52 protein-coding genes and 1 pseudogene (1 of these 53 only partly in view) are annotated in these 56,044 nt (G+C 57.9%); 22 read left to right on the top strand and 31 right to left on the bottom strand.

The annotated features are described in order from the left end of the window. The 4 genes from AC2FIT_RS11775 to AC2FIT_RS11760 form a co-directional block, all read right to left on the bottom strand. On the bottom strand, positions 1-110 hold the beginning of the coding sequence (locus AC2FIT_RS11775) for an NADH:ubiquinone oxidoreductase subunit NDUFA12 (protein WP_068337490.1). The gene continues 274 nt to the left of window position 1, outside the view; only the first 110 of its 384 coding nucleotides appear in the window; it begins with the start codon at positions 108-110; the stop codon falls past the left edge of the window. Positions 111-192: 82 nt separating this feature from the next. After that, a complete protein-coding gene (locus AC2FIT_RS11770) occupies positions 193-564 on the bottom strand; it encodes a Rid family hydrolase (RefSeq protein WP_496829629.1) in 372 nt (123 codons plus the stop codon). A 62-nt stretch (positions 565-626) separates the two neighbouring features. Continuing rightward, complete coding sequence (clpX, locus tag AC2FIT_RS11765; protein WP_068337494.1) at positions 627-1,892, bottom strand: ATP-dependent Clp protease ATP-binding subunit ClpX; 1,266 nt, start codon at positions 1,890-1,892, stop codon at positions 627-629. A 133-nt stretch (positions 1,893-2,025) separates the two neighbouring features. Next, the gene (locus tag AC2FIT_RS11760; protein ID WP_068337496.1) at positions 2,026-2,658 is read right to left on the bottom strand and encodes an ATP-dependent Clp protease proteolytic subunit; all 633 of its coding nucleotides are present in this window, start codon (positions 2,656-2,658) and stop codon (positions 2,026-2,028) included. Between the two features lie 311 nt (positions 2,659-2,969). Here AC2FIT_RS11760 and AC2FIT_RS11755 point away from each other — a divergent pair, with 311 nt between their 5' ends. The 3 genes and pseudogenes from AC2FIT_RS11755 to AC2FIT_RS11745 all read left to right on the top strand — a co-directional run. Then, positions 2,970-3,305 (top strand): ArsR/SmtB family transcription factor, encoded by a 336-nt coding sequence (locus AC2FIT_RS11755; protein ID WP_496829626.1) that lies wholly within the window; start codon positions 2,970-2,972, stop codon positions 3,303-3,305. Between the two features lie 340 nt (positions 3,306-3,645). Continuing rightward, entirely contained in the window at positions 3,646-3,783 is a 138-nt protein-coding gene (locus AC2FIT_RS11750) for an entericidin A/B family lipoprotein (protein ID WP_082677497.1), read from the top strand. Between the two features lie 1,373 nt (positions 3,784-5,156). Then, positions 5,157-5,597 (top strand): annotated as a pseudogene (locus tag AC2FIT_RS11745) (AlbA family DNA-binding domain-containing protein); the annotation flags it as partial. A 618-nt stretch (positions 5,598-6,215) separates the two neighbouring features. Here AC2FIT_RS11745 and lepA read toward each other — a convergent pair. Continuing rightward, positions 6,216-8,015 (bottom strand): translation elongation factor 4, encoded by a 1,800-nt coding sequence (gene lepA, locus AC2FIT_RS11740; protein ID WP_496829624.1) that lies wholly within the window; start codon positions 8,013-8,015, stop codon positions 6,216-6,218. A 162-nt stretch (positions 8,016-8,177) separates the two neighbouring features. Here lepA and AC2FIT_RS11735 point away from each other — a divergent pair, with 162 nt between their 5' ends. The 3 genes from AC2FIT_RS11735 to AC2FIT_RS11725 all read left to right on the top strand — a co-directional run bounded on the left by AC2FIT_RS11735 (position 8,178) and on the right by AC2FIT_RS11725 (position 10,602). Next, on the top strand, positions 8,178-9,230 hold the full coding sequence (locus AC2FIT_RS11735; protein WP_496829622.1) for a Hint domain-containing protein: 1,053 nt from the start codon (positions 8,178-8,180) through the stop codon (positions 9,228-9,230). 52 nt (positions 9,231-9,282) lie between these two features. After that, positions 9,283-9,594 (top strand): hypothetical protein, encoded by a 312-nt coding sequence (locus tag AC2FIT_RS11730; protein WP_496829620.1) that lies wholly within the window; start codon positions 9,283-9,285, stop codon positions 9,592-9,594. Between the two features lie 66 nt (positions 9,595-9,660). Then, positions 9,661-10,602, top strand: coding sequence for a LysR family transcriptional regulator (locus AC2FIT_RS11725; RefSeq protein WP_496829618.1), 942 nt, complete (start codon positions 9,661-9,663; stop codon positions 10,600-10,602). On the opposite strand, the gene AC2FIT_RS11720 is transcribed toward AC2FIT_RS11725, so the two are convergent. Beyond that, positions 10,599-11,042: a low molecular weight protein-tyrosine-phosphatase gene (locus tag AC2FIT_RS11720; protein WP_496829616.1), complete on the bottom strand. Its 444-nt coding sequence runs from the start codon at positions 11,040-11,042 to the stop codon at positions 10,599-10,601. The genes AC2FIT_RS11725 and AC2FIT_RS11720 overlap by 4 nt on opposite strands. A 27-nt stretch (positions 11,043-11,069) precedes the next feature. Between AC2FIT_RS11720 and AC2FIT_RS11715 the strand changes: the two genes are divergently transcribed. Together AC2FIT_RS11715 and AC2FIT_RS11710 are read left to right on the top strand one after the other, a co-directional pair. Continuing rightward, positions 11,070-11,765: an NAD-dependent deacylase gene (locus tag AC2FIT_RS11715; RefSeq protein ID WP_496829614.1), complete on the top strand. Its 696-nt coding sequence runs from the start codon at positions 11,070-11,072 to the stop codon at positions 11,763-11,765. A 60-nt stretch (positions 11,766-11,825) separates the two neighbouring features. Next, positions 11,826-12,434, top strand: a complete 609-nt coding sequence (locus tag AC2FIT_RS11710) for an HdeD family acid-resistance protein (RefSeq protein WP_496829612.1) — start codon at positions 11,826-11,828, stop codon at positions 12,432-12,434. Between the two features lie 88 nt (positions 12,435-12,522). Here the strand turns inward: AC2FIT_RS11710 and AC2FIT_RS11705 are convergent, their stop codons facing one another. The 5 genes from AC2FIT_RS11705 to meaB form a co-directional block, all read right to left on the bottom strand. Further along, the gene (locus AC2FIT_RS11705; RefSeq protein WP_496829610.1) at positions 12,523-12,996 is read right to left on the bottom strand and encodes a copper chaperone PCu(A)C; all 474 of its coding nucleotides are present in this window, start codon (positions 12,994-12,996) and stop codon (positions 12,523-12,525) included. Between the two features lie 45 nt (positions 12,997-13,041). After that, positions 13,042-13,392 carry a hypothetical protein gene (locus tag AC2FIT_RS11700; RefSeq protein WP_496829608.1) on the bottom strand — a complete coding sequence of 117 codons (351 nt, stop codon included), beginning with the start codon at positions 13,390-13,392 and terminating at the stop codon, positions 13,042-13,044. A gap of 403 nt (positions 13,393-13,795) precedes the next feature. Beyond that, a complete protein-coding gene (gene rpmB / locus AC2FIT_RS11695; RefSeq protein WP_068337516.1) occupies positions 13,796-14,083 on the bottom strand; it encodes a 50S ribosomal protein L28 in 288 nt (95 codons plus the stop codon). A 149-nt stretch (positions 14,084-14,232) separates the two neighbouring features. After that, positions 14,233-15,387 carry a Hint domain-containing protein gene (locus AC2FIT_RS11690; protein ID WP_496829606.1) on the bottom strand — a complete coding sequence of 385 codons (1,155 nt, stop codon included), beginning with the start codon at positions 15,385-15,387 and terminating at the stop codon, positions 14,233-14,235. A 103-nt stretch (positions 15,388-15,490) separates the two neighbouring features. After that, entirely contained in the window at positions 15,491-16,468 is a 978-nt protein-coding gene (meaB, locus tag AC2FIT_RS11685; protein WP_496829684.1) for a methylmalonyl Co-A mutase-associated GTPase MeaB, read from the bottom strand. A 222-nt stretch (positions 16,469-16,690) separates the two neighbouring features. Here meaB and hrpB point away from each other — a divergent pair, with 222 nt between their 5' ends. From hrpB to AC2FIT_RS11670, 3 genes are all read left to right on the top strand, one after another. After that, entirely contained in the window at positions 16,691-19,132 is a 2,442-nt protein-coding gene (hrpB, locus tag AC2FIT_RS11680; RefSeq protein ID WP_496829605.1) for an ATP-dependent helicase HrpB, read from the top strand. A 174-nt stretch (positions 19,133-19,306) separates the two neighbouring features. Next, entirely contained in the window at positions 19,307-19,699 is a 393-nt protein-coding gene (locus AC2FIT_RS11675) for an NUDIX hydrolase (protein ID WP_496829603.1), read from the top strand. Positions 19,700-19,791: 92 nt separating this feature from the next. Next, complete coding sequence (locus AC2FIT_RS11670) at positions 19,792-21,270, top strand: inorganic phosphate transporter (protein ID WP_496829601.1); 1,479 nt, start codon at positions 19,792-19,794, stop codon at positions 21,268-21,270. Between the two features lie 5 nt (positions 21,271-21,275). On the opposite strand, the gene AC2FIT_RS11665 is transcribed toward AC2FIT_RS11670, so the two are convergent. Both AC2FIT_RS11665 and AC2FIT_RS11660 read right to left on the bottom strand, forming a co-directional pair. After that, positions 21,276-22,250 carry a 2-dehydropantoate 2-reductase gene (locus tag AC2FIT_RS11665; RefSeq protein WP_496829599.1) on the bottom strand — a complete coding sequence of 325 codons (975 nt, stop codon included), beginning with the start codon at positions 22,248-22,250 and terminating at the stop codon, positions 21,276-21,278. Positions 22,251-22,316: 66 nt separating this feature from the next. Continuing rightward, complete coding sequence (locus AC2FIT_RS11660; protein ID WP_496829597.1) at positions 22,317-23,279, bottom strand: pirin family protein; 963 nt, start codon at positions 23,277-23,279, stop codon at positions 22,317-22,319. Positions 23,280-23,582: 303 nt separating this feature from the next. Here AC2FIT_RS11660 and AC2FIT_RS11655 point away from each other — a divergent pair, with 303 nt between their 5' ends. Together AC2FIT_RS11655 and AC2FIT_RS11650 are read left to right on the top strand one after the other, a co-directional pair. Beyond that, complete coding sequence (locus AC2FIT_RS11655; RefSeq protein WP_496829682.1) at positions 23,583-24,038, top strand: twin-arginine translocation pathway signal; 456 nt, start codon at positions 23,583-23,585, stop codon at positions 24,036-24,038. A gap of 5 nt (positions 24,039-24,043) precedes the next feature. Further along, the gene (locus AC2FIT_RS11650) at positions 24,044-24,643 is read left to right on the top strand and encodes a ferric reductase-like transmembrane domain-containing protein (protein WP_496829595.1); all 600 of its coding nucleotides are present in this window, start codon (positions 24,044-24,046) and stop codon (positions 24,641-24,643) included. Here AC2FIT_RS11650 and argF read toward each other — a convergent pair. Both argF and AC2FIT_RS11640 read right to left on the bottom strand, forming a co-directional pair. Then, positions 24,640-25,566 (bottom strand): ornithine carbamoyltransferase, encoded by a 927-nt coding sequence (argF, locus tag AC2FIT_RS11645; RefSeq protein WP_068337529.1) that lies wholly within the window; start codon positions 25,564-25,566, stop codon positions 24,640-24,642. The genes AC2FIT_RS11650 and argF overlap by 4 nt on opposite strands. Before the next feature lie 57 nt (positions 25,567-25,623). Beyond that, positions 25,624-26,811 (bottom strand): aspartate aminotransferase family protein, encoded by a 1,188-nt coding sequence (locus AC2FIT_RS11640; protein WP_496829593.1) that lies wholly within the window; start codon positions 26,809-26,811, stop codon positions 25,624-25,626. 292 nt (positions 26,812-27,103) lie between these two features. Here AC2FIT_RS11640 and AC2FIT_RS11635 point away from each other — a divergent pair, with 292 nt between their 5' ends. Continuing rightward, positions 27,104-27,985 (top strand): DMT family transporter, encoded by an 882-nt coding sequence (locus tag AC2FIT_RS11635; protein ID WP_496829591.1) that lies wholly within the window; start codon positions 27,104-27,106, stop codon positions 27,983-27,985. A 57-nt stretch (positions 27,986-28,042) separates the two neighbouring features. Here AC2FIT_RS11635 and AC2FIT_RS11630 read toward each other — a convergent pair whose 3' ends face one another. After that, positions 28,043-28,846: an ABC transporter permease gene (locus AC2FIT_RS11630; protein WP_496829589.1), complete on the bottom strand. Its 804-nt coding sequence runs from the start codon at positions 28,844-28,846 to the stop codon at positions 28,043-28,045. Between the two features lie 126 nt (positions 28,847-28,972). Between AC2FIT_RS11630 and AC2FIT_RS11625 the strand changes: the two genes are divergently transcribed. Beyond that, entirely contained in the window at positions 28,973-29,548 is a 576-nt protein-coding gene (locus AC2FIT_RS11625) for a GcrA family cell cycle regulator (protein ID WP_496829680.1), read from the top strand. 244 nt (positions 29,549-29,792) lie between these two features. On the opposite strand, the gene AC2FIT_RS11620 is transcribed toward AC2FIT_RS11625, so the two are convergent. Both AC2FIT_RS11620 and AC2FIT_RS11615 read right to left on the bottom strand, forming a co-directional pair. Beyond that, a complete protein-coding gene (locus AC2FIT_RS11620) occupies positions 29,793-30,869 on the bottom strand; it encodes a T6SS phospholipase effector Tle1-like catalytic domain-containing protein (RefSeq protein ID WP_224889534.1) in 1,077 nt (358 codons plus the stop codon). Then, on the bottom strand, positions 30,847-33,138 hold the full coding sequence (locus AC2FIT_RS11615) for a xanthine dehydrogenase family protein molybdopterin-binding subunit (protein WP_496829587.1): 2,292 nt from the start codon (positions 33,136-33,138) through the stop codon (positions 30,847-30,849). Before AC2FIT_RS11615 ends, AC2FIT_RS11620 begins: the two co-directional genes overlap by 23 nt. A 141-nt stretch (positions 33,139-33,279) precedes the next feature. Here AC2FIT_RS11615 and AC2FIT_RS11610 point away from each other — a divergent pair, with 141 nt between their 5' ends. Next, positions 33,280-36,426, top strand: a complete 3,147-nt coding sequence (locus AC2FIT_RS11610; protein ID WP_496829585.1) for a valine--tRNA ligase — start codon at positions 33,280-33,282, stop codon at positions 36,424-36,426. A 283-nt stretch (positions 36,427-36,709) separates the two neighbouring features. Here AC2FIT_RS11610 and AC2FIT_RS11605 read toward each other — a convergent pair whose 3' ends face one another. Next, positions 36,710-37,492 (bottom strand): crotonase/enoyl-CoA hydratase family protein, encoded by a 783-nt coding sequence (locus AC2FIT_RS11605; RefSeq protein WP_496829583.1) that lies wholly within the window; start codon positions 37,490-37,492, stop codon positions 36,710-36,712. A gap of 115 nt (positions 37,493-37,607) precedes the next feature. Between AC2FIT_RS11605 and AC2FIT_RS11600 the strand changes: the two genes are divergently transcribed. Beyond that, complete coding sequence (locus tag AC2FIT_RS11600; RefSeq protein ID WP_496829581.1) at positions 37,608-38,714, top strand: pyridoxal phosphate-dependent aminotransferase; 1,107 nt, start codon at positions 37,608-37,610, stop codon at positions 38,712-38,714. 5 nt (positions 38,715-38,719) lie between these two features. On the opposite strand, the gene AC2FIT_RS11595 is transcribed toward AC2FIT_RS11600, so the two are convergent. The 6 genes from AC2FIT_RS11595 to AC2FIT_RS11570 all read right to left on the bottom strand — a co-directional run bounded on the left by AC2FIT_RS11595 (position 38,720) and on the right by AC2FIT_RS11570 (position 47,530). Beyond that, the gene (locus AC2FIT_RS11595) at positions 38,720-39,922 is read right to left on the bottom strand and encodes a pyridoxal-phosphate-dependent aminotransferase family protein (RefSeq protein ID WP_496829579.1); all 1,203 of its coding nucleotides are present in this window, start codon (positions 39,920-39,922) and stop codon (positions 38,720-38,722) included. A gap of 51 nt (positions 39,923-39,973) precedes the next feature. Further along, positions 39,974-40,606, bottom strand: coding sequence for a bifunctional 4-hydroxy-2-oxoglutarate aldolase/2-dehydro-3-deoxy-phosphogluconate aldolase (locus AC2FIT_RS11590; protein WP_496829577.1), 633 nt, complete (start codon positions 40,604-40,606; stop codon positions 39,974-39,976). 3 nt (positions 40,607-40,609) lie between these two features. Further along, positions 40,610-42,415 (bottom strand): phosphogluconate dehydratase, encoded by a 1,806-nt coding sequence (gene edd, locus AC2FIT_RS11585; RefSeq protein WP_496829575.1) that lies wholly within the window; start codon positions 42,413-42,415, stop codon positions 40,610-40,612. A gap of 1 nt (position 42,416) precedes the next feature. After that, entirely contained in the window at positions 42,417-43,862 is a 1,446-nt protein-coding gene (gene zwf / locus AC2FIT_RS11580) for a glucose-6-phosphate dehydrogenase (RefSeq protein WP_496829573.1), read from the bottom strand. Between the two features lie 139 nt (positions 43,863-44,001). Further along, on the bottom strand, positions 44,002-46,245 hold the full coding sequence (gene ptsP / locus AC2FIT_RS11575; protein ID WP_496829571.1) for a phosphoenolpyruvate--protein phosphotransferase: 2,244 nt from the start codon (positions 46,243-46,245) through the stop codon (positions 44,002-44,004). 46 nt (positions 46,246-46,291) lie between these two features. After that, on the bottom strand, positions 46,292-47,530 hold the full coding sequence (locus AC2FIT_RS11570; protein WP_068337556.1) for an aspartate kinase: 1,239 nt from the start codon (positions 47,528-47,530) through the stop codon (positions 46,292-46,294). A 162-nt stretch (positions 47,531-47,692) separates the two neighbouring features. Here AC2FIT_RS11570 and AC2FIT_RS11565 point away from each other — a divergent pair, with 162 nt between their 5' ends. Further along, positions 47,693-48,049 (top strand): hypothetical protein, encoded by a 357-nt coding sequence (locus tag AC2FIT_RS11565; RefSeq protein ID WP_496829569.1) that lies wholly within the window; start codon positions 47,693-47,695, stop codon positions 48,047-48,049. 169 nt (positions 48,050-48,218) lie between these two features. Here AC2FIT_RS11565 and AC2FIT_RS11560 read toward each other — a convergent pair whose 3' ends face one another. The 4 genes from AC2FIT_RS11560 to AC2FIT_RS11545 all read right to left on the bottom strand — a co-directional run bounded on the left by AC2FIT_RS11560 (position 48,219) and on the right by AC2FIT_RS11545 (position 50,621). Then, the gene (locus tag AC2FIT_RS11560) at positions 48,219-48,674 is read right to left on the bottom strand and encodes a DUF1178 family protein (RefSeq protein WP_496829567.1); all 456 of its coding nucleotides are present in this window, start codon (positions 48,672-48,674) and stop codon (positions 48,219-48,221) included. A 71-nt stretch (positions 48,675-48,745) separates the two neighbouring features. After that, positions 48,746-49,210 carry an NUDIX hydrolase gene (locus tag AC2FIT_RS11555; RefSeq protein ID WP_496829565.1) on the bottom strand — a complete coding sequence of 155 codons (465 nt, stop codon included), beginning with the start codon at positions 49,208-49,210 and terminating at the stop codon, positions 48,746-48,748. A 119-nt stretch (positions 49,211-49,329) separates the two neighbouring features. Further along, positions 49,330-50,073, bottom strand: coding sequence for an EcsC family protein (locus AC2FIT_RS11550; RefSeq protein WP_496829563.1), 744 nt, complete (start codon positions 50,071-50,073; stop codon positions 49,330-49,332). Positions 50,074-50,126: 53 nt separating this feature from the next. Further along, positions 50,127-50,621: a GNAT family N-acetyltransferase gene (locus AC2FIT_RS11545; protein ID WP_496829561.1), complete on the bottom strand. Its 495-nt coding sequence runs from the start codon at positions 50,619-50,621 to the stop codon at positions 50,127-50,129. 73 nt (positions 50,622-50,694) lie between these two features. On the opposite strand from AC2FIT_RS11545, the gene AC2FIT_RS11540 reads away from it, so the two are divergent. Together AC2FIT_RS11540 and AC2FIT_RS11535 are read left to right on the top strand one after the other, a co-directional pair. Further along, a complete protein-coding gene (locus tag AC2FIT_RS11540; RefSeq protein ID WP_496829560.1) occupies positions 50,695-51,300 on the top strand; it encodes a flavin reductase family protein in 606 nt (201 codons plus the stop codon). Further along, positions 51,300-51,941, top strand: coding sequence for a CatB-related O-acetyltransferase (locus tag AC2FIT_RS11535; RefSeq protein ID WP_496829558.1), 642 nt, complete (start codon positions 51,300-51,302; stop codon positions 51,939-51,941). The genes AC2FIT_RS11540 and AC2FIT_RS11535 overlap by 1 nt, the downstream gene beginning before the upstream one ends. Positions 51,942-51,970: 29 nt before the next feature. Here the strand turns inward: AC2FIT_RS11535 and AC2FIT_RS11530 are convergent, their stop codons facing one another. After that, complete coding sequence (locus AC2FIT_RS11530) at positions 51,971-53,605, bottom strand: SulP family inorganic anion transporter (RefSeq protein WP_496829556.1); 1,635 nt, start codon at positions 53,603-53,605, stop codon at positions 51,971-51,973. A 205-nt stretch (positions 53,606-53,810) separates the two neighbouring features. Between AC2FIT_RS11530 and AC2FIT_RS11525 the strand changes: the two genes are divergently transcribed. After that, positions 53,811-54,683 carry an S-methyl-5'-thioadenosine phosphorylase gene (locus AC2FIT_RS11525; protein WP_496829554.1) on the top strand — a complete coding sequence of 291 codons (873 nt, stop codon included), beginning with the start codon at positions 53,811-53,813 and terminating at the stop codon, positions 54,681-54,683. A gap of 267 nt (positions 54,684-54,950) precedes the next feature. Beyond that, on the top strand, positions 54,951-55,580 hold the full coding sequence (locus AC2FIT_RS11520; protein ID WP_496829552.1) for a LysE family translocator: 630 nt from the start codon (positions 54,951-54,953) through the stop codon (positions 55,578-55,580). 4 nt (positions 55,581-55,584) lie between these two features. Here AC2FIT_RS11520 and AC2FIT_RS11515 read toward each other — a convergent pair whose 3' ends face one another. Next, positions 55,585-55,758, bottom strand: a complete 174-nt coding sequence (locus AC2FIT_RS11515) for a hypothetical protein (protein ID WP_169794856.1) — start codon at positions 55,756-55,758, stop codon at positions 55,585-55,587. Between the last annotated feature and the right edge of the window lie 286 nt (positions 55,759-56,044).

The raw sequence follows: 56,044 nt of genomic DNA, 5'->3' as shown, positions 1-56,044 counted from the left end.
TCATTGTCCTCGCCGACTTTTTGGCCCTTCCGCGCAGTGTAAATTTGCGTGCCCAAAGTGGCCCCATTCCACCAGGTCACGGCCCGCAATAGTGTGTTCAAGATACCCATCGGCTGCCTCCGGCATTTCTGTCACCGCAGATATGGACCAAAGGCACGCCAAGGTCCAGTGTCGCTAGGACCGCACTCACTATTATGGCAACGCAGCGGTCACTTCGATCTCAATACGGTCTTTAGGAGTAATTAAGTTGCATTCTGTCACAGTAGCGGCCGGGGGATTCGCGCCGAATGTTTCAACCAGTAGCGGCCAACACAGTTCAAACTCGCTCATGTCCGGAAGGTAATAGTTCACCCTGACGACATCTGCGAAACTTGCGCCAGCCTCGGCCAACGCTTTACCAATCGCATCAAGCGCTGACTGGCACTGACCAACGATGTCTTCCGGAATATCGTCACCCTGCGCGCAAGTTCCGGCCACAAAAACGAACCCATTTGCAACAACCGCACGGCAATAGCCGACTTTGGCCTCATACTCTCCGCCCGAAGATATACGTTTGATCGTCATGTTGACCTCACATGAAAAAGGCGCGGTCTTTGCCGCGCCATCTCTGATTGACTGTTAAGGACTTATCCCGCCGAGGCCGACTCTGCTGCATCCGCGTAAATGATCAACGGCTGCTTGTCGGACGACACTGCCTCTTCGTTGACCACAACTTCGGTCACATTCTTCATGCCAGGCAGTTCGAACATCGTATCCAGTAGGATGTCTTCCAGGATCGAGCGTAGGCCACGCGCTCCGGTTTTGCGTTCGATGGCCTTCTTGGCGATCGACTTCAACGCGTCATCCGTAAAGGCCAGCTCAACATCTTCCAGCTCAAACAACCGCTGGTATTGCTTAACCAGGGCATTTTTAGGCTTGGTCAGGATCGTGACAAGCGCATCTTCGTCCAAATCTTCAAGCGTTGCCAACACCGGCAGACGACCGACGAATTCAGGGATCAATCCGAATTTCAACAGGTCTTCAGGCTCCAGATCCTGGAAGATCTCGCCTACGCCGCGTTCGTCATTGTCACGCACATCAGCACCAAAACCCATTGCCGAGCCTTTGCCACGCTGCGCGATAATTTTGTCAAGCCCGGCAAACGCTCCACCACAGATGAACAGGATGTTCGTGGTGTCCACTTGCAGAAATTCTTGCTGCGGATGCTTACGCCCACCTTGCGGCGGTACGCTGGCCACGGTGCCCTCCATCAGCTTAAGCAGCGCCTGTTGCACGCCCTCACCCGACACATCGCGTGTGATCGAGGGGTTTTCGGATTTGCGCGTGATCTTGTCGACCTCGTCGATGTAGACGATACCGCGCTGCGCGCGCTCAACATTGTATTCGCTGGCCTGCAAAAGTTTGAGAATGATGTTCTCAACATCCTCACCCACATAGCCGGCTTCTGTCAGCGTCGTCGCGTCCGCCATGGTGAACGGAACATCCAAAATCCGCGCCAGCGTTTGTGCCAGCAGGGTCTTGCCGCACCCCGTCGGGCCGATCAGCAGGATGTTGGATTTTGCCAACTCGATATCGCTGCCCGCTTTCTGAGCATGATTGAGGCGCTTGTAATGGTTGTGAACCGCAACCGACAGAACGCGCTTGGCAGTGGCCTGACCGATTACGTAATCGTCCAAAACCTCGCATATGTCTTTTGGCGTCGGAACACCATCCGAGGATTTCAGTCCGCTGGCCTTGGTTTCCTCGCGGATGATATCCATGCAAAGTTCGACGCATTCATCGCAGATAAACACGGTCGGTCCGGCAATCAGCTTGCGCACCTCATGCTGGCTCTTGCCGCAGAAGCTACAGTAGAGCGTGTTCTTGCCGTCACCGCCTGAATTCGTCGCCATGTTCTACCTTTCGGGCTTCTTCCCTGCGGCCGTCATCCGGCCGCGCTTATTGTCTTATGGTGCAGCTTAGGCCAGCACCGAGACGGCTACAATCTCAAAATGTTACCCGCGCCACCGACGCGCGGGTATGAGTTCAGGAGTCCTCGCCGTCCATTTTGGCGCGATTTTCGACGATCTCGTCGATATGACCCCAATCTTTTGCTTCTTCCGGGCTCATGAAATTGTCGCGATCCAGCGCCTTTTCAACCGCCTTTTTGGTCTGCCCCGTGTGTCGTACATAAATGTCGTAAAGGCGATCTTTCAGTTTCTGCGTCTCGGCCGCATGGATCATGATATCGCTGGCCTGACCCTGATATCCGCCGCTGGGCTGGTGAACCATGATCCGGCTGTTAGGCAGAGAAAACCGCATCCCCTTCTCGCCACCGGCCAGCAAAACCGACCCCATCGACGCCGCCTGACCGATGACCAATGTCGAACATTTCGGCTTGATGTACTGCATTGTATCGTAGATCGACAAACCGCTGGTCACAACACCACCGGGCGAGTTGATGTAGATCGAGATTTCCTTGCTGGGGTTTTCCGCCTCAAGATGCAAAAGCTGAGCGACCACCAGATGGCTCATCCCGTCGTGGATCGGACCATTGATAAAAATGATCCGCTCTTTCAAAAGGCGCGAGAAAATGTCGTAAGCGCGTTCGCCCCGGCTGGTCTGTTCGACCACCATGGGGACGAGCGTATTCATGTAGGTGTCAACTGGATCGAACATTATGAACCTGCCTGTTTGCTATGGATTGGGACACTACCCAAAAAAACGTTACCCGAGTCTTAGTGTCGCCATCGGGGGGCTGCAAGGGGGCCTCGATACTTCATCCACTACCGCGGCGATACGACAGCAAAACAGGCGTTGGCGAGGACCCGGGTGAAAAAAGTTAATCACATATTAACACCTTCACATCACACCATTTTGATCCGTGCATGTAGAAATGCTCAGACAGACTATATAGCTAGGGTTCTATTCAAAAGCACCGAAACCACTCACAAACTACCCCGCTCCTGGGGCAAACAAGGAAATAACCAATGGCCCTTACCCAAGTATCGCAGGATGCAACGCCCGAGGCTTTCGACAAGATGGTCGCCCACGCCGCCCACGCGGCAAATTTCCTGAAGGCCATCAGCCACGAGGGCCGGTTGATGATCCTGTGCCATCTGGTGTCGGGTGAAAAATCCGTAACCGAACTGGAAGAGCTGTTGTCAGCCCGACAGGCCGCCGTGTCGCAGCAACTGTCACGTTTGCGGCTTGAGGGGCTTGTTGTACCGCGACGGGAGGGCAAGGCAATTTACTATCGCCTTGCAGATGACCGCCCGCGCCGCTTGCTTGAACTCGTATACGATCTATTCAACGGTGAGGAGTAGCGCGCCCATCACCTCCTACGGCGCAGAATTACGACTCTGATGGCCCGACGTGGTTATCTGCTTGTGTTGCAGTTGTGATCCAGGCCGAGCTTGAACAGTTTTCCCTTGGTTTCGCTAAGAGCGCAGTCCGACCGGTTCCGTCGCGGGGCGGTCCGCTCGTTCTCTGTGATGAAAAGCGCAACACGAGGTCTGCGCACCACCTGTCGGGGCCATCAGAGTCTGCACTGCAAACGCTCTGCTCAAACCTTCATTTCATATCGGGTCAGTCTGAGTTGTATGGTCTGGTTCCACGCTGGGAAAACTGTTACGCAGCATTCGACTGATACAAATGGAGACACCGATGATCCGTGCGATTCTGTTGGGGCTTGCCTTGTTTACCCTTACCGCCTGCGAAACGGCAAAAGGCGCTGGCAAAGATATTGAGAAAGCTGGCGACGCGATCCAGAATGCGGCCACGGACGTTCAGCAGAGCCTGTAGACCGCCCCCTACAATCTGTGACTCTATGGGCCTCGCGCCCAAGATGTAGTTGAAATCGACACCGACACACTGTAAGTACAGTCATACAGGTGCATAGACGCGGTATTGCATTTCTGACACGTCGACGGGGTTCTTGTGGCATCACAAGAACCCCGTTTCCTTGTACAACAAGGGATAGAGTGGTGCCCTGCTTGTTCTTCTAAGACGCGTAAAGGAAAAGGCGTCAGGTGCGCAGACGCGGTCCATGCATGTATCCTTGCGGACACTCCTGACGCCTTAGTGGATCGGTACGTCCGGGGGACGTTCCGAACCGGTTGCCTCAGCCCCGGAAAGGGCCGAAACCACTGCTTAGCACCTAGCGGCACTTCGCAGCACGCGCTGGCCGTCCGAGAAGATGACCATCTGATCCGAAGGTAACTCCGATCCAGCCAATCACCCACCGGTAAGTCCCTGCTGTGAAAGACAAAGTCCTAGAACTCTCTTCCACCGCTGCGACCCCCTGGCCTTTGCGCTCCGCTCGGGTTCCTGAGAACCGTTGCGATGGAATGACTGTTGCATTGGTCTGAGTGTCCGACAAGAAAATAGCACTGCAGCATGAAAATTTGACGGGGATAAGATGTTGATATCCGGCTGGAGAGCTTTGTGGATAACCGGGGAAATCTTGCTGCGGTGCAGCTTTACTGGTGGATAAGTCAATTTGGCCGAAAACTTCCAAATATCGCGTGTTTTCTGCAGGTGCGAAGGTCATCGGGCTGCTTGAGCAGTCAAAACCGGGGGCATTCTTAGAGCCTCGGGCCCCATTTCCCTCGAATCACATTGCCAGCGACCGTCATCAATGGCGCGCTGAGCAAGCAGAGCAAGATCGGACGCCGGCATTTCCGCAAGACAACACACAGCCGAGTTAAGGTGTCCGTTGATGAGAAGCGCTCCGACCCGACCGGGATTACCTATTACGCGCCGCGACCAACCGCAGCCAGTACCCCCTACAGACCGGACGGGCCGGAAACGCATCGGTTCACCTGTCGGACGGGCCGGTTCTGTAGGACAACCCGATCCGCAGGCTACGTGAAACCTGTGACTACGAGATTGGGGTGGCTTGAAGGCGCTGCAAGTTACGTCAGGGAAACTTAATGAATGGCCCATTGGATTGTTAGGTGGGTTGGTTTTTTTTCGGGTGCAGGGCGGCGTTGGTCTGAGGGGCGTGTCAGCACAGCCCGGCAGCGCCGCCGTGCGCGACGTTGTTTGGAAAAGAACCGAGTTGTGACCAATTAAGTTAGGTTTGCAGCGGAGCCCGCAAACACAAGCAATAGTTGATCAAAGCAATCAGAGTGTTAATAGTGTTTGTGTAACAACAACTGAATAAAAAAATTCAAATGTCTCTCACCAAATTACTAGGTTGCAATCAGGAACCCGATGGCCGCTGGAAAGTAAGTTCTCGCGAACGCACAGACCTAGAGTTCAAGGAAAGCGGCGATTCAAATGCTATAAGAAAGTGCTTAAAAACCATTGCCGGATTCGCAAATGGGAAAGGCGGTAGAATTGTGTTCGGCGTTAGTGATCGTCCACGCTACGTGACTGGTGTGAAAGAGTTTCTGGATGAAGCAGCAATTCAAGATTTAGTTTTTTCTAGCCTCTATCCCGCACCAGAAGTTCAAGTCATTGAGCACAAAATCGACGGCCTACGCGTTTTAGAGATGCTAGTAGAAACGCATCCTAATCGACCGATAATCGCCATCAAGGATATCCAGACAAAAGAGAAAAAAAACGCCACTGTTCTCTCCCAAGGAGTCGTATATTCGCGGCGGTCTGGGCAAACCAAACCAATTTCGGGAGAAGAATTCGGCAGCATCCTCAATTGGCGGGATACAAAAATTAGAAACTCAATCCTGTCTCTACTTAACCGCGCGGAGGAGATTGGCTACGAGAATGTCGCAGTTGCTGACTTCCGAAAATACGGAAGAGCGGATGAAAACGTTACACTTTGGGTTCCGGAAGCAGCAGCAAGAAGTTTGAATATCATTGATCGTGCGAAATTGGTGGAGGACAATGGAGCGCCAGCCTTTCAGATAAGAGGACAAGTCAAACTCACCGTTCCCTCAGAGAAGGACCCTCGAAAACCTTTGCTACCCAAAAGAGCGGCTCGGGTCCTCAAGGACCCGATAGTAAAAATCTTTGGTGATTGGTTTCCCTGGACCGATCACCATCTAAGGAAGGCGGCGACACATCTGGGCTTTTGGGACAACTCCCGCGGGGATGAAAAGAACACTGGCTTCGAACATCTTTCGGAAAGACCCGTTTATTTCGAGGCTGGGCGGGCTGCCATCCAGCGTTTTGCAAATCGCAATCCAGCCGAATTTGTGGAAGTTGTTGGCTCGAAAGAAACGCAACGAAGATGGAAAGATGGAGTAGCCAAAGCGGTAGTAGGCGCCCGACTAACTATCCATCTTCAAAGCCGAGATAAACGCCTCCTGCGGGATATCGACCTTCCCGAACTGACGCATCTTCTTCTTACCCGCCTTCTGCTTGTCCAACAGTTTGCGTTTCCGCGTGGCGTCGCCTCCGTAGCATTTGGCGGTCACGTCCTTGCGCAGGGCCGAGAGGGTTTCGCGGGCGATGACCTTGCCTCCGATGGCGGCCTGGATCGGGATCTTGAACATATGGCGCGGGATCAGGTCCTTGAGTTTTTCGCACATCGCCCGGCCCCGCATCTCGGCCCGGTCGCGGTGGACCATGGTGGATAGCGCGTCGACGGGTTCGTCGTTTACAAGGATCGACATCTTGACCAGCGCGTCCTCACGGTATCCGGTCATCTGGTAGTCGAACGACGCATAGCCCTTTGTGACCGATTTCAAGCGGTCGTAGAAGTCGAAGACAACCTCGTTCAGGGGAAGGTCATAGACGACCATGGCGCGTTGGCCCGCATAGGTCAGATCCATCTGGATGCCGCGGCGGTCCTGGCAGAGTTTCAGCACGTCGCCGAGGTATTCGTCGGGCACCAGAATGGTCGCCTTGATGCGCGGCTCCTCAAGGTGGTCGACCTTGGACAAGTCAGGCATGTCGGCGGGGTTGTGCAGCTCGATCATCTCACCGTCTTTCATGAAGACGTGGTAGATCACCGACGGCGCGGTGGTGATAAGCTCGATATCATATTCGCGTTCGATACGGTCACGGATGACCTCAAGGTGCAGCAGGCCCAGGAAGCCACAGCGGAAGCCAAAGCCCAGCGCGGCCGAGGTTTCCATTTCGTAAGAGAACGAAGCATCGTTCAGCGCCAGTTTTTCGATCGCGTCGCGCAGGTCTTCGAATTCGGCTGAATCGACGGGGAATAGACCGCAGAACACCACCGGCTGCGCAGGTTTGAAGCCAGGCAAAGCCTTGTCGGTGCCGTTGCGGTCAATGGTGATGGTATCACCAACGCGGGTGTCGCGGACCTGTTTGATGGACGCCGTCAGGAAACCAATCTCACCGGGGCCAAGGCTGTCGACCATCTCCATTGCAGGGCGGAAGACGCCGACGCGGTCGACATGGTGCAGGGTGCCGTTCGACATGAACTTGACCCGCATGCCCTTTTTCAACGTGCCGTCCATGATGCGGACCAGAACGATGACGCCGAGATAGGCGTCGTACCACGAGTCGACCAGCATCGCCTTGAGCGGCGCGTCGAGATTGCCCTGCGGTGCAGGCAGTTTCTGCACGATGGCCTCAAGTGTTTCGTGGATGCCCTGCCCCGTCTTGGCGGAAACCTGAATGGCGTCGGTGGCGTCGATGCCGATCACATCCTCGATCTGTTCGGCGACACGGTCACAGTCGGACGCGGGCAAGTCGATCTTGTTCAGCACCGGCACGATCTCATGATCGGCGTCGATGGCCTGATACACGTTGGCCAACGTCTGCGCCTCGACCCCTTGGGTCGAGTCAACAACCAGCAGGGAACCTTCAACCGCGCGCATGGAGCGGCTGACCTCATAGGCAAAGTCCACGTGGCCGGGGGTGTCGATCAGGTTCAGCACGTACTTCTCGCCATTATCGGCGGTATAGTCGATACGGACCGTGTTGGCCTTGATGGTAATGCCGCGTTCACGCTCGATATCCATGCTGTCAAGCAACTGTTCCTTCATGTCGCGATCCTGCACCGTCCCGGTCTCTTGTATGAGCCGGTCGGCAAGGGTGGATTTGCCATGGTCGATATGCGCGACGATGGAGAAATTACGGATATGAGCAAGGTCTGTCATGCAGTGGGATATGTCCGCAGAATGAGGCCCCGTCAAGCGGCGAAGCGCCACGTTCGTTTGCCATTTGCAACAGTTACACCTGTGCCGTTCACCTAAAATTGAGGTCAAGAGGTGATTTTGCTAGCAAGAGAGCAAAACACCAATTCAAGAGCAGTGTAATTTATGGCGAGATATTCCATTTTCATACTGGGAGAAAGCCAGGTCTCGGTCTCGGTTCCGCAGGGGCTCGACGGCCTCAATCAGGGGACCGGGATTCATCTGATTGGTGAAACAATCACGATCGACTCGAGGTCTGCGACCGAGGTTTTTATCAGAGATAACGGCAACGATAATAGATTTGCTGACAATGACGGGAACCAACGTCTGGACGGTGATCAGACGATCGACGGCGTTCTGTTCAACGCTGGCACCCGGGTCGAGGCCGAATATGGCATCACGCTGACCGATGGCACCAACACATGGCAGGCCGTGGCGTTCAACGTAAACAACTCGAACCTGTCCTACGCAACCGTCGAAGGCATCGCATTTATCGGCGGCCCCGGCGATTTCCCACCAGCCGGGGTGAAGCTGACTGTGGTCGATACGCAGGAAGGGCCAAGTTTCCAAGCAGCCGATTACGTCACACCGATCTGCTATGACCGCGGCACGTGGATTCGCACTGATCAAGGCCAGATCCGCATAGAAAAATTGAAACCGGGCGATAAGGTCTGGACGCAAGACAGTGGATATGTCCCCGTGCGGTGGGTCGGAATGCAAAATGTGATCGCGACCGCGCGGTTTAAAATGGTCGAAATCCCCCGTGGTACGCTGTCAAATTTTACACCCCTGCTGGTGTCGCAGCAACATAGGCTGTTGATCACGCACGCCATGGCCGAATTGCATTTCGGTTCGTTAGAGGTGTTTGCCCCGGCCATAAGTTTTGTCGACGCTGGCGCTGCATGGCTGTCCAACAAGAAAACCGCGTGTTATCATCACCTTTTGCTGGACCAGCACGCTGTGATCCAAGCAAATGGCGCGGCGTCTGAAAGCCTTTTGTCTTCTCCGGCGTCCTGCGCTGGGAATCCGGACAGCTTGTTTTTCAGCGACCTTGCAGGCCTTGCCTCGGCAGCCACAAAAACGGCAAGATTAGCGCTTACAAGACGCGAAGCGGTATTTTTGATACGGGAAATCTTGGCCATTGAACAGGCACCCCGTTTGATTCATACTTCCGCCTAGACTGAGAGGGGCAAAAGACCCGTCCGGGCAGGCAAAACAACGAGGCATGAGCATGACAAAGTTCCTTCTGATCGCACTTTGTGCCACGTCTATCTTGGCTGTGGCGCCAAAATCCCTTGAGGCGGCGAATATTAAACGCGCCTGCCTTGCATCCGACCGGGCAGAGGCAACGCGCGACCGGTGCAATTGCATTCAGCGTGTGGCAGATCAGGCGCTGACGCGCAGTGATCAGAAGACCATCTCGAAATGGTTTCAGGACCCTCATCAGGCGCAAGAGCTAAAGATGTCGCGGACGGCGCGTGACGATGCGCTGTGGGATCGGTATCAGAACTTTGGCCAGATGGCGCAGGCCGTCTGCAGCTGACCAGATTTGAAACCTTGACCTGACCCGCGCTGCACCCCAGAAAAGGCGCAGCGAAAGGGATATCTGATGGTAGTGAAAGGGCTGACCCTGCGCGGGCTCGAAGTGTTCGAGGCTTTGGCGCGGACGGGCTCGGTTGCACAGGCAGCCGAGATCACGGGGCTCAGCCAACCGTCGGTGTCGCAGCAACTGCGCAATCTGGAAAATGCTCTGGGCACCGACCTGGTGGATCACGGTCGGCGTCCGATGCGTTTGACCCAGGCCGGACGCAGCTTTCTTGCCCGGACCGAGGCGGTTCTGGCCGAGCTGCAAATGGCCCAGAGCGAGCTGACCTTGATGGATCTGGGTCATCTCACCACGCTGTCCATCGGGCTGATTGATGATTTCGACAATGATCTGACCCCACGGCTGGCCACGTTGTTGGCCGACAGCCTGACCCGGTCAAAGTTCAAGCTAATCACCCTGCCAAGCCTCGACCTGTTCGACGAGCTTGAGGCACAGCGCCTGCATCTGGTGGTTTCGGCCCATTCCGGTGAGGTGCTCGAAGACGTGGTCGAATACCCGCTGGTGCAGGATCCGTTTATTCTGGTAACGCCGAAAGGTGCAACAGATGCGGTTCAGGAATTGCCGTTTCTGCGCTACGCCCGCGAACAACTCATCAGCCGGCAGATTGAGGCCCACTTGGCGCGGCACAAGCTCAACTACGAGGAACGTTTCGAGATCGGCTCGCATCTGGCCCTGATGGCGATGGTGGCGCGCGGGTTGGGTTGGGCGATCACCACGCCGCTTGGCTACATGCGGGCCACACGGTTTCACGACGCGCTAGAGGCACACCCCGCCCCGTTCGGTGATTTCGCACGCACCATTTCCTTGTTTACGCGAAACGACTGGTCTGATCAGGTGCCGCAGGATGTTGCCGGCATGATGCGCCGCTTGATGCGCAACCAGGTCGTTGATCCGGCGCTGGCACAACTGCCGTGGCTTGCGGATCGCCTCAGGGTAATGGGTTAGCGCCGAAGATACGCGTCAAGTCCCGCAACAGCGGCTTCGATCAAGTCCAAAGCGCCATCAAAGTCCCGCGTGTAATAGGGGTCCGGCACATGATCCGTACCCATCTCTGGCGCAAAATCTGTAAGCAATCGCACAGGCGTTTCGTTTCCGGCAGGCCGCAGTTCCTCGATATTCCTGATGTTATCTGCGTCCATTCCTATGATCAGATCAAAACTGTCAAAATCCTCGGCCACAAATTGCCGTGCCCGTAGGTTGCTGAGGTCAATTTCGCGTGCACGCGCTGCAGCCTGCATCGGCCCATAAGGCGGATCACCAATATGCCATCCCGAGGTCCCGGCACTGTCGGTGATGCAATGCGGCGCACGTGCGCGGAACGCGCCCTCGGCAGCGGGGGAACGGCAGATATTGCCCAAGCAGACAAAGAGGATACGGTGGGTCATGGGCAAGGGTTATCGCATGAGGCTAAGATGGAAAAGATCGTCATTTTGACCGGGGCCGGGATTTCCGCCGAAAGCGGGCTGGGCACCTTTCGCGACGAAGGCGGGTTGTGGTCACAGCACCGGATCGAGGACGTCGCCACGCCCGAAGGGTTCGCACGCAACCCTGGCCTAGTTCATGAATTTTACAACGCTCGCCGCATACAAGCCGCAAAGGCGCGACCCAATGCGGCGCATGCGGCCCTGGCGCGCCTTCAAAAAGATTTCCACGGCAAGGTCACACTCGTCACCCAGAATGTTGACAGCCTGCACGAAGCCGCCGGTGCGCAAGGCGTGATCCACATGCACGGTACACTCGCCGGTGCGCTTTGTGCGTCCTGTGGTCATCGATGGCCTGCTCCGCCCGAGATGATGGTAGGTGAGCCCTGCACAGCCTGCACCGCCCCTGCAGCCCGCCCCGATGTAGTCTGGTTTGGCGAGATGCCGTATTTCATGGATGAAATCTATGACCACCTGGCCGAAGCGACCCTATTTGCAGCCATTGGTACCTCGGGTCAGGTCTACCCCGCCGCCGCCTTCGTGCACGAAGCCCAACACTCCGGCGCCCGCACGGTGGAACTGAACCTTGACCCCTCGTCTGGCGCTTCCAGCTTTGACAATGTCATACTCGGTCCGGCAACGGAAACGGTCCCGCGCTGGGTAGAGGGTCTGCTCAGCCGTAGATAACGGCAGACACACACCGAGATCTTAACCTATAGTGAAGCCCTGATGCGTCAGGAGGATATAATGACCGATCCCAATTCCCCTCGCGAGGAAATCCTTGAGTTGGGTAGCCTGGACAACCGTGATGCCCTTGGCGATCAACTCGCGGGGCTTTGGTGGACGTTCCTCCTGCGCGGTATTTTGGCAGGGCTTCTGGGGATTGCAGCACTGTTCTGGCCAACTGGCAGTATTTCCTTGCTGTTGCGCCTTGTTGGCTTGGTCTTGATCGTGGATGGCAGCCTGACGCTGCTGGGCTTTGGGCGGCGCGGTCTGATTGGAGGGGTCGGTATAGGCGCGCTTCTGATTGGTTTGGTGCTGTTGATCTGGCCTGAGGGCGTGGCGCGCCTGACCTTCTTCCTCTTGGGTGCGTGGGCACTCATTGTCGGGGTTGGTTCTCTGATGGCATGGCGACAAATGTCGGATCAGCATCCCGACGCGCCATCGGTCCGCAATTCGGGGATTATCGCACTGCTGATCGGACTGGTTCTCATATTCTGGCCCGGCAGCGGCATGGTCGCGCTGGGTTGGGCCATCGCTTTCGGCGCACTGGCGTTTTCTGCGACAATGTTCTGGCTGACTGCACGATTCAAACGCGCCCATGACCGTGTTGCCATGCGGGTAGTCAATCGCTAACGGATCGGCGAAAACGACAACAGGCCGGGTATGACCCGGCCTGACGCATGGATGACGGCCGCACCGCGGCCCGAAGACAGGCGTTGCCCTAGTTGGAATGAGACCCGTGACCGCCCTTGTCTTTACGATCAAGATCAACCGGAATCTCTATTTCGACTTCCCCGGCGTTTTCAAAAATCAGTGTAACGGGAACCTTAGCGCCCTGCTCAAAAGGTGCAGTCAAACCCATAAACATCACGTGGTCGCCACCGCGTTGCAGCATATAAGTTTCGCCAGCCGGAATAACAAAGCCTTCTTCGACCTTGGTCATCTTGGCTACACCCGCGTCATCAATCATATGCGTGTGCAACTCTACCCGCGCAGCCGCATCCGATTTCGCGCCTATTAGCCGGTCATCCGTTTCACCGCTGTTTTGGATCATCATAAAGGCCGCGCCGGCTTTAGCCGTTTTTCCCGAAGACCGGGCGTAGGCATCGTCTACTGCAATCGTACTTTCCGCAAATGCAGTTGTTGCAAGGGTTACTGCAGCCATCGTGGCCAACAGGTTGGATTTGAGGGACATCGCGTCTCTCCTCATTTGGATTTAGTTTTGAGATTACAAATAGTTTCAGAGGAGAAGCGGGGGTGCTCGCGCTGGTTTTCTCGGGACCGGCAGGGCAATCAAGTTGTTTGCCTTCCGCGGCGGAGCAGGCTGGGTGACCTTCGACGCCAACGGTAAATCCAGCACCGGAACGTCGATCGCGCCCAATAGCGTCAAGGCATAGTCCGGGCAGAAATGTGCAGGTCGCGTCGGCTGTCCGCTGGCGTCCATGTAGACCACCACCGGGCCTGTACTTGTACACAGAACCATCTGCCCTACCGGGCCATCCATTCCGCGCGACGTAGCCACGCCCTGCCCTGTCAAGATGACAAGCAGAGAAACCGCCAACGGCAAGAGTCTGTTCAGAACGGGTTTCATCCTGCGCTAGGTATAGGCCCGACACAAAGCAAGCTTCAAGCACAATCGAGTGCGCCCAAAGCCCGCAGAACTTGGTATCGTGTCAACTGTCCGCAGGTGGACGTTTGACAGACCCTTTGGTCAGGCTCGTATGCAACCTGTTCACCTGCCGTTGCATCCGAAAGCATGTCACAACCGATTTGCCGATAAAGGCAGCCAACAGGGAGAAATAATCAGAAGATTTATATGGCATGTGACTGAACTCCGTCAGATGAATATGAACAAACATAAGCCAAAGAGAGCGCAGTGTATGTGAACAATATCACCAAGCGGAGTTATTTATTTCCAATTGAAAAACGACGAGCAAAGAAAAACCCTGCACCAATCGGTACAGGGTTCGAATTCTTCGCGGTTTGAAAAGGAATTAGGCCGAGGCTTGCGCCTTCGCGATTTCCTTTTTCACCTTCAGCGCGTTTGCTGACAAATCTTCATCCTTGGCTTTGGCCAAGAACGCGTCCAGACCACCACGGTGATCGACCGAGCGCAGCGCAGCAGCCGAGATGCGCAGCTTGACGCCACGGTTCAATGTTTCCGACTGCAAGGTAACATCGTTCAGGTTCGGCAGGAAACGACGTTTGGTTTTGTTGTTGGCATGGCTGACATTGTTGCCAGTCATCGGGCCTTTTCCGGTCAGTTCGCAACGGCGCGACATGGTTTCTTCCTTTGTTTCTGGAGGCCGGGTAAAACACCTGCGGCCAAATCACAAGAGGCGCAACCCGAAGTCGCGCCCGAAAACTGGTTGGATGCGTGTAGTGGGAATCGCCAAGGGGGTCAAGATGGATCGCACGAAATCTTTGCTTGCTAACCAGAGCAGGTTGGTTGTGTGTTCCGCAACAAGGGTTTTTTGTTTCTGCGGTGCCGCTGAAGCAAACGCTTCTGCTGCTGCGCACGCGGAATAAGGCGGGCGGGCTTTAGTATCAGCCTTTTGTCGCGCAGTTTGGGAAAAATCTCGAATATCTCTTGTCTGGCATCCGAGCCCAGCGTTTTCAGGGCTTCCTCACCAAGAAACAGGCTTTCGGTCGGTGCATCTTCGGCAAAAATGACTTGGTGGCAGTCAAAGAGCAGGTGAAAATATTCGACGCTTTGCACAGTGTCATCGATGAATATTCCCGGCAGGGCAGTCAGTTTGATCGCGGGAATCAGAACCTCAGTTGTCCCAAACATCCGCTCTGCGATCTTCGAGCGCACGAGCATCCTGTGCTGAAGTGATACCAAGAGGTCGCGCCGGGGCAACCCGTTGCCCAGCGCCCCCGCCAGAATCCGAACCGGCCACAGGCGCGGATTGTCCATCAAGGCGGCACGGTAAAACCGGCGCCGTCCGATCCACCGGATCGGCTGAGCCCCATGCTCCAGAGTTAAAATCATTTCGCCAATCCGCAGGCATTGAACTGGTCGCACCTCATTCTCTGTCAGGATACCGGTATCCCGGACAAGGCATGGAACGCCCGCCCCGTTTTCAAAGGCTGAATAGGTAACTGCAATGCCTGACGGCAGAGTAAACGTGCCACTGGATACTGAATAACGAACACCGTCCTCGACGGTGATCCTGCCAAACGCGACGTCGTCGATAACTGTCCCGGCCGGCAGGTTCAGCGTGTCTGTGCCTCCGCCCCCGCGAATATCACCGTCAACCGTTGTACTGCTGAAATTCAGCGTGTCATTTCCGCTGCCTAGACGAATGGAACCGACGGTTGACCCGGTGATATCGACCGTATCCGCATCCGAGCCGCTGGCAATTCGCCCACCCACTGTACTGTTTGTAACGGTGATAGTGTCATTCCCGGCATTTCCGAGGACGTTATTGGCGATGGTACTGTTGGTGATGTCTATGTCGTCATCACCACCGCGCGCCCGAATATTGTCGATTGGGCTGCCCTGCGGTACGCCGTTCAGCGTTCCGTTGTCATTTGTGACGTCGATATCGTCGTCACCGTTTGTCCCGTCAATTCTGGGCATTAAATCCGGTCCAGCGCGCTCTGGCCATTAGGATAGCACGGTTCCTTGCGATCTTTAGTCAATGACGAAACTTTTATCGGAACTGTGCAGCGCGACGCTTCGCCTAACGCGGCAGCAAAGACGCCAGCATGGTTTTGGCCGCCGCCGAAGGACTTAATTCGCCGGTGCGCACCTGAGCACCAAGATGGGCCATTTCGGTCCGCGCCTGCGGGGTCGTTAACCTTGCCAACAGGGCGGCACGGACTTCCTGCTCGAACCAGTACTGCGCTTGAGCGGCGCGATTGGCATCCCAATGGCCGCTATCCCGACGCGATTGGGCCAGGGACTGCATCTCGGCCCAGGCCTTCTCTAACCCGTGTCCCTCGACCGCCGAAACGGTCATGGCCTTGGGAAAACCCTCTGGGTCCTGCGGGCGCTTGCGCAACAGGCGCAAGGCACCGGCATAATCTGCGCAGGTCCGGGTCGCGGTGGCTTTCAAATCCCCGTCTGCCTTGTTGACCAAGATCATATCCGCCATTTCCATGATGCCGCGCTTGACGCCCTGCAACTCATCCCCGCCAGCGGGTGCCAGAAGCAACAGGAACAAATCAGACATTTCGGACACCACGGTCTCGGACTGGCCAACACCGACGGTTTCAATCAGGACCACATCGAAAGCAGCCGCCTCGCACAAGGCAATCGCCTCACGTGTCCGCCTTGCGACACCACCCAAATGAGATTGGCTGGGGGAAGGTCGGATAAAGGCGTTTTTCTCACGACTCAAGCGTTCCATCCGGGTTTTGTCACCCAAAATGGAACCACCTGAGCGGGTCGAACTGGGATCAACCGCCAGCACTGCCACGCGCAAGCCCTGTTCGATCAGCATCATGCCAAAGCTCTCGATAAAGGTGGACTTACCAACGCCCGGAGTGCCCGACAGCCCAATACGCAGCGATTGCCGATTGGATTTAGCCAAATGGGTCAGCAATTCCGCCGCCTCCGCCCTGTGATCCTCTCGGCCACTTTCGACCAGAGTGATTGCGCGGGCCAGCGCACGACGCTCGCCTTTCAAAATCCTGTCACCCAGGCTGCGTATGTCCATTTCAACCCCGATCTTTTGCGGCATGACTACTTGCCGCGGGAACACCGTGTTTGTCCAGACCGTTTGGGAAATGCACACCATGTCCCCATTCGCCCACAAGACTCGCTTCTTATTCCTTATTGCCCATCTTCGCGTGGCGCTTGTTCGCAAACCGCGCGTGGGCTTGGGGCTGCGCCGATTGCGGAACTGGACCTTGCCGGACGGTTGGCAGATAAAGCCCGCATGACACGCCTGCCAATCGATGACACCATCCCAGAGTTGCTTGCCGCCCTAAAGGCTTCGGGCCGCGCTGTGCTTCAGGCGCCTCCGGGGGCGGGTAAAACGACACGCGTACCTCTGGCTATGCTTAAAGCGGGCTTGTGCGATGGCAAGATCGTGATGCTGGAGCCGCGCAGGCTGGCCGCGCGCGCCACCGCCGAGCGTATGGCTGAAACACTTGGCCAGCGTGCGGGCGAAACAGTCGGCTACCGCGTGCGCGGTGACGCAAAACTGTCCAAAGCAACCCGGATCGAGGTTGTGACAGAGGGCATTTTGACCCGAATGCTCCAATCCGAGCCTGACCTGCCCGGTGTTGGCGCGGTGATCTTCGATGAATTCCACGAACGCTCTTTGAACGCGGATCTCGGGCTGGCCCTGTGTTTGGAAGTCACCGGCGCGCTGCGCGATGATTTGATACTGTTGGCCATGTCCGCAACGCTGGATGCAGAGCCCGTCGGTCGATTGATGGACGCGCCGCTGATCACGTCCGAAGGTCGTAGTTTCCCGGTTGAAACGCGTTGGTTGGACCGGCCCTTAGGCGTTCAAGCGCGGCGTCTGGACGCGCTGGTCGATCTGGTCGTTCGCGCCGAGCGGGAAACGCGCGACACGGGTGGCGGCATGCTGGTGTTCCTACCCGGTGAGGGCGAAATCCGCCGGACCGAAGGTGCTTTGTCCGGACTGTTGCCAGCAGATTGTACGGTACGCCCCCTGTTCGGAGCGATGCCTTTTGCTGCCCAGCGCGCCGCGATTGCACCCGTGGAACGCGGTCGCAAACTGGTGCTGGCTACTTCGATTGCGGAAACCTCACTTACCATTCCCGACATCCGGGTCGTGGTCGACATGGGGCAAGCCCGGCGCGCGCGGTTCGATCCGGGATCTGGCATGTCGCGCCTTGTGACCGAACGGGTGACACGGGCCGAGGCGACGCAGCGCGCAGGCCGCGCCGGTCGTGTTGTAGAAGGGGTGTGCTACCGCTTGTGGTCCAAAGGAGAGGAAGGCGCGCTTGCCGCCTACCCGCCCGCCGAGATTGAGGCGGCAGACCTGACCGCACTGGCCTTGGAACTTGCGCTGTGGGGTGCGGAGCCCTGCGATCTGGCGTTCCTGACATCGCCACCCGAAGGCACAATGGCCGAAGCCAAGGCGCTGCTTGCCATGCTGGGCGCGCTGGACACCAAGGGGCGGATCACCAACCACGGGCGCGCCCTTGCCGCGCTGCCCTTGCACCCGCGTTTGGCCCATATGCTTCAACACGCAGGACCTAATGCTGCGCCTTTAGCCGCGCTCATGGCCGAACGCGACCCGTTGAAAGCAGCGCCAGCGGATATGTTGCTGCGGCTCGAGGCCCTGCGCGACCCGCAAGCGTTTCAACGCAACCGCGTCTGGCAGCTGAACACCGGCGTCGCGGACCGCATAAAGGCCGAAGCCAAGCGTTTGCGCACCAAAGGAAATGCCAGCGGTCTGAGCCCTGCCGCGATGGCCGCGCTGGCCTATCCCGACCGCATCGGACAACGGCGCAAGGGCGACACGCCCCGTTACGTTCTGTCTGGCGGAAAAGGTGTGGTACTGGACAGCGGCGATACCCTCGCCGCCGCGCCCTATCTGGTGGTCACGGATACGGACGGCAACCCACGCGAAGCACGTGTGCGCATGGCCGCACAAATATCGGAACGTGAAATCCGAGACCTATTCGCGGATCAGATCAACTGGGTAGACAGTTGTGAGTGGTCGAAACGCGACCGTCGCGTGGTGGCGCGCAAACAGGAAAGGCTTGGCGCAATCACGCTAAGTGACCGCATCTGGAAGGACGTACCCGATGGGATGGTAGCGCAGGCCATGCTGGACGGCGTGCGCGATCTGGGATTGCGGCTGGACGGGGCAGCGGCGCGGCTGGCGGCTCGGGTAGAGCTGATAAGGGCCGAAGGGGCGGACCTGCCTGAATTTACGACCGAAGGGTTGATGGACGCACTTGAAGATTGGCTACTGCCCATGCTGTCCGCTGTGCGCAATGCCGAGGACTGGAAACGCTTTGATCTGCTACCTGCCTTGCGCGCGCGGTTGGACTGGACCCAGATGCAAGAGTTGGACCGCCGCGCACCCGGGTCGTTTGAAACGCCCTTAGGGCGCAAGGTGGCGATCGACTATAGCGGAGCGGTGCCTGAGATCTCGGTACGTTTGCAAGAGCTGTTCGGTGTCACACAGCATCCGATTGTGGGGGGCGAGGCACTGAAGATCACCCTGCTGTCGCCGGCACAGCGCCCAATTCAAATCACCCGCGATCTGCCCGGTTTCTGGGCGGGCTCCTACGCTGACGTCCGCAAGGACATGCGCGCGCAATACCCCAAACACCCCTGGCCCGAAGACCCGACGCAGGCCGATCCGACTTTGCGGGCAAAAAGGCGCGGATAGCCGGCAATTTATTGTAGAACCGTCTGCCTTCGGAGAGCTGTTGAAACACTCAAATTTCACTGTAGGTTCACGTTGGTTTCAGACGCGAGGTGCAAGCAACACTTAACGATGTCGACTTGGTTGAAAAAAATCTGGCAAGAGATTGCGCGGCCGGTTCTCCGGCGCCCCCCTCGGGTGCAGTTCGCCGCCATATGCACGCGCGACACGCCGAACGGGCCCGAGGTGCTGCTGATCACCAGCCGCGACACGGGGCGTTGGGTCATTCCTAAGGGCTGGCCAATCAACGGAAAAGACGGAGCCGAAACCGCCCAACAGGAAGCCTGGGAAGAGGCTGGGGTGCAGCCGGATCACTTGGATCGTACCTCAATCGGTCATTTCAGCTACGACAAGGTTATGGACGACGGCTCGTCCATTCCGGTGCACACCAGCGTGTATCGCATACGTGTCAAAGGGCTGGCTGAGAACTACCCCGAGGCAGGACAGCGAGACCGGCGCTGGTTTCCCCCGCAAAAGGCGGCTGAACTGGTCCGCGAACCGGAACTGAGCGCGCTTCTTCAGCAATTGTAACGCTTTGGCAACAACTCTTTGTGAGACAGCTTGCCCAGTGTTTTGAAAACCGATACGCGCGCCACTCGATCCACGCCACCTAAAGAAATCTGATGTCGGACACACTTTCCAAAAAACGCTGGCAAGCTCTGGACAGCGATCTAAACCGCATTTCGCGGGTTGAAACTGCAAATTCACACGTTGTGCGCCCGATTCTGGCCCCCGGTATTGCGCTGGCTTTCATCGCCTTGGCCGGATTGTCCGCTGCGGTCTTTTTCGGGCAGGCAAATGGCGGTTTGATCGTCGTCGCTGCGGCGGTCTTTGGGGCCTACATGGCAATCAATATCGGCGCAAACGATGTTGCCAACAACATGGGGCCAGCCGTTGGCGCGAATGCCCTGACCATGGGCGGCGCGATCATTATCGCCGCAATCGCAGAAAGCGCAGGGGCCTTGCTTGCCGGTGGGGACGTGGTCTCGACCATTTCGAAAGGAATTATCGACCCGGCCTCTGTTCAGGACAGCTCTGTGTTCATCTGGGCCATGATGTCCGCGCTGATTTCCTCGGCCATGTGGGTTAATATCGCGACGTGGTTTGGCGCACCGGTATCGACCACCCATTCTGTTGTGGGCGGCGTGGTCGGTGCAGGTATCGCCGCTGCGGGGCTGAGCGCGGTAAGTTGGGGCACCATGAGCGCGATTGCCGCCAGCTGGGTGATCTCGCCCATCTTGGGCGGTGTCATTGCAGCGGTGTTTCTGGCGCTGATCAATGCAAAAATTCAGTATCAGGACGACAAGATCGCCGCGGCCCGACGGTGGGTTCCGATCCTTGTGGCCGTAATGGCAGGTGCATTTGCAACCTATCTGTCCGTCAAAGGTCTGAAACGTATCGTGAAGATCGATCTTGAGGTGGCGCTGATGATCGGGCTTGCGTTCGGAGTGTTGGCGTGGTCAGTGACGGTGCCATGGGTGCGGCGCAAGTCCGAAGGGCTGGAAAACCGCACCAAGTCTTTGAAAACGCTGTTCGGCTTGCCCTTGATCATTTCGGCAACGTTCCTCAGTTTCGCACATGGCGCGAATGATGTCGCCAACGCCGTTGGCCCGTTGGCCGCAATAGTACACGCGGCCGAGTTTGGCGATTTCGCCTCAAAGGTGTCGATCCCCACATGGGTCATGGTTATCGGAGCGTTTGGTATTTCATTTGGCCTGTTTCTTTTTGGTCCGAAGCTCATAAAAATGGTGGGTAGCCAGATCACCAAGCTGAACCCGATGCGCGCATTTTGCGTGGCCCTGTCGGCAGCAATCACAGTGATCGTGGCCAGTTGGCTGGGCCTGCCGGTCAGTTCAACCCATATCGCCGTTGGCGCTGTGTTTGGTGTTGGGTTCTATCGCGAATGGCACTCGGACAATCGCTGGAAACAGTCAAACCGTCAGCGCCCGCCTGAACAGCGTCTGGCGCGCGAAGAACATCAACGTCGCAAGCTAGTGCGTCGTTCACACTTCATGACTATCGTCGCAGCTTGGGTCGTTACGGTTCCTGCGGCGGCGGTGATGTCGGCGGCAATTTTCGTGTTTCTGACGGCTTTAGTCTGACACCCCTAGGGTGCTATTTGGTCCGGTGACAGCGCAGCTTCTGGTGCCTGCTTGATCAGGGCGCTGACCTTGGCACAGATCGGTGTTGCGACGCCAAATTGGTGGCCCAGACGCATGATTTCCCCTTGCAGGCTGTCGATTTCGGTCGGACGGCCTGCCAATAAATCATATGACATTGAGGTGCGTGCGCTTGGGTCGATGGTCAACATGCGCGCCGCAATGCGGGAAAAGGCAGGCGTCGGCAGGCGCAGGATGTATGGCGTCATCCACGCCGGCAGCGGCGTGGTCGACGCGACAGGATGGCCCGCGGCCTTGAGAACAGTCAAAGCTTCGGACATCTGATCTGCCATAAGCCGACGCCAATTCCGGTCCAGCAGTTGCTTCTTCAAGGTCAATCCCGACAGCGCATTCAGCGCGTTATTGAGGTTTATCAGCAGCTTACCCCACTGGACGGCGTCAATCGTGTCGCTCTCCACGATTGGCAGGTCAGTGCAGCCCAGCCTTCGAGCCAACGCTCCGGGGCCGCTTTGGATGACGATTTCACCAGAGGTGGCGCGGTGAAAACAAGCCGGTTCAGTGGGCACAACGTTGAACGGCACCATACCTGCGCGGACATCATGGTCTGGCAATAACGACCGTAGACAGCGCGCGGTGTCCATCCCGTTTTGCCAGGACAGAGCCGGTGTGGATACCGGGGTGTGTTGAGCAATCAATGTGGCCATGTCTGGCGTCACACCTGCCTTGACGGTCACGATAACCACGTCTGCATCGCCAAGACATCTGGCGTCTTCGGTCAGGGTAAGGCCTTGGGCGGCCACGTTTCGCAACAGGCCAGAGAAATCCGTCACCGTCAGCCCCTTGTCGCGGATGGGATCAAGAATGCGGCTACGGCCTAACAGCGTGACCCTGTGCCCTGAATACGACAATAGAGCACCGCAATAGCATCCTATGCTGCCTGCCCCCGCGATCACAATCCTCATGGCAACCCTCCGCACCTAAAAGGATCGCTGTCGAAGGGGTCAGGGGCAAGCCCCCCTGACGCATGGTCAACGTGCCAACCTCGGGCTGGTCCGCTCCAGCTCTTTTGAAATCGGGATGTATTCCTCATCATCGCCCGGTGGTAAATGAAAAGCGCCATTCGCCCAATCCGCAGTTTTCCATTCGCGCGTGGCCGCCTCGATCTTTTCTTTCGAGGATGACACGAAATTCCACCAGATGTAGCGATCTTCGTTCATGGTCGCGCCGCCCAGCAACATCAGACGCGCCCCCGCTGGTCCGGCTTTCACCGAAAGGGGATCACCGGGGCGGAACACCATCATCCTTCCCTCGTAAAATGTATCACCCGCAATTTCGACCGAGCCCTGGGTGACATAAACACCGCGGTCTTCGTGATCGTCTGGCAGGGGAAAGGACGCGCCCGGGTCAAGCTGTACGTCCAGATAAAAGGTTTCCGACAGCATCGTTACCGGGCTGGATTCACCATAGGCCGACCCCAGGATCAGCCGGGCGCTGACACCGGTGTCTTGAATGTGTGGCAACGCAGCCTGTTTATGATGTTCGAAATCGGGTGCCATATCCTCATGCGCCTCGGGCAGCGCAATCCAGGTCTGGATGCCGAACAGGCTGTGTTTCTTGCTGCGGGTTTCTACGCTGGTGCGCTCGGAATGAGTCACGCCGCGCCCGGCAACCATCCAGTTAACCTCGCCGGGGTAAATCATCTGATGCGTGCCCAGACTGTCGCGGTGCTCAAACTCGCCTTGGTAAAGATAGGTCACGGTGCCAAGTCCGATATGCGGATGCGGGCGTACGTCGATCCCGCCGTCGGTAATGAATTCGGCAGGACCCATCTGGTCGAAGAAAATGAATGGTCCGACAAGCTGACGTTTGACCGAAGGCAATGCCCGGCGCACTTCGAACCCGCCCAGATCACGGGCGCGGGGAATGATCAAAGTGTCCAACGCCGCATTTTCAGACAGGCATTCGGGGCTGTGGGTCGGATTCCAACTCATGACGTCACTCCTGCGATCAGATAAATGGCTTGCGTGTTTCGGAGTATAGAGCGTTTCATTCGCAATGGCAGACGCAGCGGCGCACAATCGGAGTGCGGAGGTTTGGCATGTGGGTGTGTATATGCTCACCTGTTGCGAACATCCTGCGCGCTAGGTCAAAGAAATTCGGCCAGAACGAGAGCAATCACAGAACCGTGAGCATCAACTCGGAACTGTTCTGAACCGTGCTATCTTTGTTGCCAAGCATGAATCCCTTCAGGAGGTTCCGATATGACGCATCCACATTTTTCCCGTCGCTCTGTGATGGCCTTGGGCGGGGCAGTATTGGCCACCGGCGGCACGGGCCTGCTGCTGCCTGCGCGCGCAGCCGGGTTGGCACCGACGCCATCCATGCGCGGTGGATCCAACAACTACCGCCCTGGCGCACCAATCGTTGACCGGATTGGGGAAGGTGGGTTCTGGATGACCGGCACAGTCCGCCGCGCGGGTGACGGTGCCCCCCTGCCCGGCCAACGCATCCAGATATGGGCGCACACCACCGAAGGTCACGAACGTGACCCGCAAAGCCACGGCGCGACCCTGACTGATGCAAATGGTGAATTCCGGCTTGAGATGCCGCAAATCGTACCCGCCTTTGGGCAGCCACATGGTCACTTGGCCTATGACAGCGGAGATTTCGAAACCGTATTCCTGCGCCCGATCATGGCCAGCTCCAAGGACAATAACCTTGCGGCGCATTTTGTCCTGAAACCTGCCTGACCTTCGTGACCCGGACTCTTGTGATCTGGGCGGTTGTGACCGCCGTCTTGGCGGTGCCGCTTGTTGCGGCGGCCTTAAGCCCACTTTTGGCTTGGCGCGATCCGATCTACATCGTGGCCGGTTTTGCCGGAGTGCTGAGCATGGGGCTTTTGGTCCTGCAGCCCTTGTTAGCAGGGCGAGACCTACCCGGGTTGGCCCCCTTGGACAGTCGGCGCTGGCATCGATGGGTCGGCGTCACATTGGTCATCGCCATTTTGATCCATGTGGCTGGGCTTTGGGTTACAAGCCCGCCAGACGTGGTTGACGCGTTGCTCTTCGTCTCTCCCACACCGTTTTCCGCTTGGGGCGTTGTCGCAATGTGGGCGGCATTTGCGGCCGCCACGCTGGGAATATACCGACAACGTCTGGCCCTGCGGTTTCGGGTCTGGAGGTTGAGTCACACCGGGCTGGCCACCGTAACCATCATCGGCAGCGTTGTACATGCCATGTTGATCGAAGGCACGATGGAGATCATGACCAAGACAGCTTTGTGCGCCTTGGCCGTCTTGGCAGCCGCCCGAACGCTGATCAGATTGCGCGTGTGGGATATCCGCCGTCGCAGTTAGACACCCAGACACCAGCGCATCACCGCCTTTTGCGCGTGCAAACGGTTTTCGGCCTCGTCAAAGATCACCGAGTTCGGCCCGTCCATGACCTCTGATGTGGCTTCTTCCTCGCGGTGTGCAGGCAGACAGTGCATGAATAATGCGTCAGGTTTGGCATGTGACATCAGCTCGGAATTGACCTGATAGGGGCGCAGGAGGTTATGGCGGCGTTCCTTGGCAGATTGGGAATCGTGCATCGAAACCCAAGTGTCAGCGACCACAAGATCGGCGCCCTCAACAGCCTTGAACGGATCACGCTCAACCACGATCTTTGACCCTTTCTGACGGGCAAATCCCATGAATTCTTCCTCGGGGTCGAACTGCGCCGGGCCTGTGAAGGTCAGGTCAAAGCCGAACTGACCGGCCGCATGCAGGAATGAGGCGCAGACATTGTTCCCGTCGCCGGTCCAGACCACCTTCTTGCCTTTGATCGGCCCGCGATGTTCTTCGAATGTTAGAACATCCGCCATGATCTGGCACGGATGCGTGCGATCCGTCAGGCCGTTGATGACCGGAACGTCAGAGTATTCCGCCATCTCCGTCAGGATGGTTTCGTCAAAGGTCCGGATCATGATCATGTCGACATAGCGCGACATCACGCGGGCCGTATCTGCAATCGTTTCACCGTGCCCCAGTTGCATATCCTTGCCGGACAGCACCATGGTCTGCCCACCCATCTGACGTACACCCACATCGAAGGACACGCGCGTCCGGGTCGAGGGCTTTTCAAAGATCAGCGCAACCATGCGGCCTTTTAGCGGCTGATCATCATCCGGTGCGGCCTTGGGGCGACCATGGCGGGCCATTTTCATTTCTCCGGCCGTGTTGATCATCGTGCGCAGATCGCCCGCGTCCGTTTTGTGGATATCAAGGAAATGGTTCATTTCGTTTCACTTCTGGCTATTGGTTGCCCAGGGACAACGCCCCGGAACATCAAAAAATCAGGCGTCAGCAAGCTGGGCTTCGATCTGCTTGGCGGCTTTATCAAGGCGGATCATCGCCTGTGCGATGTCATCCTCGGTCAGTATCAACGGCGGCAGCAGCCGGATCACATTGTCCGCCGCAGGAACGGTGATGACTTCGTTGTCATAGCCTGCATTCACCACGTCAAGATTAGGAGCCTTGCACTTCAATCCCAGCATCAGACCCACACCGCGAACCTCTTCATAAACCTCTGGATGATCGGCAACCAGCCCTTCCAGCTTTTGGCGCAGCAATCCCGCCTTGCGGTTTACGCCTTCAAGAAAGGCAGGGGTCGCGACCTGATCCAGGACCGCACAGCCTACGGCGCAGCCAAGAGGGTTTCCACCATAGGTCGACCCGTGCGTTCCAGCGGTCATACCGCTTGCGGCGTTTTCGGTCGCAAGCACCGCGCCCAGCGGGAAACCTCCGCCAATGCCCTTGGCGACCAGCATAATGTCCGGAGTGATACCGGCCCATTCATGCGCAAACAGCTTGCCAGTGCGGCCCATGCCGCATTGTACCTCGTCAAGGATCAGCAGCAGCCCATTGTCATCGCAAATCTGGCGCAAGGCTTTCAGTTCGGCATCTGGCACAGGGCGAATGCCGCCTTCGCCCTGAACCGGTTCGATCATGATCGCTGCGGTCTTTTCGTTGATGGCATTGGTGACGCCGTCAAGATCGCCGAACGCGACATGCACGAAACCGGGCAGAAGCGGGCCAAAACCCTTGGTCATCTTCTCGGACCCGGCTGCTGCGATACCTGCCGAAGACCGCCCATGAAACGAGCCGTCGAAGGCAATAACCTCGACCCGCTCGGGCTGCCGCTGATCATAAAAGTACTTGCGGGCCATCTTCACCGCCAATTCGCAGGACTCAGTACCTGAATTGGTGAAAAAGACAGTGTCGGCAAAGGTAAGCTCGACCAGCTTGTCGGCCAGCGCTTGCTGCTGCGGGATATTATACAAGTTCGATACGTGCCACAGCGCGTGCGCCTGTTCCGTCAACGCATTTACCAGCGCCGGATGCGCATGGCCCAGCGCGTTCACCGCGATCCCGGCACCTAAGTCCAGAAAACGTCGGCCATCCGCCTCGGTCAGCCAAGCGCCTTCACCCTTTACGAATGTCAATGGCGCGCGGTTATAGGTCGGCAGAACGGACGGGATCATCGGATCATCCTTTTCAGATAAGTTAAGCCTTGTGAGTGATACACGAGGCCCATGTTCGTCAACAGATTTGGTGGGGTCTGCGCGGTTTTACAGCGCGCAAGTGATCAAACAGGCCGGTTACGCGGTCAGGCGTCGGCGTCGGAGTCGCAGGGTATTTGCACGTTTGATCATATGACGTCGTATAACGGGGCACGCGCCCTGTGGAAACCCTGAAATTCACGTCATGGAAGATTCACGTGATACGCGGCATTTCCTGCTTGCCATTCCTGGCACAGTAACGCACCGCTGAGCCATGACTCCGGCACGACATAATCCCCCGCTTGCAGCTCTGCTGATCGTTTCCGCCAGCGCCTTTATCGCGGGCACAACGTTGCTGGCCAAAGCCTTGGGGACAGACACACTGGGTCCGGCTTTGCATCCGATGCAAATCAGCCATGGGCGGTTTCTGTTCGCGTTTCTGGTGATCCTCGGCGCAGTGGGTGTATTGCGCCCACGCTTGAGTCGCCCGAATTGGGGGTTGCATATTGGGCGGACCAGCTTTGGTTGGGCGGGAATCACGCTGATCTTTGCCTCGGTCGCGTTCATTCCAATCGCGGATGCCACCGCGTTGTCGTTTCTGAACCCTGTCTTCGCCATGGTTCTGGCAATCCCGTTATTGAAAGAAGGCGTAGGACCGTGGCGCTGGCTGGCCGCTGCCGTGGCCCTGACCGGAGCGTTGATCCTGCTGCGACCAACGCCTGCCAGCTTCCAGCCCGCGGCCCTTTTAGCTCTGACCGCAGCCGGGATGATCGGGATGGAGTTGATTTTCATCAAAAAACTGTCCGGGCGTGAGAGACCGATACAGATCCTGCTGATTAACAACGCGATGGGGCTGACTATTGCCTCGATCGCGGTCAGCTTTGTGTTCCAGATGCCAACGTCCCAACAATGGGCCGCGCTGGTGGGGATCGGCGTGCTGATGGCCTGCGCACAGGCTTGCTTTGTCAATGGAATGGCAAGGGCGGATGCATCTTTCGTGGCACCAATCAGCTATGCCACACTGATTTTTGCAGCCCTCTACGATTTTGCCGTGTTTGGCGTCATCCCGGACGCAATCAGCCAGCTTGGGTCGGCCATCATTCTAACCGGAGGCTTTATTCTTGTCTGGCGCGAAGCGCGTATCAGAACCGTGTGACCCGCGAGTTCCTCAGGCTCTCGGCCTAAACCCTCTCAGACCAAAACTGCGCCCGACCTATGCCTTCAGCCGGTATCCCTTGCGCAACATATGCCAGGTCACGGCGCAAATAGCCAAGGTCGCGCCACTGCACACTGCAATCCCCAACGCCGGAGCGCTGTCGGACACTCCGATCATGCCATGACGTAATCCGTCGATCAGGTAGAAAACCGGATTTACATGGCTTAGGCGGTTCAGAATAGGCGGCAGCGCTTCGACCGAGTAAAACGTGCCTGACAAGAAAGCGAGCGGCGTGACGATAAAGTTGGTGATAGCCGCCATTTGATCGAACTTATTTGCGAAAATCCCGGCAAACAGACCCAGTGCGCCCATAAAGGCACCTCCGAGGATAACAAACACCAGTGCAATCAATGGTTTCTGTGGCATCAGGCCCAGCACCAGCGCAAGCGCAAGCGCGATAACGCATGCGATCAGAACACCGCGTGCGATGCCTCCGGCCAGATAACCCAGCAGGATTTCCAATGGCGAAAGCGGCGGCATCAGCGTGTCGACGATGTTTCCCTGCACTTTGGCGATCACCATCGAAGACGACGTGTTGGCAAACGCGTTCTGGATCACAGTCATCATCATGATGCCGGGCGCCAGGAAAGTCAGAAACGGCACGCCCATTACGTCAGCACGGCTGGGGCCAATGGCGATATTGAAAATCAACAGGAATAACCCGGCAGTCACCAAAGGTGCCAACAGGGTCTGCGTCCACACCACTAAAAAGCGCTGGGTCTCGCGCTTGGCCAGCGTGTACAGGCCCATCCAGTTGACCGTTCCAAAACGACGCTCGTGCTGCTCAAAGGAAATTTGCATCCTTGATCCTTAACCTGATTCGAAGACTGCTTGTAACTCGGTGCGCAGTGATTAAAATAGGGGGCTGATACGAATTCCCAAGGCGGTCCGAATCTGGGGCCGCTTTCCGCTTTTGAAAGGCAAATGATGTCCTGGACTGACGAGCGCGTAGAACTTTTGAAAAAGATGTGGGGCGAAGGCCAGTCGGCCAGCCAGATCGCCAAGGAACTGGGCGGCGTGACCCGCAACGCCGTGATCGGCAAGGTTCACCGTCTGGGCCTGTCGAACCGCGCCACAGGCGCGACCCCGGCTAAGTCGGAACCAAAGGAAAAACCGGCTCCTGCACCAAGGGCCGAGGTGAAACCAAAGCCCGCGCCAAAAACCGAACCGGCCCGCCCTGCCCCTGCCCCAACGGCTGAGGCGAAGCCCGCCGTACCCGCACGCCGCCAGATCATCCCGGCTGGCCAGCCATTGCCGCCGCAGCCCTCGGCTAATGAAATCAGCCCCGAAGCGCTCGCCAAGGTCAATGAGATCGAGAAAAAGGCCAAGAAGCTGACGCTAATGGAACTAACGGAAAAGACATGCAAATGGCCCGTTGGCGACCCCGCGACCGAGGATTTCTGGTTCTGTGGACTGCCCGTTGAGCCCGGAAAACCCTATTGCGAGGCCCATGTGGGCGTTGCCTTCCAACCGATGAGCTCCCGCCGCGACAGGCGTCGGTGATACCGGCGCCGAAGGTCAAAGCCGCAAACAAAAACATTGGTTCGATCACGTGAATCGCTACATGGCGCTGGCCAAACATCGGCCAGCACTTCATCGATAGTTCCTGTGATGTTTAGTGTCATTCCGACGCATTCGGACAAAAGCCTATCGTTGCCCGGGATCCACAGGTCTTGGGAGAAGCGCACTTAAAGACAAGTGTTTCCGTTCCATTCGGTGGGCTGGGACCAAGACCTTTTGGCTTTATCTATTGCGCCGGATGCGAAGGCACATCCGGCATCGGAACCCATCCCGGCAGTTCCTCTGGCGAAACCGAATCGTGCAACCGCTCGGACCGGTCGCGGCCTATTGTGCGATGTTTACGCAGCAGAAAAATCTTACCCCAACCTCGCCACGTTCCAACTGACGGTCCAGCAGTCGAGGCGGGAAACCTGTGACGCCAATCTTCAGGCAGCGGCAGCCCGTGCCGCTCCGCCTTCTCTAACATCCAGATAAGTGAGATGTTGCTAAGCTGGCGCGCCTCTTCAAAACCGTTCAATTGCCCGCCGACATCGCCGTGCGTTCCCCGGAACCAGACCTGTTCAACGTGACCCTTGAAGTCAGGCGTGCATTTCCAAAGCACCGGCTCAAAAACCTCACGCGTTTCGTCCAGCGCAATCGCGTGGTACCCGTGCCGGACGGCGGGACCAAGCTCGTGATTGTGGAATGCATGCTTGTCCTCGGCCCAGCGCCACAGCAGAGGCAGGCGCAGACCGAGCGCCTTGACCGTATCCCAGACCCCAATCATCTCGATAGCAACCTCCGGGTGGCAGAACCGCTGGCGGAAAACCTGCGCCGCCATTCCGTCTGGATTGCATTCGTAGTGGCGATACGCCTGTTTGATGTTGCGCTCGGTTGCATGTTCCGCCTTGAGCAAGCCGATCATGTCAATCACGCCCGCAAGGCTGCGCACACCATAAGCACCGCGTGAATACCCGATAAAGAACACCCGGTCGCCGGGTTTGTAGCGCGATGCAAGATACCCGTAAGCTCGACGGATCTGTCGGTTGACACCGCGCCCCATCATCACATCAAGCGAGGATTTCCAGCTTTCCCACTGCACCCCTGCCTCGTAGAAAACCGAGACCTTGCTGCCCATCTCTTGACACAAGCGGAATGTCTGGCCGGCATGGGTTTCAAAACCCGGCTCAAGTGTCGACATTGTGCCGTCGAGGATAATGACATGACTAATAGGCTCGCGGTGCAGCGCCTCGGCCGAGTGTTCGGACCGCAGAGGCCGTCCGAGCCATCCCAGTACCTTTCTACTCAGCCGCGACAGATTCATGCGTCAGCATTTCCCAAACTCTGAGGGGTGTGAAGGGCATATCTGCCTGCCGCACCCCGTGTTCCCACAGCGCATCCTGAACCGCGTTTGCCACTGCGGCCAATGCACCCACGGTGCCGGCCTCTCCACATCCCTTCATCCCCATCGGGTTGGACGTTGACGGAACCGGCGCCGACGTAAACTTAATCATGGGTATCTCGGTGGCGCGAGGCAAGGCGTAGTCCATCAACGAAGCCGTGAGCAGTTGCCCCTGCGCATCATGAACCACATGCTCGCTAAGCGCCTGACCGATACCCTGCGCAACACCGCCATGAACCTGACCTTTGGCCAGCATCGGGTTGATAAGGTTTCCGAAATCATCAACCACCGTATACCGGTCAACCCATGTTTCACCTGTTTGAGGGTCAACAACCACTTCTGCAACATGGGCGCCATTGGGATAGCTGCGCGCGTCCAGGGTAATGCGTGCCTCATGCTTCAACAGATCGGTACGTCCATCGGTGCGCGCCATCTCGGCCGCCTCAGTCAATGTCGGTGTCAGGTTCGAACCCGGTGCGCGAAATGTTTCGTGATCAAAGCTCACCTCGGCCTCCTCCACCCCCATCTTATCGGCGAGATAAGGCGTGAATGCGGCGATCATGACGTCAACTGTGGCCAGCGTGGCTGTGCTCTGAACCGTAACCGAACGTGACCCTCCGGTTCCGCCGCCTTGGGGCAACTGATCGCTGTCCCCCTGAACGACAGTGATCTGATCCATCGGAATGCCCGTTTGATCCGACAGGAATTGGGCATAAACCGTTTCATGCCCTTGCCCGTTCGACTGCGTCCCGACGTAAAGCTTCACGGTTCCATCCTCGCAGAATTCCACTTTTGCGTTCTCGGAGGGATCACCCAGAATACTTTCGATATAGTAACACAGACCCTGCCCCCGGATCAGACCGCGCGCCGCATCGGCGGCCTTGCGTTCGGCGAAGCCTTTGGTCTGCTCGCCCGCGCTTGCCAGAACCATGTTGAAATCGCCAACGTCATAGGTTTCACCGGTTGCGCTTTTGTACGGGAACGCCTCGGGCCGGATGAAATTCTTGCGGCGCAGCTCCCACGGATCGACGCCAAGCTCACGCGCGGCGCGGTCCATCACCCGTTCAAGCACATATATCGCCTCGGGCCGCCCTGCCCCACGATACGCGTCAACCTGCGTGGTGTTGGTATAAAAGCCCTCGACCCGCAGGAAAGTTGTCTGCACGTCGTAGACGCCCATCAGGACTTTACTGAACAGGCTGGTCTGGATCGCCTGCCCGAAATGGCTGTTATAGGCCCCTAGATTGACCTTGCTGTGCACGCGATACGCGGTGATCTTGTGATCTGCGTCAAAAGCCAGCTCTGCCAGAGAGGTCAGATCACGACCGTGATGGTCTGACAGCATCGCCTCGGACCGGTCGGACATCCAATGAACGGGCTGGCCCAGTTTCATCGCGGCTGCGGCAACACAGAAATACTCGGGGTAAGGCATGGCTTTCATTCCAAACCCGCCGCCAACATCCGGGGTCGTGACACGGATGGTTTCAGGTTCCAGCTTCAGCTTCTGCGCCAATTGTCCACGCATGGCCCAGACACCCTGCCCGCCGTAACTAAAGTGCAGCCGTCCGCCAGCCCAATGCGCCTGACACCCGCGCGGTTCAATAGACGTGACAATTACCCGGTTGTCGGCCACATCCAGCCGGACAGTATGGGCTGCACTCTGAAAGGCAGTCTCGGTCGCCGCCTCATCCCCCAAACCCCAGTCAAACGCACGGTTGTCGGGCGCTTCATCATGCAGCGGTTCACCACCACTAACCAAATCAAGCTTGGCGGGCAGGTCTTCGGTTTCGATCCAGATCAGTTCAGCCGCATCACGGGCCTGCGTTTGTGTTTCTGCGATCACCACGGCGACCGGCTCGCCAACAAAACGCACGCGATCTTTGGCCAACATATGCCGTTCCGGTGCTGCCGCCTTCGAGCCATCGCGGTTCGACAACCTCGTCGCGCTGAGAACAGTATCAATCCCGGCCTCTGCCAAATCGTCCAGCGCCATGACCAGCCGCACACCGTCCGCCTCACGCGCTGCGTCCATATCCAGCGCCTTGATACGTCCATGCGCGACCGGACTGCGAAAGAAGGCTGCATAAAGCGTATCAGCGGGCACCGAGTCGTCGATATATTGCCCTTGCCCGGTAAGAAACCGCTGATCCTCGGTCCGTTTCACTGGCTGACTTTTTCCGAATTTTTCCATGGGTTGCTCCTGCGGCGGCCTGTAGGGGCGACATTAGGATCCACCGGTCCAATGTCCAGAGGGTCCGCAGACCCTTCCCCTTCCTTTAAGCATTCGTTATTGCAGGCGCTGACCCAAGATTGATGACGCAGGACGCACCCGATGGCGATGGAAAAGACATTCAACGCGGCCCAGGCCGAGGCCCGCATCTACGAGGCCTGGGAACAGGCCGGAGCCTTCAAGGCAGGCGCGAACAAATCGCGTGACGAGAGCTTTACCATCATGATCCCGCCGCCCAACGTGACGGGCGCCTTACATGTGGGTCACGCGTTCAACAATACCCTGCAAGATATCCTGATCCGCTGGCACCGGATGCGCGGCTTTGACACGCTGTGGCAACCCGGTCAGGACCACGCTGGAATTGCCACGCAAATGCAGGTCGAAAAGATGCTGGCCGCCACCCAGCAGCCCGGTCGAACCGAGTTGGGTCGCAAAAAATTCCTAGAAAAAGTCTGGGAATGGAAGGGTGAATACGGCGGCACGATCATTGAACAGCTAAAGCGTCTGGGTGCCTCTTGTGACTGGTCCCGCAATGCTTTCACCATGGCCGGTGCCGCTGGTGATCCGCGCACGGGGCATGAGAACTCGGCCAATTTCCACGATGCGGTGATCAAGGTCTTCGTCGATATGTACGAAAAGGGCCTGATCTATCGCGGCAAGCGTCTGGTCAACTGGGACCCGCATTTCGAAACCGCGATTTCGGACCTCGAAGTCGAGAATATCGAAGTCGCGGGCCACATGTGGCACTTCAAATACCCGCTGGCCGGCGGCGAGACCTATACCTACGTCGAGAAAGACGAGGATGGAAACGTCATCCTCGAGGAAGAGCGCGACTATATCTCGATCGCTACCACACGACCCGAAACCATGCTGGGCGACGGCGCGGTGGCCGTTCACCCATCGGATGAGCGGTACGCGCCAATCGTCGGGAAACTCTGCGAAATCCCGGTTGGACCGAAAGAGCATCGCCGTCAGATTCCAATCATCACCGATGACTACCCCGATCCTGATTTCGGCTCGGGCGCGGTGAAGATCACCGGCGCGCATGACTTCAACGACAACATGGTCGCTAAACGCGGCGGCATTCCGATGTACCGCCTGATGGACACCAAAGGCGCGATGCGGGCCGATGGTGCGCCCTATGCCGAAGAGGCCGGCAAAGCGCAGGAATACGCACGCGGCCGTGCGTTCACCGAGAACGAGATCGACGCAATCAATCTGGTCCCCGATCACCTGCGCGGGCTCGATCGGTTCGAGGCGCGCGCGAAGGTGGTAGAAGAAATCACTGCGGACGGTCTGGCCGTGATGACCCGCGCGGATGACTCGCGTCTGGGTTCAGCCGCTCTGAAGCCCGATCATGAAGGCGCGGACAAACTGGTCCCGCTGGTCGAGAGCAAACCGATCATGCAGCCCTTTGGCGACCGCTCGAAGGTTGTTATCGAGCCGATGTTCACCGACCAGTGGTTCGTCGACGCCGAAAAGGTCGTCGGCCCCGCGCTGGATGCGGTCAAGGACGGCACGGTTAAGATCATCCCCGAGTCGGGCGAGAAGACCTATTACCATTGGCTGGAAAACATCGAGCCGTGGTGCATCTCGCGCCAGTTGTGGTGGGGACATCAGATTCCGGTTTGGTATGGGCCAACTAAAGAGGAGTTGGCTTCGTGTCCAGAAGGCACAGGTCGAACTGTAAGCAACATTTCGGCCGGTAAACTGTTCGTAGGACCGACCGAGACTTCAATCTATCTTCAAGCGCAAAAGTACTACGGTTCAGATGTAGACATTGGATTCTATTTTGATGGCTTGGACGAAAAGCGCGAGCCCTCAGACAGACTACCTGCATATAGATTTGGCAACAAAGCGGGTTTTCCTCTTTTCAATGAGAAGAGAGAAAAGTTTGTTGCAACTGGCAAGTTTGCTCAGCTAACCCGCGACCCCGACGTCCTTGACACATGGTTCTCCTCCGGCCTCTGGCCCATCGGTACGCTGGGCTGGCCCGAGCAGACCGAAGAGATGGAGCGCTATTTCCCCACGGATGTTCTGATCACCGGCTTTGACATCCTGTTCTTCTGGGTCGCCCGGATGATGATGATGCAACTGGCCGTGGTTGATCAGATCCCGTTCCACACCGTCTACCTGCACCAGCTCGTCCGCGACGAGAAGGGCAAGAAGATGTCAAAGACCACCGGAAACGTCATCGACCCGCTGGAGATCGTGGACGAATTCGGTGCCGACGCGCTGCGCTTCACCAACGCTTCGATGGCAGCCATCGGTGGCGTGCTGAAACTGTCCAAGGAACGCATCACCGGCTATCGCAACTTCGGCACCAAACTGTGGAACGCCGTCCGCTTTGCCGAGATGAACGAGGTCTTCACCGACGCCGTGCCGCAACTGGATGTGGCCGATTTGAAACCCAAAGCCGCCGTGAACCGCTGGATCATGGGCGAAACCGCCCGCGTGCGGGAAGAGGTCGACGCGGCGCTGGAGAGCTACCGCTTCAATGACGCGGCCAACGGGCTCTATGCCTTTGTCTGGGGCAAGGTCTGCGACTGGTACGTGGAACTGTCGAAACCGCTGCTGCAAGGCGATGACACCGAAGCACAGGCCGAGACACGCGCCACCATGCGCTGGGTTCTGGATCAGTGCATGGTCCTTCTGCACCCGATCATGCCCTTCATCACCGAGGAACTCTGGGGGTTGACCGGCGACCGCGCGAAAATGGTCGTTCACGCCGATTGGCCCACCTATGCCGCTGCCGACCTGATCGACGCTGACGCGGATCGTGAGATGAACTGGGTGATCTCGGTGATCGAAAATACCCGCTCGGCCCGGGCGCAGATGCGGGTGCCGGCTGGGCTTTATGTGCCGATGCTGGTGACAGAAATCGACGCCAACGGCCAAGCCGCATGGGACCGGAACGAGACGCTGATCAAACGTCTGGCGCGGATCGACAGCCTTACCAAAGCGGATGAGCTGCCTAAAGGCACTATCTCGATCGCCGCGCCCGGTGCGTCCTTCGGCCTGCCGCTGGCGGATATTATCGATATCGGCGCGGAAAAAGAGCGGCTGGAGAAAGCCAAGGGCAAGCTGGCCAAAGAGTTGGGCGGCCTGCGCGGACGGCTGAACAACCCTAAATTCGTGGCCTCGGCCCCCGAGGAGGTGGTTGAGGAAGCCAAAGCCAATCTCGCCGCCCGCGAAGAGGAAGAGGCCAGGCTGAACGAAGCCCTCGCCCGTCTAGCCGAAATCGCCTGACCTTCTTTCATTCCACAGCGAAACACCCCCACCGCGCAGCCCCGCGGTGGGGGTTTTCTATTGTTTTCAACGCATTCAGAAAAGACTTCTGCCCTGCCGTGTCGACGAAACCTACAGCGATCCGGTCATCGCGGCCGGGTATCGAATCATTGCGCAAGCTGCTGTGCTTCCTGAGAAGGCGTAGAATCGCGAAAAGCTTGATGCTGCCAGAGGGGTTTAGGCTGCACTCACCAAATCCAACAAATACAAGCGCCGTGGTGCGCGGCGTAGCTTCCTGCGCTCACTACTTAAACTCAGGCTTTCGGCCCTGCATCTGCGCCATCACAACCTCCATCTGATCGGGTTTGCCGATCAACTCCACCTGCTCACCCGACTCCGCCATAAGCACGTCTGCGCGCGAACTGGTCTCGGCCACCTCAATCAGGCGTTTCGCGGCACGAATTGCTGATGGGCTTTTGCCAGCAATATCTTCGGCCAGTGCCTGCGCCTCGGTCAGCGGATCGTCCGAGAGTTTAGTGACCAATCCCCACTCGGCCGCCTGCTGCGCCCCGATTGGACGCGCAGTGTAGGTCAACAGGCGCAACACGTCCGAGCGCACCAATCGCGGCAGCAACACCATCCCTCCCATGTCGGGGATGATGCCCCATTTCATCTCCATAACCGCCAGCTTAGCCTCGGGGTGGGCAATGCGGATATCTGCCCCCAACGCAATTTGCAGACCACCGCCATAGGCCACACCCTGAATGGCGCAAATCACCGGCACTGGGATGCGGCGCCAGATCAGGGCAAGTTCCTGCATCTCATTTGCGCCGTTATGGCTACGTTCCATCAGCCATTCGGTCGGGTCCATATGAGCCATTTTTGCGAAGCTCGCCATATCAAGCCCAGCGCAGAAGCTCTTGCCTTCGCCGGATAAAATGACGGCGCGAGCGTCCGAGGCCTCAACCTCTTGCCCTGCTGACAGCAGGGCTTTGATCATCGCGTCATCCAGCGCGTTCATCTTGTCGCCACGGGTCAACGTGACATGTGCGATGTGATCTTTGTATTCGACGGATACGCGTGTCATGCGGCCCTCCAAGCTCCGGTTACGCCAACTTTGCCCGGAAGCATTGGCAAGTTCCACCACAACGTCGGGGCAGCACATGGTTGCGTGTCCTGCGACCATGCGGTTATTTCAGCGAATGACCAATCCACGCTATACTCCGCTTACCCTGTCGCTGCCCGCAAGCGTGCCCTTTGTCGGCCCCGAAACGCAGGAGCGGCAACGTGGCGCGCCGTTCGTGGCACGTTTGGGCGCAAATGAGAGCGTTTTTGGCCCCTCACCCCGTGCAATCGAGGCAATGGCGGCAACGGGTATCTGGATGTACGGCGACCCCGAGAGTCACGATCTGCGACATGCGCTGGCGGATCATCACGGCGTTTCACCAGAAAATATCGTCGTTGGCGAAGGGATTGATGGCCTGCTGGGGTATCTTGTGCGGCTGCTCGTCGGGCCGGGCGATGTGGTTGTAACCTCGGACGGGGCGTACCCGACCTTCAACTACCATGTCGCCGGGTTTGGCGGCGTATTGCACAAAGTCTCTTATCTGAATGACCACGAAGACCCTGTGGCGCTGTTTGACAAAGCCGCGGAGGTGGACGCAAAGCTGGTCTATCTCGCCAATCCCGACAACCCGATGGGCAGTTGGCATAGTGGCGCAGATATCGTCAGGGCGATGGAGGCATTGCCCGAGGGCTGCCTATTAGTGCTGGACGAGGCCTACGTAGAATGTGCGCCGGATGGCACGGCAGCACCGGTTTCACCGGATGATCCGCGTGTGATCCGGATGCGTACGTTTTCCAAGGTTTACGGCATGGCTGGTGCACGGGTTGGTTATGCGATTGGCGCGCCGGGATTGATCGCAGCCTTCAACAAGGTGCGCAACCATTTCGGCATGAACCGGGCCGCGCAGGCAGGAGCTTTGGCAGCCCTACAAGATGCTGCATGGCTGTCGCAGGTTCAGACTCAGATCAGCGCCGCACGAGACCGGATTGCCCAGATAGCACGCGAAAACGGGCTGGACCCTTTACCGTCGGCTACCAATTTCGTGGCAATTGATTGTGGGCGGGACGGTGCTTTTGCCAAGGCAGTTCTTGAGTCTCTGGTCGATCAGGGTGTCTTTGTACGCATGCCATTCACCCCGCCGCAAAACCGCTGTATCCGCGTGAGCTGTGGAAAAGCGGTGGATCTGGATGCCTTCGCCGCTGCACTGCCGAAAGCTTTGGAGGCTGCGAAAAACGCGACCTGACAGGTCTAGCCCTGGATCTGGTCAGCAAGAACGGTGGCGGCGGCCTCTAAGGCACCAGTGCCGCGCGGAATGTCCAACCCGGCCATGGCGGTTTCCATACCACCAAGCATCGCCATCACCATTTGTGCGTTCACGTGGCCCATATGGCCCAGGCGGAAGCAACCATCCTGATCCTCCATCCCCAATCCTATTCCAAGGGTCAGGCCCAACTGGGTTTCGGTAAAGCGACGCAGTGGTGTTCCTCTCCCATCCGTCAGCCGCAACGCAGTCACAGCGTGGCTACGATGCGCCCGATCTGCAACGTTCAGTTGCAGCGCGTTATCTTGCGCCCAGATTTCACATGCGGTCCAGATTGCCTTGGCAAGGCGCGCATGGCGGGCCCAAATAGCCTCGATCCCTTCAGCGTGAATCAAATCGAGCGCCGCGCGCAGGCCATATAGGTGATGCGTCGGGGCTGTGCCGTTGAAATACTGGTAAAACATTTCGGGTTTGGCGCGCGACTGCCAGTCCCAGTATTGCGTAACACGGGGCATTTCCGCCCGTTTGGCCTGCGCTTTTTCATTGAAGAAGACAAAGCCAACACCCGCCGGGGTCATAAGACCTTTCTGGGACGCCGTGACCATGACATCGACGCCCCACGCGTCCATTTCGAACCGGTCACACCCCAGCGAAGCGATACAGTCCGCCATCAGCAATGCCGGGTGGTTCAAATCGTCCAGCACCGCCCGTAATGCCGGGATATCGTTTCGGATTGAGCTGGATGTATCCACATGCACAGCCAGCACCGCCTTGATCTGATGGGTCGTGTCAGCGCGCAGTGCCTCTGCAATGCGATACAGATCCCACGTTGAGGACATTCCAAAATCAAGCAGCGAAACCTTGGCACCGATCCCTTCGGCCATTTCGGCCCAGCCATGAGTGAATCGTCCAGACGCCGGTGCCAATACCGTTTCACCCGGCGCGATGACGTTGGACAGCGCAGCCTCCCACGTGCCGTGACCGTTGGCAATGTAGATCGCAACTTGATGTTCGGTACGCGCCACGCGTTTCAGATCGCGCGTCAGATCGGGCATCATCTCGACCAGCGCGCCGTCATAGATGTTGGGCGACGGGCGGTGCATCGCCTGCAATACTGCGTCAGGCATGACAGAAGGGCCGGGAATCGCCAGATATTCACGCCCCTGTGCGAGAGAGTTTTGCTGTGTCATGAGGGTTAACCTGTCTGAATTGTGGCCACCCTATCGCAGCAAAATCCTGCGTCAATCCATCAACTTTGAAGCCTCACGTGCTAGTGTTTCGATCCCGGCCCAATCTCCGTTCACAACCATCTGCTTGGGTGCGACCCAGCTTCCGCCAGCACAGATGACATTGGAAAGCGACAGGTAGTCCCGTGCGTTTGCCGGTGATACGCCGCCTGTGGGGCAGAAAGTGATCTGCGGCAGCGGCGCGCCGATGGCTTTCAGGGCCGGTGCACCACCCGAGGCCTCGGCCGGGAAGAATTTCAGCATGTCATAGCCCTCTTCCAGCAGGCGCATTGCCTCGCTTGCCGTGGCCGCGCCGGGTAGAAGGGGCAGCCCCTCGGCTTCGCAGGCCGCAATCAGGGCATCCGTTGCACCGGGTGAAACTCCGAACTGCGCGCCCGCCTCTTTCGCGGAACGGACATCTTCGGGCGTGACCAGCGTGCCTGCACCCACAACGCCGCCGGGGACCTGCGCCATCGCGCGAATGGCATCCAAAGCCGCAGGTGTCCGCAATGTGACTTCGAGGGCGGGCAAACCACCAGCAACCAAGGCTTCGGCCAACGGGCGGGCCTGCGCGGCATCATCGACAACCAGAACCGGAACGATTGGGGCAAGACCGCAGATTTCGCGGGTACGTTGAGTTTTGGACATGGGTTAAGCTCCGAAAATGCTGGCGCCGGTGTCGGCTGAACCGACGGTATTGCGGAAGGTGGCAAACAGATCGCGGCCAGTGCCATGTTGGTTGGCCGAAAGATCAGCCGTGGCAGGGGCGCGGTCCAGAACGCCTTGTGTCAGGATTTCCAACTCACCCTTGACCGCATCAACACGCAGCATGTCACCATCCTGCAGATAGGCGATGGCCCCACCGTCCAGCGCCTCGGGGCTGACATGGATCGCGGCAGGCACCTTGCCAGATGCTCCGGACATGCGGCCATCCGTCACCAGCGCAACTTTTTGCCCCCTGCCCTGAAGGATCGACAGGATCGGCGTCAGTGAGTGAAGTTCCGGCATGCCGTTCGCTTTGGGACCCTGAAAGCGGACGACAACAATGACGTCTCCGGTGAATTCTTTGTCCTTGAAGGCGGCCTTCACCTCTTCCTGATCGTGGAAAACACGCACGGGCGCTTCGACCACCTGATGTTCGGGAGCAACGGCCGAGACCTTCATGACGCCAGTGCCCAGATTGCCAGTCAGGCGCGACAGGCCACCGGTGGGTTGGAACGGGTCTTTGGCCGAACGGACAATCTTTTCGTTCAGGCTGCGGCCTGCGCCATCCTCCCAAACCAGTTCGCCGTCTTTCAGCTTGGGTTCTTTGGTATAGTTATGCAGCCCTTGCCCCGCCACCGTCAGCGTATCGGGGTGCAGAAGGCCGTTTTCCAGCAGCGTTCCGATGCTGTAGCCCAAGCCACCCGCTGCGTGGAAATGATTCACGTCTGCCAACCCATTGGGGTAGACACGCGCAACCAATGGCACGATTGCAGAGATATCGGAAAAATCCTGCCAATCCAGCACGATACCGCCAGCGCGCGCCATCGCGATCAGGTGGATCAGCAGGTTCGTCGACCCACCCGTAGCCATCAAGCCGACAATACCGTTTACAAAGGCGCGTTCGTCCAGAATCTGACATACCGGCGTATAGTGGTTCCCCAGCGCGCTGAGCGACAAGGCGCGACGGGCACCTTCCTCGGTCAGCGCATCGCGCAACGGCGTATTGGGGTTGATGAAGCTTGAACCCGGCAGGTGCAGGCCCATAAATTCCATCAGCATTTGGTTGGTGTTGGCAGTGCCATAGAAGGTGCAGGTCCCGGGGCCGTGATAGGCGGCCATTTCGGCGGCCATAAGTGCCTCGCGACCTACCTCTCCGGCCGCAAATTTCTGGCGCACCTTGGCTTTTTCGTCGTTGGGCAAACCGCTGGTCATGGGGCCCGCAGGCAGGAAAACCGCAGGCAAATGGCCGAACGCCTGCGCGCCAATCACCAAACCGGGTACGATCTTGTCGCACACCCCAAGAAACACGGCGGCGTCAAACGTGTTGTGGCTCAGCGCAACGCCTGTCGCCAACGCGATCACGTCGCGGGAAAACAGCGACAGTTCCATCCCCGCCTCGCCCTGCGTTACGCCGTCACACATTGCGGGAACGCCACCGGCAACCTGCGCAGTACCGCCCGCAGCGCGGATCGCCTGGCGGATCAGCTCGGGGTAACGCTCGAACGGCTGGTGGGCCGAGAGCATGTCATTATAGGCCGTCACAATTCCCAGATTGCCCGCAGTGCCAGTTGCCATGGTTTGTTGATCCGGCCCTGCACCTGCATAGGCGTGGGCCTGACCGCTGCAGGACAGATGAGCGCGCGCGGGGCCTTTCGACCGGGCCTGCTCCATGCGCTCCAGATACGGGCCACGCAAGTCGGCGCTGCGGTCTATGATCCGTTGGGTTACGTCGGTGATGACGGTGTGAGTCATGTTAACCTCCGATTTGGCGCCAGCGGCGTCCATCGCGATGCATCAGCATCAGTGCTTCTTCGGGCCCCGAACTACCCTGATCATATCGTGCAGGACGTTCGCCGCGTTCTTCCCAGCCCTGAATGATGGGATCGACCCAGGCCCAGGCGGCCTCGGCCTCATCCCCCCGCATAAACAAGGTCTGGTCGCCGCGAATAACATCCATCACCAATCGCTCATACGCGTCCGGTGCGTGGGCGTCGGCGCCCAGCGCATCGGCGAAGCTCATGTCCAACGCCACATCGGACAGGCGGAACCCGCCGGGACCGGGATCCTTGATGGTGGTGCGCAGGGTGATACCTTCGTCGGGTTGCAGGCGGATCGCCAGAACATTGCCTTGCAGCGGGCCTACGTTTGGGAAAATCGTGTGCGGCGGATCGCGGAAATACACGGCTATCTCGGATTCTCGCGCCCTCAGCCGTTTGCCGGTGCGCAAATAAAACGGAACCCCGGCCCAACGCCAGTTACCCAGATGCACCTTGAGGGCAATAAAGCTTTCGGTCCGGCTGGACGGGTTTCCGACGTGATCAACATAGCCATCATCGCCATGTTCAGCGCGGTATTGACCCCGCGCGATGTCCTTTGGCTCAACAGGTTCCAGCGCTTCGATCACCTTGACCTTTTCATCACGCACCGCGTTCGGCGCGAATTTGGAAGGCGGCTCCATCGCTGTCATGCACAGAAGCTGGACAAGGTGGTTTTGGATCATGTCCCGCATGGCACCGGATTGGTCGTAGTATGCGCCGCGCCCCTCAACCCCTACGGTTTCAGCCACGGTGATCTGAACATGATCGATGTGGTTGGAATTCCACAGAGGCTCGAAAAGAGAGTTGGCAAAGCGCAGGGCCATCAGGTTCTGCACCGTTTCTTTGCCAAGATAATGGTCGATGCGGTAAATCTGGTGCTCTTTGAAACAGGCACGCAGACCCTCGTTCAAAGATTTTGCCGAGGCCAGATCGTGACCAAATGGCTTTTCGACCACGATGCGGCTGTCAGGCGTCGCCAGCCCGTTTTCATCCAGCCGCTGTGCGATGTTCGAGAAAAGATTAGGCCCCACCGACAGGTAGAAAGCCCGCACCACATCGGGCCGCAGAGATTTGGCAAGCTCGGACCAGCCCTTATCCCCAATGACATCCACTGAGACATACGAGACCCGTTTAAGAAAACGATCCAGCACATCCTTTTTGAATTGCGGCGCGAATTCCTTCATCGAGGCGCGGATCTGGTCGCGAAATGCATCACTGTCCATATCAGACCGCGCCGTTCCGATGATGCAGGCATCTTCGGGCATCTGCCCCACTTCGAAACGATGATAAAGACCTGGCAGGATCTTGCGCTGCGCCAGATCACCGGTTGCACCAAACAGCACCAGATCGAACGGGTTTACCGGAATAACGCGTGAGACCATCGATGGGCTCCTTCAATTCTCGCCTGCGTCACCATAGCACTACAATTGCTTGGCACTCGTGACATGGGATATGTTATCGCTAACATTTGTGGCTTGGATATGCAATGCAGATGCAGAAAGCAACCCCGGATTTTCGGAATCAGACCTGATCCCGCAGCCATTCCATGACCGAGGCACGCACGGACTGCTCACCACGGTGTCGCGCGTCCGCGATGATCTTGCGTAGCGCTTGTAGGTCTGCACGCAGCAGAACACTTTTGACCGGCCCAATCGAAGCCGGGCGCATCGACAGCGTCCGAATTCCCATCGCGGCCAGACACAACGCCTCGACCGGGCGGCCGGCATCCTCACCGCAGAATGACAGCGGTGTGTTCGAGATGCTGCATCGTTCGACAATCCGCTCGATGAAGGTCAGGAAACTGACATTCAGCGTGTCATAGCGGCGGCGCACCAGCTCGTTCTCACGGTCAGCGGCAAAAAAGAACTGTTTCAGGTCATTCCCGCCGATCGATACGAAATCGACCTCGTCAAAAAACTTCTGCGGCGCGAAGGCCAGCGACGGCGTCTCAAGCATCGCCCCGACCTCCAGCGTTTCGGGCAGGACATGACCCAGCCGTTTTTCACGCTCAATAGTCTTGTTGACCTCCCACCGGGCCTCGCGAAATTCCTCTGCCTGCGCCACGAACGGGAACATGATCGACAGCGGGCGTCCGTTGGCAGCGCGCAACAGCGCCTGCAACTGCATCCGCATCACGCCACGCTTGTCCAGCCCAACGCGAATCGCCCGCCAGCCCAGCGCCGGATTCGGTTCGGCCACATGCTTCATGTAGGGCAGAACTTTATCGGACCCGATATCCAGCGTGCGGAACACCACGCGCTTGTCTCCAGCCGCGTCGAGAACCCGTTTATACTGCATTACAAGCTCTGACCGTTTGGGCATCTTGCTGCGGATCAGAAATTGCAGTTCGGTTCGGAACAGCCCGACACCCTCGGCACCGGAATGGCCCAGAGACGGCAAATCGGCCATCAACCCGGCATTCATCAGCAGATTGATCCGTTCGCCGTCACGAGTCACCGTGGGCGTTTCGCGGATCGATGCGTAACGTTCCTGCGCCTTGGCCTGCATCGCAATCTTGTCGCGGAAAGCGCCCACTACCGAATCTTCGGGGCGCAGATGCACCACGCCCTCATCCCCATCGACAAGAATGTGGTCGCCGTTCAGCGCCTCGGTCGTGATGCGGCCCACATGGACGACAAGCGGAATCGCCAACGCCCGCGCCACAATTGTTGCATGGCTTCCGACCGAGCCTTCCTCAAGCACGATCCCCTTCAGAGACCGGCCATATTCCAGCAAATCGCCCGGACCTATATTCCGCGCAATAAGGATCGGGTCAGGCGGCAGGTCGGCACTGTCGGTTTTTCCCTGTCCGGTCAGGATGCGCAGCAAACGGTTGCTGAGATCATCCAGATCCGCAAGACGGTCGCGCAGGTATGGGTCCGTAACCTGCCCCATTCGAGCGCGCGCCTGCGACTGTTCTTTTTCCACAGCAGCTTCGGCGCTGAGGCCAAGGGCGATATCCTCTTCCATGCGGCGCATCCAACCCTTGGAATTGGCGAACATCCTGTACGCTTCGAGCACCTTGAGCTGCTCGGAATCACCGCCCTGTGAAATCTCAAGCATCTTGTCGACACCCACGCGCAACTCTTCGACCGCCTCGGACAGACGTTCGCGTTCTCGGTGGGGATCTTCGGCAATCGGGTTTGTGACGACGACGCGCGGCTCGTGCAGCCAGACATGACCTTCTGCCGATCCCTCTTGCGCCGGTCCACCACGTAAAAGCACGGATTGCTGGTGCAGGGGCGACAGGGCAGCACCTTCGCCGACAAAGGCACCTAGTTCGGCCATTTCGGCCAGAACCATGGCAACCACCTCCAGCGCATAGACCTCATCAGCGGTAAACTCCCGCGCCTCGCGCGATTGAACCACCAAAACACCCAGTTTCTGTCCAAGTCGCTGAATCGGTACGCCGAGGAAAGATGAGTATTTCTCCTCACCCGTTTCCGGCATGAACCGAAACCCCTTGGCAGATGGGGCATCCGCGGTGTTCACGACTTCGCCGGATTTCGCGACCCGTCCCACAAGGCCTTCGCCCAGACGCATGCGGGTTTTGTGCACCGCCGCTGGAGATAAACCTTCGGTGGCGCAAAGTTCCAGTGTTTCTTCATCCCGGAACAGATAGATTGAGCAGACTTCGCGCCGCGTGCTGTCCGCGATCAGGTTCGTAATCCGGTCAAGACGTTCCTGACCGGCGGCCTCGCTCGCCATCTCTTCGCGCAACCGCCCAAGCAGCTTACGGGATTCTGTTTCGGTGCCGTCCACCATAGCCCAACCAAATTAGTGCGTCAGGCGAGATCCTTGGCTGAAATGCTCAGGCCGCCTTGTCCAATTCAAACGCATCATGCAGCGCCTGAACAGCAAGTTCCATGTATTTCCTGTCCACAAGCACGGAAATTTTTATCTCAGAGGTTGTAATGACCTTGATGTTGATCCCCTCATCCGAGAGTACCTTGAACATTTTGGCCGCCACACCGGATTGCGAGCGCATGCCGATGCCCACGACCGAAACCTTGCAGACATCGGTATCGGCAACTAATTCGGCATAGTTCAGCCCACCCGCATCCTTGATCGCCAGCAGCGCTTTTTCAGCACGGGCAACCTGATCGGTCGGGCACGAGAACGTCATGTCCGTGCGTCCCTCGTCCGAAATGTTCTGAACGATCATGTCCACGTTAACACCTTCATCACTGAGCGCCGTGAAAATGATCGAAGCGATACCCGGACGGTCCGCCACCGATACGACGGTCATTTTGGCCTCGTCGCGGGAATAGGCCACGCCGGCCACAATATTGGATTCCATGATATCCTCCTCGTCAACGACCAGCGTACCGGCCTCATCGGTCTGTTCCTCGAAACTTGAAAGAACGCGCAGTTTCACCTTATACCGCATCGCCAGCTCGACTGAGCGGGTTTGCAGCACCTTCGCCCCCAACGAGGCAAGTTCGAGCATCTCTTCGAACGAAATCTTGTCCAACTTGCGCGCTTTTTCGCAAATACGCGGGTCGGTGGTATAGACGCCATCCACATCTGTGTAGATATCGCAGCGCTCGGCCCCGAAGGCAGCAGCAAATGCCACGGCCGTGGTGTCCGACCCGCCCCGTCCCAGCGTCGTAATGCGGCCTTCGGGGCTGATGCCCTGAAACCCGGCGACAACTGCGACCTTCATACCCTCACCGAATTTCTGGTTCAGGTTCTGGGTCGGGATATCCTCAATCCGGGCTTGACTGTGGGCGCTTGTAGTCAACAGCGGCACCTGCCAACCTTGCCAACTGCGTGCGGGAACATCCATTTCCTGCAACGTCAATGCCATAAGACCAGCGGTCACATTCTCACCCGAGGATACGACAGCATCATATTCCCGCGCATCGAACAGCGGTGACGTCTCGTTTACCCAGCCCACCAACTCATTCGTCTTTCCAGACATGGCCGAGACGATGACGATCACGTCGTACCCTTTGGCCACCTCAACACCGATACGTTTGGCCGCGCGGCGGATGCGGTCAAGATTGGCAACCGATGTGCCACCGAATTTCATAACGAGTAGGGGCATGGGGGTGGTTTCTCCGCGCCTTGGAATTCAGATCCCGTGCGTCTTATGCGAGGGGGACCACAAGGGCAAGGGTTCAAAGCTGCCCGGCAGGCTGTATGCGTTCGCTTTACATCCGGTTGCATGGGTGTCAGCTTTGGGCCGTTATTGTCCACGAGGTTTTCCATGCTCCGCTTTGTTATCGCCGCTGTTATCCTGTTGTCCTCTCCTGCGATTGCGCAGGAGTCCACCTTGGCCGCCACAGACGGCAAAAATGCTTTGGGCACTGTACCCTGCGCCTCAGGCGGGGCACCGTTGGCCAGTTGCCACGCCGAATTGCGCCACCACGACGATGGCACAACAACTCTGGCCGTCGCATTGGGGGCTGGCGAGGTGCGCAGCATCTATTTCAGCGATGGCGTGCCGACCTCCAGCAGTTCGCCTTCGAATCTCAGCCATGAAACACGCGGGGATATGACGGTGATCTTCATCGACCCCGACGAGGTGTACGAAGTGCCAACGGCTGCGTTGAAACGCCAATAAGCGCGGGGCGGCCATTTCGGATGCGGTGCAAATGATCAGACGCCGAAAGGGTAAATAAGAACCTTCGCCGCGCTAGCCAAGTATTCTGTCGGATCGATTGCCTCAGATCCCAGTGCGCGCTCGTGTTCGGTAGTTTTAAGACCGGAGCCCTTGACCCTGAAAATGCTGATCAGTTGCTTTTTCGACTGGGAATGAAAGGCAGCGGTGCCACAGGCACCCCATCTTCAATAAGAGCTTTCGCCTCTTCCGGATTGGCCTCACCATAAATTGCACGCTCGGGCGCGTCACCCAGGTGAATCTTGCGCGCTTCGTTCGCGAAGTCCTTGCCGACATAGTCCGAGTTCTCTTCGACCTTACGGCGCAATTCGGCAATGACCTTTTCCACGTCCGGTGAAGGTGCGGCCATATCGATACTGTTTGCCTCAGGCTTTTGCGCGGGCATCTGCGCCTCGGCTTTACGGGCCGGGCGAACACGCGGCGTCATGATCGCCTTTTCAACCTTGTCACAACCGCACACGGCGCATGTCACCATGCCCGCTGATGCCAGTTTGTCGTAAGCGGCCGCCGATTGAAACCAACTGTCAAAAGTGTGGCCATTGCTGCATTTCAACGCGTATTGAATCATGATCCGTCCAATTGTCGGTTGATAGATAGATACCTACGGTTAATGCAATATCAAGCCCCAGAAGAAGCACATCAGTGATGAACGCGTTCGATCCCGCGTAACAATCCTGCCAGTTCAGACAAATTGACCTGCAAGGCGGCTTTCTTGGGCGAAAACCACTTTCTTTGCCGTTGCTTGCACTCGGGAAAGCGCGCCGCAACAGATGTCGTAAACAATGGAAAAACGTCCACGACGCACATCACAGCACCCCTTTTCGGGTGACGTTTCTGGTAGAGAAACTGCCCCACAGCCCGAACGTCGCATTGACCCCGTATCCCCGCCTCTTCCCAGGCTTCCTGCTGCGCAGTTTCAAAAGGCGTCAGGCCGTTGATCAGCCACCCTTTTGGTATGATCCAACGCCGCGACTTCCGAGTGGTGATCAGCAACACCTCGGGCCGCCCATGCATGATGCGATAGCAAAGCGCAGCAGATTGCTGGATAACCGGCATCTGCCGGGCCTTCCGCGAAACATGGGGGGCAAGCTTTGCATCGATCACGCTTTGCTGCCTTTCTACGGTACTCTTGCCTGCTTCCCGCGAATTATTCGCTTATTTAGCGAGGTTACGGAACCAACATACCATATAAGCACGCCCTGTTCCAACTGTTTGTCAGGGGCTTACATGCGCGCCGATAGTCTGCGCACTAATTCCTCATGCGGGATATCGGCATCTATCGCCAATCGGCGCAGCCCAAAATGGACGCGAGCGATCTGCTGGTAATAGCGTGTGTAGACATAGTTAGCTCCACCACCCGCAATCGCCCCCAACACGGGAACGGATTGCGCCGCGAGTTTCTGCCCCAGTACCACAGACAGCCGCGGCGCAACCGCTGAAATCAATCTTTGCACGGCAGGTCCGGTCACGGTCAGACGAACCGAAAAGAACCCCAGATCTGCGCCATCATCGTCAGACAGCGGCCCTGCAGCGGACAAAACACCAACGCAATCGAATTTCACGCCCTCTTCTGAGGGATCGAACCCCTCGCGCGCGGCTGCGCCTTGTATCGCGCGCAACAGCATCGCTGTGGTCGCTGGCAACTCCATCAGAGCGGTAGAAAGACCGCCCAGTCCGCCAGCAGCCCCCATCGCCGTGGTTAGCGCGGTGTTGACCCAGGGGTGTTGATCCGGCACCGCCCGGCGCGAGGTTTCAGCTGCGTGCATCGCCAGCCACAGTGCGTGTTCTGTGGCACCGGTCAGGCCTTGCCTGATTGGCTCCGGCAATTGATCCAAAAGGGACTCGGCCGAACCGCCTAGGCTATTCAGCAGCTTGACGCCCGACCCTCCGGCAGACCGGTAGTACCCGGCCAAACGTTCAAGTTCAGCCTCGGCATCCAGTTCTTCGACGAGCGCGACGTCCTGCATAGCGATCCTCCTGCCCGTAAGACATCGGGATTCACGGTTCGGGTTTCAATAGTTCAGCGGCTCCAGCAGGTCACGGGACCATGCACACCCTCCCAAACGCCGGGGGTCAATTCCAACCCCAGAACGCGATCCGGATTTGTGGGCGGTGGCATCTCAACCCCGCTGAGGCGTGAGAACCCGAACCGCTTGTAATAAGGCGCGTCACCAACCAGTAGAACGCGGGTCCAACCCAGCGCGCGCCCAGCACGTAGGCCTTCTTGGATCAGGTATCCACCCAGCCCTTCGCCCTGATGTGTGGGGTGTACGGCAACCGGCCCCAACAGCAGCGCATCGTGACCCCCGACATGAACCGGCCAGAACCGGATCGCGCCGGCCAGAATGCCCTGCCCATCCCGCGCCACCAGGGACAAGCCGTCGACGGGTGGCACATCATCGCGCAGGCGGTACGACGACAGTGCTTCGCGCCCGGGCGCGAAGCACAGGTCATAGAGCGCCTCGACCTCCCACCAATCGTCCGGCTCTTCCGGACGTATCCCCAACTGCTGCACCCCGACCTCTTTTTACTTGCTGGCCTTCGCCCTAACACTTCGGTAGGCCTTGGGCAAACGCTTGGAGATGTGAATGTTCTACCGCCCCGAAGACGGCCACGGCCTGCCGCACAACCCGTTCAACGCCATCGTCACCCCGCGTCCGATCGGCTGGATATCGACGCGCAGCCCGGATGGGGTCAACAATCTGGCCCCGTACTCGTTTTTCAACGCGGTCGCCTACACACCGCCGCAGGTGATGTTCGCGTCGACCGGGGCCAAGCAGGATCAGGATGGCGGAAAAGACAGCGTCGCCAACATCGAAGCAACCGGCGTATTCTGCGTAAATGTGGTTGCCCATGCGCACCGCGATGCGATGAATGCAACCTCGGCGGTGCTGCCAAAACATAGCGATGAATTCGAACACGCGGGCCTCACGCCGATCGAATGCGAAACGATTCCCTGTGCCCGCGTCCAAGGTGCCCCGGCGGCGCTTGAATGCAAACTGACCAAGATCGTCACCCTTCCCGGTGAAGCCAACCGAGTCGTGTTTGGCGAAGTCACGGGCGTGCATTTGCACGACGATCACCTGCGCGACGGAAAGTTCGACGTCACAACTTTTAACCCGCTGGCGCGACTGGGATACCGGGATTACTCGGTTGTCACGGACGTGTTCAGCCTTGCGCGCCCAGACGACTGATGCCTCTGCCAGACCCTTCGCGCAGATATCCAATCACGCTTCCCGATGGGTCTGACCATGAGGGTATGGTGTTTTTGTCACAGGCCATCGACCATCCGCGGTTTCAGGCCGGTGCGTTCACCTATGCCTCGGACTTTGATGCACCCCATGACTGGGCCTCGCGGTTGGCACCATATTTGTTCCCGTTTTCGCGGGAAAAACTTGTGCTGGGCAAGTTCTGCCAAATCGCGCACGGGGTACGCTTTATCACGGCATCGGCCAATCACGCGATGGACGGGCTGACAAGTTTTCCGTTTCCGGTGTTTGACCCTGAGAACATGGCCGGATTTCAGCCAGATACGCGCGACACGATTGTCGGAAACGACGTTTGGATCGGATACGGTGCATTGATCCTGCCGGGCGCAAGGATCGGGAATGGCGCAATAATCGGTGCAGGCGCCGTTGTTCGGGGCAACATTCCGCCATACGCTATTGTGACAGGCAATCCCGCAGAGGTTCGCCGCCTTCGCTTTGATGCCGACACCATACAGAGACTGGAGGCCCTTCACTGGTGGGATTGGCCCGCAGACGTGATTGCACAAGCAGAGAGCGCACTGCTGTCCGCCCATATCGACGAGTTAGAAAGGCTTGCCCCCAACTAAAAAAGCGGCCGAATTGGCCGCTTTTTAGGTTAGTGCCCGCCCAGGATTCCGGTGCGCACAGAATAGTCTACGGCCAATTCGTAGTCCGGGTCATCGTCACTATCGACCATCAGATGCCCTGCCTTATTCAGCAGTTTATGGCAATCCCGGCTGAGGTGGCGCAACATGACGCGCTTGCCGGCTTCTTCGTATTTGGTAGCAACATTTTCAATAGCTTGCAAAGCAGACTGGTCTACAACCCGGCTTTCTGCAAAGTCCACGATTACCGTTTCAGGATCATTGGGCACGTCGAACAGCTCAACAAACCCATCGGATGAGCCAAAGAACAAAGGCCCCTGAATTTCATAGACTTTTGCTCCCTTCTCGGTCTGGGAACTGCGCGTAATCGCGTGAATGCGCTTGGCATTGTTCCACGCATAAGCAAGCGCCGACACGATCACGCCCACGACCACAGCAACTGCAAGGTCTTCCATTACCGTCACCACGGTGACCAGTACAATGACGAAAGCATCCATCAAGGGCACCTTGCGCATGATTTTGAATGAGTTCCAGGCAAAGGTGCCGATCACAACCATGAACATTACCCCAACCAGAGCGGCCAGCGGTATCTGCTCGATCAGGGGTGAGGCGAACAGGATGAAGATCAGCAGGAACAGCGCCGCTGCGATCCCGGCGATACGGGTGCGGCCACCGGATTTCACGTTGATCATCGACTGGCCGATCATCGCGCACCCGCCCATGCCGCCGAAGAAACCGGTGGCAACGTTGGCAACACCCTGAGCAATACATTCCTGCGAAGCTCCGCCGCGCTTTCCGGTGATTTCACCCACAAGGTTCAAGGTCAGCAGGGATTCGATCAGGCCAATCGCGGCCAGGATGACGGCATAAGGAAGAATGATCTCGAAAGTTTCCCAGTTCAGCGGCACCATCGGAATGTGGAACGGCGGCAACCCACCCTCGATCGAGGCCAGATCGCCCACACGCGGCACATCCAGACCAAAGCCGATCACCAGCGCAGCCACAACAAGAATGCCGGCCAAAGGCGCGGGAATGATGCGGGTGAAGCGCGGCATGATCCAGATCACAGCCATGGTTAGCGCCACCAGCCCCAGCATGGTGTAAAGCTGTATTCCGGACAGCCATTCACCGCCCCCGACGCCATGCCCGGTGTTTTCCATTGTTCCGGGGACTTTGAACTGGCCCATCTGCGCCAGAAAGATCACAATGGCCAACCCATTGACAAAGCCCAGCATCACCGGATGCGGTACCAGTCGGATAAAGCGCCCCCAGTGCATCGCACCTGCGATCAACTGAAGAATACCCATAAGCACAACGGTAGCGAATAGGTATTCGACCCCGTGCTCTGCCACCAGCGCCACCATCACCACGGCCAAAGCTCCGGTCGCACCCGAAATCATGCCGGGGCGCCCACCGATCAGCGCGGTGATCAACCCGACCATGAAGGCCGCATAAAGACCGACAAGCGGGTGCACCCCGGCAACAAAGGCGAAGGCCACCGCTTCGGGCACCAGAGCCAGCGCAACGGTTAGGCCAGACAACAGCTCAATCCGCAGCCGCGACACGGTCAGCCCTTCGTCCGGCACCCAACGAAAGTCGGGTTTGGCAATACGGTTGGCAAAACTGGCCAGCATGGCTCGGGGCATAGATCGGTCCTGTCGGTCTGTTGGGTGCGCGCGAAAGGGGTCTTTTAACGGCCAAGACAGGCCTGCGATACCGCGTTTCGCGGGACCCTGCTATGCGTCAAATGCATACCGGGCAGACAATCAACACAAACCGTTGAACCCACTTGCCAAATCCCCTGCCGCCCCGCAGACAGGTCCAACAAGATTTTTCAAGCGGAGCATAACCATGACGCAGACCAAGATCGCAATCATCGGTGGATCAGGCATTTATGACATCGACGGGTTAGAGAATGCGGACTGGGTCACAGTGGAAACGCCTTGGGGTGATCCTTCGGATCAGATCCTGACTGGTACGCTGGACGGTGTGGAAATGGTGTTCCTGCCGCGCCATGGCCGTGGCCACGTGCATTCGCCGACCGAAATCCCCTATCGCGCCAATATCGACGCATTGAAACGCTTGGGGGCAACGGATGTGATTTCCGTGTCCGCCTGTGGATCGTTCAGCGAACAGATGGCGCCGGGTGATTTCGTGATCGTGGATCAGTTCATTGACCGGACATTTGCGCGCGAGAAAAGCTTTTTCAGCACCGGTTGCGTTGCGCATGTCAGCGTTGCACATCCGACCTGCCCGCGCCTGTCCGATGCGTGTGAAACAGCGGGCAAGGCTGCGGGGATCACAATCCATCGCGGTGGCACGTACCTGGCGATGGAAGGGCCGCAATTCTCGTCGCTGGCGGAATCCAAAATGTACCGGGAACAATGGGGGTGCGACGTTATCGGTATGACCAATATGCCCGAAGCCAAACTGGCCCGCGAGGCCGAGCTTTGTTTTGCCTCAATCGCAATGGTCACAGACTATGACAGTTGGCACCCGGACCATGGCGAGGTTGACGTGACCTCGATCATTGCGACCCTGACCGGCAACGCCGAAAAAGGCCGGGCGCTGGTCAAAGGTCTGCCCAAGCTTTTGGGGCAAGACCGCGCGCCCTGCCCCCATGGTTGCGACCGGGCACTTGAATACGCGATCCTCACAGCACCCGAAAAACGCGACCCTGCGTTGCTGGCCAAGCTTGACGCCGTCGCAGGGCGGGTTCTTTAAACCGATTATTGGCCAAGAAATCCCTGCACGACTCCATGTGTGCAACTGAACCGTGCTAACTGACTTTTCCGCTGCACCACGTAGTAATGCGGCGGAACTGTCTGATCGAGTGGGATGTGAAACAACGCCCGGAGACGCGCAATATCTGGGCAAGAGCCAAAGCCGCGCTCTGGAGTCCCCGCATCTGAACAGCCCAGTCCGTAAGAATTTCTTGACCTGCGCGCACAGCCGGGGCTTGGTAATCGCCTGAGCTATACAGGAAATCATATGTCTCTTGACCTCTGGCTGGCCTTTATGGCCGCATCCACCGCCCTGTTGTTGATACCGGGACCGACCGTTCTGCTGGTGCTCAGCTATGCCTTGTCCAAGGGGCGCAGCGTTGCGGTGGCGTCGGCCACGGGGGTCGCGCTGGGGGATCTTGTGGCTATGACCGCCTCGTTGCTGGGGTTGGGGGCGCTGGTTCTGGCATCGGCCACCCTGTTTTCGGTGCTCAAATGGGTGGGCGCGGCCTATTTGGTATGGCTTGGCATCAAACTGCTGCGCAGCGCACCCTCAAGCGGTTTACAGACACTAGAGACAGGGCAGGATGTGACTGCACAAAGTGTATTTGGACACGCTGCAGCCGTGACTGCGCTGAACCCCAAATCCATCGCGTTCTTCATCGCATTCGTGCCGCAATTTCTGCGCCCGGCGGAACCTCTGGGTCCGCAATTCACCATCCTGATCGCGTCTTTCGTTGCTCTGGCATGGTTGAATGCACTGGCTTACGCTTTGCTCGCCGACAGGCTTCGCAAAATGATTGGGCGCACCGGTGTCATTTCGGCTCTCACCCGGTTCGGAGGGCTGACTTTGATTGGAATGGGTATAGCCACCGCAGTTTTGCGACGCCCTGCGTAAAGGCTTATTCCTCGGCGTTTTCCTTCATGAAGCTGCGGATAAACCGCCGGATTTCCCGCGCGGCCGAAGTGTCCAGCTCTTTGCACAGTTCAACAAACGCGTCGCGCTCATCCTTGTCCAGACGCAAGACCAACTGACTGTTTTTCTTGGTAGACCCCTTGCCGTCTTTCTTTCCCACGTGCCTTTTCCCCGCCAAACACTTGAATCAAATGCCAATGCAATGTATATACACAGCATAGAAATTGTAGATATCGAGCAACTAACAACAAAAATAGGATTATGGCAATGAACCTTCATGCTGCTCAGGCATTTCTTTTGCGAGATCAACGCAATTGGCGTAAACCGCATCTCTCGTGGCTCCCTGCCGCGTTGTATCGCTATCACGGATTGCCAAAGGCTTCTCCGCAACGCCGCAAGTGAAGCGGCACGAAACTCTGCTTGCATGACCGACCCCGATAGGCCAA

It is taken from the genome of Ruegeria sp. YTSA135, from assembly GCF_059610165.1.
This window is presented reverse-complemented; position numbering and strand designations above follow the sequence as displayed.

Excerpts from the sequence above, each read along its gene's own strand:
- AC2FIT_RS11770 (WP_496829629.1), bottom strand. The coding sequence starts at position 564 with ATGACGATCAAACGTATATCTTCGGGCGGAGAGTATGAGGCCAAAGTC.
- clpX (WP_068337494.1), bottom strand. The coding sequence starts at position 1,892 with ATGGCGACGAATTCAGGCGGTGACGGCAAGAACACGCTCTACTGTAGC.
- AC2FIT_RS11760 (WP_068337496.1), bottom strand. The coding sequence starts at position 2,658 with ATGTTCGATCCAGTTGACACCTACATGAATACGCTCGTCCCCATGGTG.
- AC2FIT_RS11755 (WP_496829626.1), top strand. The coding sequence starts at position 2,970 with ATGGCCCTTACCCAAGTATCGCAGGATGCAACGCCCGAGGCTTTCGAC.
- AC2FIT_RS11750 (WP_082677497.1), top strand. The coding sequence starts at position 3,646 with ATGATCCGTGCGATTCTGTTGGGGCTTGCCTTGTTTACCCTTACCGCC.
- lepA (WP_496829624.1), bottom strand. The coding sequence starts at position 8,015 with ATGACAGACCTTGCTCATATCCGTAATTTCTCCATCGTCGCGCATATC.
- AC2FIT_RS11735 (WP_496829622.1), top strand. The coding sequence starts at position 8,178 with ATGGCGAGATATTCCATTTTCATACTGGGAGAAAGCCAGGTCTCGGTC.
- AC2FIT_RS11730 (WP_496829620.1), top strand. The coding sequence starts at position 9,283 with ATGACAAAGTTCCTTCTGATCGCACTTTGTGCCACGTCTATCTTGGCT.
- AC2FIT_RS11725 (WP_496829618.1), top strand. The coding sequence starts at position 9,661 with ATGGTAGTGAAAGGGCTGACCCTGCGCGGGCTCGAAGTGTTCGAGGCT.
- AC2FIT_RS11720 (WP_496829616.1), bottom strand. The coding sequence starts at position 11,042 with ATGACCCACCGTATCCTCTTTGTCTGCTTGGGCAATATCTGCCGTTCC.
- AC2FIT_RS11715 (WP_496829614.1), top strand. The coding sequence starts at position 11,070 with ATGGAAAAGATCGTCATTTTGACCGGGGCCGGGATTTCCGCCGAAAGC.
- AC2FIT_RS11710 (WP_496829612.1), top strand. The coding sequence starts at position 11,826 with ATGACCGATCCCAATTCCCCTCGCGAGGAAATCCTTGAGTTGGGTAGC.
- AC2FIT_RS11705 (WP_496829610.1), bottom strand. The coding sequence starts at position 12,996 with ATGTCCCTCAAATCCAACCTGTTGGCCACGATGGCTGCAGTAACCCTT.
- AC2FIT_RS11700 (WP_496829608.1), bottom strand. The coding sequence starts at position 13,392 with ATGAAACCCGTTCTGAACAGACTCTTGCCGTTGGCGGTTTCTCTGCTT.
- rpmB (WP_068337516.1), bottom strand. The coding sequence starts at position 14,083 with ATGTCGCGCCGTTGCGAACTGACCGGAAAAGGCCCGATGACTGGCAAC.
- AC2FIT_RS11690 (WP_496829606.1), bottom strand. The coding sequence starts at position 15,387 with ATGCCCAGAATTGACGGGACAAACGGTGACGACGATATCGACGTCACA.
- meaB (WP_496829684.1), bottom strand. The coding sequence starts at position 16,468 with ATGGACATACGCAGCCTGGGTGACAGGATTTTGAAAGGCGAGCGTCGT.
- hrpB (WP_496829605.1), top strand. The coding sequence starts at position 16,691 with ATGACACGCCTGCCAATCGATGACACCATCCCAGAGTTGCTTGCCGCC.
- AC2FIT_RS11670 (WP_496829601.1), top strand. The coding sequence starts at position 19,792 with ATGTCGGACACACTTTCCAAAAAACGCTGGCAAGCTCTGGACAGCGAT.
- AC2FIT_RS11665 (WP_496829599.1), bottom strand. The coding sequence starts at position 22,250 with ATGAGGATTGTGATCGCGGGGGCAGGCAGCATAGGATGCTATTGCGGT.
- AC2FIT_RS11660 (WP_496829597.1), bottom strand. The coding sequence starts at position 23,279 with ATGAGTTGGAATCCGACCCACAGCCCCGAATGCCTGTCTGAAAATGCG.
- AC2FIT_RS11655 (WP_496829682.1), top strand. The coding sequence starts at position 23,583 with ATGGCCTTGGGCGGGGCAGTATTGGCCACCGGCGGCACGGGCCTGCTG.
- argF (WP_068337529.1), bottom strand. The coding sequence starts at position 25,566 with ATGAACCATTTCCTTGATATCCACAAAACGGACGCGGGCGATCTGCGC.
- AC2FIT_RS11640 (WP_496829593.1), bottom strand. The coding sequence starts at position 26,811 with ATGATCCCGTCCGTTCTGCCGACCTATAACCGCGCGCCATTGACATTC.
- AC2FIT_RS11635 (WP_496829591.1), top strand. The coding sequence starts at position 27,104 with ATGACTCCGGCACGACATAATCCCCCGCTTGCAGCTCTGCTGATCGTT.
- AC2FIT_RS11630 (WP_496829589.1), bottom strand. The coding sequence starts at position 28,846 with ATGCAAATTTCCTTTGAGCAGCACGAGCGTCGTTTTGGAACGGTCAAC.
- AC2FIT_RS11625 (WP_496829680.1), top strand. The coding sequence starts at position 28,973 with ATGTCCTGGACTGACGAGCGCGTAGAACTTTTGAAAAAGATGTGGGGC.
- AC2FIT_RS11620 (WP_224889534.1), bottom strand. The coding sequence starts at position 30,869 with ATGAATCTGTCGCGGCTGAGTAGAAAGGTACTGGGATGGCTCGGACGG.
- AC2FIT_RS11615 (WP_496829587.1), bottom strand. The coding sequence starts at position 33,138 with ATGGAAAAATTCGGAAAAAGTCAGCCAGTGAAACGGACCGAGGATCAG.
- AC2FIT_RS11610 (WP_496829585.1), top strand. The coding sequence starts at position 33,280 with ATGGCGATGGAAAAGACATTCAACGCGGCCCAGGCCGAGGCCCGCATC.
- AC2FIT_RS11605 (WP_496829583.1), bottom strand. The coding sequence starts at position 37,492 with ATGACACGCGTATCCGTCGAATACAAAGATCACATCGCACATGTCACG.
- AC2FIT_RS11600 (WP_496829581.1), top strand. The coding sequence starts at position 37,608 with ATGACCAATCCACGCTATACTCCGCTTACCCTGTCGCTGCCCGCAAGC.
- AC2FIT_RS11595 (WP_496829579.1), bottom strand. The coding sequence starts at position 39,922 with ATGACACAGCAAAACTCTCTCGCACAGGGGCGTGAATATCTGGCGATT.
- AC2FIT_RS11590 (WP_496829577.1), bottom strand. The coding sequence starts at position 40,606 with ATGTCCAAAACTCAACGTACCCGCGAAATCTGCGGTCTTGCCCCAATC.
- edd (WP_496829575.1), bottom strand. The coding sequence starts at position 42,415 with ATGACTCACACCGTCATCACCGACGTAACCCAACGGATCATAGACCGC.
- zwf (WP_496829573.1), bottom strand. The coding sequence starts at position 43,862 with ATGGTCTCACGCGTTATTCCGGTAAACCCGTTCGATCTGGTGCTGTTT.
- ptsP (WP_496829571.1), bottom strand. The coding sequence starts at position 46,245 with ATGGTGGACGGCACCGAAACAGAATCCCGTAAGCTGCTTGGGCGGTTG.
- AC2FIT_RS11570 (WP_068337556.1), bottom strand. The coding sequence starts at position 47,530 with ATGCCCCTACTCGTTATGAAATTCGGTGGCACATCGGTTGCCAATCTT.
- AC2FIT_RS11565 (WP_496829569.1), top strand. The coding sequence starts at position 47,693 with ATGCTCCGCTTTGTTATCGCCGCTGTTATCCTGTTGTCCTCTCCTGCG.
- AC2FIT_RS11560 (WP_496829567.1), bottom strand. The coding sequence starts at position 48,674 with ATGATTCAATACGCGTTGAAATGCAGCAATGGCCACACTTTTGACAGT.
- AC2FIT_RS11550 (WP_496829563.1), bottom strand. The coding sequence starts at position 50,073 with ATGCAGGACGTCGCGCTCGTCGAAGAACTGGATGCCGAGGCTGAACTT.
- AC2FIT_RS11540 (WP_496829560.1), top strand. The coding sequence starts at position 50,695 with ATGTTCTACCGCCCCGAAGACGGCCACGGCCTGCCGCACAACCCGTTC.
- AC2FIT_RS11535 (WP_496829558.1), top strand. The coding sequence starts at position 51,300 with ATGCCTCTGCCAGACCCTTCGCGCAGATATCCAATCACGCTTCCCGAT.
- AC2FIT_RS11530 (WP_496829556.1), bottom strand. The coding sequence starts at position 53,605 with ATGCCCCGAGCCATGCTGGCCAGTTTTGCCAACCGTATTGCCAAACCC.
- AC2FIT_RS11525 (WP_496829554.1), top strand. The coding sequence starts at position 53,811 with ATGACGCAGACCAAGATCGCAATCATCGGTGGATCAGGCATTTATGAC.
- AC2FIT_RS11520 (WP_496829552.1), top strand. The coding sequence starts at position 54,951 with ATGTCTCTTGACCTCTGGCTGGCCTTTATGGCCGCATCCACCGCCCTG.